Source organism: Trichocoleus sp. FACHB-46, from assembly GCF_014695385.1.
GTDB lineage: Bacteria > Cyanobacteriota > Cyanobacteriia > FACHB-46 > FACHB-46 > Trichocoleus.
Genome location: NZ_JACJOD010000030.1, coordinates 287,890 through 345,560, shown reverse-complemented (window position 1 = coordinate 345,560; position 57,671 = coordinate 287,890). Strand labels below are relative to the sequence as shown.

54 protein-coding genes are annotated in these 57,671 nt (G+C 48.8%); 26 read left to right on the top strand and 28 right to left on the bottom strand.

Annotated elements, in window-relative coordinates:
• The first annotated feature begins 31 nt into the window (after nt 1-31).
• Nucleotides 32-439: a response regulator gene (locus H6F72_RS18030; protein ID WP_190438548.1), complete on the top strand. Its 408-nt coding sequence runs from the start codon at nt 32-34 to the stop codon at nt 437-439.
• A 23-nt stretch (nt 440-462) separates the two neighbouring features.
• Here H6F72_RS18030 and H6F72_RS18025 read toward each other — a convergent pair whose 3' ends face one another.
• Entirely contained in the window at nt 463-642 is a 180-nt protein-coding gene (locus H6F72_RS18025; protein WP_190438544.1) for a hypothetical protein, read from the bottom strand.
• 199 nt (nt 643-841) lie between these two features.
• Between H6F72_RS18025 and uvrC the strand changes: the two genes are divergently transcribed.
• Both uvrC and H6F72_RS18015 read left to right on the top strand, forming a co-directional pair.
• Nucleotides 842-2,725 (top strand): excinuclease ABC subunit UvrC, encoded by a 1,884-nt coding sequence (gene uvrC, locus H6F72_RS18020; protein ID WP_190438542.1) that lies wholly within the window; start codon nt 842-844, stop codon nt 2,723-2,725.
• A 926-nt stretch (nt 2,726-3,651) separates the two neighbouring features.
• Nucleotides 3,652-3,840 (top strand): replication restart DNA helicase PriA, encoded by a 189-nt coding sequence (locus tag H6F72_RS18015; protein ID WP_190438540.1) that lies wholly within the window; start codon nt 3,652-3,654, stop codon nt 3,838-3,840.
• A gap of 53 nt (nt 3,841-3,893) precedes the next feature.
• Here H6F72_RS18015 and rlmN read toward each other — a convergent pair whose 3' ends face one another.
• Complete coding sequence (gene rlmN / locus H6F72_RS18010) at nt 3,894-5,006, bottom strand: 23S rRNA (adenine(2503)-C(2))-methyltransferase RlmN (protein WP_370527527.1); 1,113 nt, start codon at nt 5,004-5,006, stop codon at nt 3,894-3,896.
• A 304-nt stretch (nt 5,007-5,310) separates the two neighbouring features.
• On the opposite strand from rlmN, the gene lgt reads away from it, so the two are divergent.
• From lgt to H6F72_RS17990, 4 genes are all read left to right on the top strand, one after another.
• Complete coding sequence (gene lgt, locus H6F72_RS18005) at nt 5,311-6,231, top strand: prolipoprotein diacylglyceryl transferase (RefSeq protein WP_242017001.1); 921 nt, start codon at nt 5,311-5,313, stop codon at nt 6,229-6,231.
• Nucleotides 6,232-6,527: 296 nt separating this feature from the next.
• Nucleotides 6,528-7,343 (top strand): precorrin-4 C(11)-methyltransferase, encoded by an 816-nt coding sequence (gene cobM / locus H6F72_RS18000; protein ID WP_190438538.1) that lies wholly within the window; start codon nt 6,528-6,530, stop codon nt 7,341-7,343.
• Between the two features lie 68 nt (nt 7,344-7,411).
• On the top strand, nt 7,412-7,912 hold the full coding sequence (locus tag H6F72_RS17995) for a flavin reductase family protein (RefSeq protein WP_370527526.1): 501 nt from the start codon (nt 7,412-7,414) through the stop codon (nt 7,910-7,912).
• A 98-nt stretch (nt 7,913-8,010) separates the two neighbouring features.
• Complete coding sequence (locus H6F72_RS17990) at nt 8,011-8,364, top strand: phenylpyruvate tautomerase MIF-related protein (protein ID WP_190438534.1); 354 nt, start codon at nt 8,011-8,013, stop codon at nt 8,362-8,364.
• A 116-nt stretch (nt 8,365-8,480) separates the two neighbouring features.
• Here H6F72_RS17990 and H6F72_RS17985 read toward each other — a convergent pair whose 3' ends face one another.
• The 5 genes from H6F72_RS17985 to H6F72_RS17965 form a co-directional block, all read right to left on the bottom strand.
• A complete protein-coding gene (locus tag H6F72_RS17985) occupies nt 8,481-9,557 on the bottom strand; it encodes a pentapeptide repeat-containing protein (RefSeq protein ID WP_190438531.1) in 1,077 nt (358 codons plus the stop codon).
• 22 nt (nt 9,558-9,579) lie between these two features.
• Entirely contained in the window at nt 9,580-10,044 is a 465-nt protein-coding gene (locus H6F72_RS17980; RefSeq protein WP_190438530.1) for a hypothetical protein, read from the bottom strand.
• A 97-nt stretch (nt 10,045-10,141) separates the two neighbouring features.
• Nucleotides 10,142-10,522 carry a hypothetical protein gene (locus H6F72_RS17975; protein WP_190438528.1) on the bottom strand — a complete coding sequence of 127 codons (381 nt, stop codon included), beginning with the start codon at nt 10,520-10,522 and terminating at the stop codon, nt 10,142-10,144.
• Nucleotides 10,523-10,675: 153 nt separating this feature from the next.
• Complete coding sequence (locus tag H6F72_RS17970; RefSeq protein ID WP_190438525.1) at nt 10,676-11,623, bottom strand: type II secretion system F family protein; 948 nt, start codon at nt 11,621-11,623, stop codon at nt 10,676-10,678.
• An 85-nt stretch (nt 11,624-11,708) separates the two neighbouring features.
• Nucleotides 11,709-12,290 carry a DUF2808 domain-containing protein gene (locus H6F72_RS17965; RefSeq protein ID WP_190438511.1) on the bottom strand — a complete coding sequence of 194 codons (582 nt, stop codon included), beginning with the start codon at nt 12,288-12,290 and terminating at the stop codon, nt 11,709-11,711.
• Between the two features lie 871 nt (nt 12,291-13,161).
• Between H6F72_RS17965 and H6F72_RS17960 the strand changes: the two genes are divergently transcribed.
• Nucleotides 13,162-13,680, top strand: a complete 519-nt coding sequence (locus tag H6F72_RS17960; RefSeq protein ID WP_190438508.1) for a DUF4149 domain-containing protein — start codon at nt 13,162-13,164, stop codon at nt 13,678-13,680.
• Between the two features lie 116 nt (nt 13,681-13,796).
• Here H6F72_RS17960 and H6F72_RS17955 read toward each other — a convergent pair whose 3' ends face one another.
• The 3 genes from H6F72_RS17955 to H6F72_RS17945 all read right to left on the bottom strand — a co-directional run bounded on the left by H6F72_RS17955 (nt 13,797) and on the right by H6F72_RS17945 (nt 15,046).
• The gene (locus H6F72_RS17955) at nt 13,797-14,099 is read right to left on the bottom strand and encodes a TMEM165/GDT1 family protein (RefSeq protein WP_190438505.1); all 303 of its coding nucleotides are present in this window, start codon (nt 14,097-14,099) and stop codon (nt 13,797-13,799) included.
• Between the two features lie 78 nt (nt 14,100-14,177).
• A complete protein-coding gene (locus H6F72_RS17950; RefSeq protein ID WP_348252047.1) occupies nt 14,178-14,633 on the bottom strand; it encodes a TMEM165/GDT1 family protein in 456 nt (151 codons plus the stop codon).
• Between the two features lie 56 nt (nt 14,634-14,689).
• Nucleotides 14,690-15,046, bottom strand: coding sequence for a YkgJ family cysteine cluster protein (locus H6F72_RS17945; RefSeq protein WP_190438502.1), 357 nt, complete (start codon nt 15,044-15,046; stop codon nt 14,690-14,692).
• 234 nt (nt 15,047-15,280) lie between these two features.
• Here H6F72_RS17945 and psb30 point away from each other — a divergent pair, with 234 nt between their 5' ends.
• Complete coding sequence (gene psb30 / locus H6F72_RS17940; protein WP_190438500.1) at nt 15,281-15,412, top strand: photosystem II reaction center protein Ycf12/Psb30; 132 nt, start codon at nt 15,281-15,283, stop codon at nt 15,410-15,412.
• Nucleotides 15,413-15,635: 223 nt separating this feature from the next.
• Here the strand turns inward: psb30 and recJ are convergent, their stop codons facing one another.
• The 3 genes from recJ to sbcD all read right to left on the bottom strand — a co-directional run bounded on the left by recJ (nt 15,636) and on the right by sbcD (nt 19,700).
• Nucleotides 15,636-17,699 (bottom strand): single-stranded-DNA-specific exonuclease RecJ, encoded by a 2,064-nt coding sequence (gene recJ / locus H6F72_RS17935; RefSeq protein WP_348252046.1) that lies wholly within the window; start codon nt 17,697-17,699, stop codon nt 15,636-15,638.
• Between the two features lie 39 nt (nt 17,700-17,738).
• The gene (locus H6F72_RS17930; RefSeq protein WP_199299146.1) at nt 17,739-18,191 is read right to left on the bottom strand and encodes a hypothetical protein; all 453 of its coding nucleotides are present in this window, start codon (nt 18,189-18,191) and stop codon (nt 17,739-17,741) included.
• 201 nt (nt 18,192-18,392) lie between these two features.
• The gene (gene sbcD, locus H6F72_RS17925; RefSeq protein ID WP_348252045.1) at nt 18,393-19,700 is read right to left on the bottom strand and encodes an exonuclease subunit SbcD; all 1,308 of its coding nucleotides are present in this window, start codon (nt 19,698-19,700) and stop codon (nt 18,393-18,395) included.
• A 368-nt stretch (nt 19,701-20,068) separates the two neighbouring features.
• On the opposite strand from sbcD, the gene H6F72_RS17920 reads away from it, so the two are divergent.
• The 3 genes from H6F72_RS17920 (at nt 20,069) to H6F72_RS17910 (ending at nt 23,711) form a co-directional block, all read left to right on the top strand.
• A complete protein-coding gene (locus H6F72_RS17920) occupies nt 20,069-20,353 on the top strand; it encodes a glutaredoxin family protein (protein ID WP_190438497.1) in 285 nt (94 codons plus the stop codon).
• 31 nt (nt 20,354-20,384) lie between these two features.
• Nucleotides 20,385-21,875, top strand: a complete 1,491-nt coding sequence (locus tag H6F72_RS17915) for a UDP-N-acetylmuramoyl-L-alanyl-D-glutamate--2,6-diaminopimelate ligase (RefSeq protein ID WP_190438494.1) — start codon at nt 20,385-20,387, stop codon at nt 21,873-21,875.
• Nucleotides 21,876-22,088: 213 nt separating this feature from the next.
• Nucleotides 22,089-23,711 (top strand): DICT sensory domain-containing protein, encoded by a 1,623-nt coding sequence (locus H6F72_RS17910; protein ID WP_190438492.1) that lies wholly within the window; start codon nt 22,089-22,091, stop codon nt 23,709-23,711.
• A 198-nt stretch (nt 23,712-23,909) separates the two neighbouring features.
• Here the strand turns inward: H6F72_RS17910 and H6F72_RS17905 are convergent, their stop codons facing one another.
• Nucleotides 23,910-25,580, bottom strand: a complete 1,671-nt coding sequence (locus H6F72_RS17905) for a HAMP domain-containing histidine kinase (protein ID WP_190438489.1) — start codon at nt 25,578-25,580, stop codon at nt 23,910-23,912.
• Between the two features lie 261 nt (nt 25,581-25,841).
• Here H6F72_RS17905 and H6F72_RS17900 point away from each other — a divergent pair, with 261 nt between their 5' ends.
• Nucleotides 25,842-27,275, top strand: a complete 1,434-nt coding sequence (locus tag H6F72_RS17900) for a TldD/PmbA family protein (RefSeq protein WP_370527525.1) — start codon at nt 25,842-25,844, stop codon at nt 27,273-27,275.
• 71 nt (nt 27,276-27,346) lie between these two features.
• Here the strand turns inward: H6F72_RS17900 and coaE are convergent, their stop codons facing one another.
• The 6 genes from coaE to H6F72_RS17870 all read right to left on the bottom strand — a co-directional run bounded on the left by coaE (nt 27,347) and on the right by H6F72_RS17870 (nt 33,802).
• Nucleotides 27,347-28,132, bottom strand: a complete 786-nt coding sequence (coaE, locus tag H6F72_RS17895; RefSeq protein WP_190438486.1) for a dephospho-CoA kinase — start codon at nt 28,130-28,132, stop codon at nt 27,347-27,349.
• A gap of 115 nt (nt 28,133-28,247) precedes the next feature.
• Nucleotides 28,248-29,342, bottom strand: coding sequence for a heat-inducible transcriptional repressor HrcA (gene hrcA / locus H6F72_RS17890; RefSeq protein ID WP_190438483.1), 1,095 nt, complete (start codon nt 29,340-29,342; stop codon nt 28,248-28,250).
• 419 nt (nt 29,343-29,761) lie between these two features.
• On the bottom strand, nt 29,762-30,118 hold the full coding sequence (locus tag H6F72_RS17885) for a rhodanese-like domain-containing protein (RefSeq protein WP_190438479.1): 357 nt from the start codon (nt 30,116-30,118) through the stop codon (nt 29,762-29,764).
• 111 nt (nt 30,119-30,229) lie between these two features.
• A complete protein-coding gene (locus H6F72_RS17880) occupies nt 30,230-31,369 on the bottom strand; it encodes a hypothetical protein (RefSeq protein WP_190438477.1) in 1,140 nt (379 codons plus the stop codon).
• A gap of 204 nt (nt 31,370-31,573) precedes the next feature.
• Complete coding sequence (locus H6F72_RS17875; RefSeq protein WP_190438475.1) at nt 31,574-33,256, bottom strand: GspE/PulE family protein; 1,683 nt, start codon at nt 33,254-33,256, stop codon at nt 31,574-31,576.
• A gap of 162 nt (nt 33,257-33,418) precedes the next feature.
• On the bottom strand, nt 33,419-33,802 hold the full coding sequence (locus tag H6F72_RS17870; RefSeq protein ID WP_190438472.1) for a hypothetical protein: 384 nt from the start codon (nt 33,800-33,802) through the stop codon (nt 33,419-33,421).
• A 138-nt stretch (nt 33,803-33,940) separates the two neighbouring features.
• On the opposite strand from H6F72_RS17870, the gene H6F72_RS17865 reads away from it, so the two are divergent.
• The gene (locus H6F72_RS17865; RefSeq protein ID WP_190438470.1) at nt 33,941-35,743 is read left to right on the top strand and encodes a DUF3352 domain-containing protein; all 1,803 of its coding nucleotides are present in this window, start codon (nt 33,941-33,943) and stop codon (nt 35,741-35,743) included.
• Between the two features lie 114 nt (nt 35,744-35,857).
• Nucleotides 35,858-36,589, top strand: a complete 732-nt coding sequence (locus H6F72_RS17860) for an alternative oxidase (RefSeq protein WP_190438467.1) — start codon at nt 35,858-35,860, stop codon at nt 36,587-36,589.
• 144 nt (nt 36,590-36,733) lie between these two features.
• Here the strand turns inward: H6F72_RS17860 and mrdA are convergent, their stop codons facing one another.
• A complete protein-coding gene (mrdA, locus tag H6F72_RS17855) occupies nt 36,734-38,527 on the bottom strand; it encodes a penicillin-binding protein 2 (RefSeq protein ID WP_190438464.1) in 1,794 nt (597 codons plus the stop codon).
• 481 nt (nt 38,528-39,008) lie between these two features.
• Between mrdA and H6F72_RS17850 the strand changes: the two genes are divergently transcribed.
• The gene (locus tag H6F72_RS17850; RefSeq protein WP_190438459.1) at nt 39,009-39,335 is read left to right on the top strand and encodes an STAS domain-containing protein; all 327 of its coding nucleotides are present in this window, start codon (nt 39,009-39,011) and stop codon (nt 39,333-39,335) included.
• 24 nt (nt 39,336-39,359) lie between these two features.
• Here the strand turns inward: H6F72_RS17850 and H6F72_RS17845 are convergent, their stop codons facing one another.
• Complete coding sequence (locus H6F72_RS17845; protein WP_190438456.1) at nt 39,360-40,508, bottom strand: PP2C family protein-serine/threonine phosphatase; 1,149 nt, start codon at nt 40,506-40,508, stop codon at nt 39,360-39,362.
• A 208-nt stretch (nt 40,509-40,716) separates the two neighbouring features.
• Here H6F72_RS17845 and H6F72_RS17840 point away from each other — a divergent pair, with 208 nt between their 5' ends.
• Nucleotides 40,717-41,145 (top strand): anti-sigma regulatory factor, encoded by a 429-nt coding sequence (locus tag H6F72_RS17840; RefSeq protein ID WP_348252043.1) that lies wholly within the window; start codon nt 40,717-40,719, stop codon nt 41,143-41,145.
• Nucleotides 41,146-41,302: 157 nt separating this feature from the next.
• Here H6F72_RS17840 and H6F72_RS30325 read toward each other — a convergent pair whose 3' ends face one another.
• A complete protein-coding gene (locus H6F72_RS30325; RefSeq protein WP_190438452.1) occupies nt 41,303-42,118 on the bottom strand; it encodes a response regulator in 816 nt (271 codons plus the stop codon).
• A gap of 537 nt (nt 42,119-42,655) precedes the next feature.
• On the opposite strand from H6F72_RS30325, the gene H6F72_RS17830 reads away from it, so the two are divergent.
• Nucleotides 42,656-43,138 carry a hypothetical protein gene (locus H6F72_RS17830; protein WP_190438449.1) on the top strand — a complete coding sequence of 161 codons (483 nt, stop codon included), beginning with the start codon at nt 42,656-42,658 and terminating at the stop codon, nt 43,136-43,138.
• Nucleotides 43,139-43,255: 117 nt separating this feature from the next.
• Nucleotides 43,256-44,083, top strand: coding sequence for a serine O-acetyltransferase (cysE, locus tag H6F72_RS17825; protein WP_190438446.1), 828 nt, complete (start codon nt 43,256-43,258; stop codon nt 44,081-44,083).
• A gap of 13 nt (nt 44,084-44,096) precedes the next feature.
• Here the strand turns inward: cysE and H6F72_RS17820 are convergent, their stop codons facing one another.
• Entirely contained in the window at nt 44,097-44,678 is a 582-nt protein-coding gene (locus H6F72_RS17820; RefSeq protein WP_190438443.1) for an Npun_F5749 family FMN-dependent PPOX-type flavoprotein, read from the bottom strand.
• A 223-nt stretch (nt 44,679-44,901) separates the two neighbouring features.
• Between H6F72_RS17820 and nrdJ (H6F72_RS17815) the strand changes: the two genes are divergently transcribed.
• The 4 genes from nrdJ (H6F72_RS17815) (at nt 44,902) to H6F72_RS17800 (ending at nt 48,750) form a co-directional block, all read left to right on the top strand.
• A complete protein-coding gene (gene nrdJ / locus H6F72_RS17815; protein WP_190438440.1) occupies nt 44,902-46,107 on the top strand; it encodes a ribonucleoside-triphosphate reductase, adenosylcobalamin-dependent in 1,206 nt (401 codons plus the stop codon).
• Nucleotides 46,108-46,491: 384 nt separating this feature from the next.
• Nucleotides 46,492-47,355 carry a hypothetical protein gene (locus H6F72_RS17810; protein ID WP_190438437.1) on the top strand — a complete coding sequence of 288 codons (864 nt, stop codon included), beginning with the start codon at nt 46,492-46,494 and terminating at the stop codon, nt 47,353-47,355.
• A 9-nt stretch (nt 47,356-47,364) separates the two neighbouring features.
• On the top strand, nt 47,365-48,429 hold the full coding sequence (gene nrdJ / locus H6F72_RS17805; RefSeq protein ID WP_199299144.1) for a ribonucleoside-triphosphate reductase, adenosylcobalamin-dependent: 1,065 nt from the start codon (nt 47,365-47,367) through the stop codon (nt 48,427-48,429).
• A 102-nt stretch (nt 48,430-48,531) separates the two neighbouring features.
• Nucleotides 48,532-48,750, top strand: coding sequence for a hypothetical protein (locus H6F72_RS17800; protein WP_190438435.1), 219 nt, complete (start codon nt 48,532-48,534; stop codon nt 48,748-48,750).
• Between the two features lie 77 nt (nt 48,751-48,827).
• Here the strand turns inward: H6F72_RS17800 and H6F72_RS17795 are convergent, their stop codons facing one another.
• From H6F72_RS17795 to argC, 3 genes are all read right to left on the bottom strand, one after another.
• A complete protein-coding gene (locus H6F72_RS17795) occupies nt 48,828-49,097 on the bottom strand; it encodes a GlsB/YeaQ/YmgE family stress response membrane protein (RefSeq protein ID WP_190438434.1) in 270 nt (89 codons plus the stop codon).
• Between the two features lie 32 nt (nt 49,098-49,129).
• Nucleotides 49,130-49,399 (bottom strand): GlsB/YeaQ/YmgE family stress response membrane protein, encoded by a 270-nt coding sequence (locus H6F72_RS17790; protein WP_190438433.1) that lies wholly within the window; start codon nt 49,397-49,399, stop codon nt 49,130-49,132.
• A 192-nt stretch (nt 49,400-49,591) separates the two neighbouring features.
• Complete coding sequence (gene argC / locus H6F72_RS17785) at nt 49,592-50,650, bottom strand: N-acetyl-gamma-glutamyl-phosphate reductase (protein ID WP_190438431.1); 1,059 nt, start codon at nt 50,648-50,650, stop codon at nt 49,592-49,594.
• Nucleotides 50,651-51,031: 381 nt separating this feature from the next.
• Between argC and ribBA the strand changes: the two genes are divergently transcribed.
• The 3 genes from ribBA to H6F72_RS17770 all read left to right on the top strand — a co-directional run bounded on the left by ribBA (nt 51,032) and on the right by H6F72_RS17770 (nt 55,583).
• Complete coding sequence (gene ribBA / locus H6F72_RS17780) at nt 51,032-52,732, top strand: bifunctional 3,4-dihydroxy-2-butanone-4-phosphate synthase/GTP cyclohydrolase II (RefSeq protein WP_190438429.1); 1,701 nt, start codon at nt 51,032-51,034, stop codon at nt 52,730-52,732.
• Between the two features lie 35 nt (nt 52,733-52,767).
• A complete protein-coding gene (gene trmFO / locus H6F72_RS17775) occupies nt 52,768-54,171 on the top strand; it encodes an FADH(2)-oxidizing methylenetetrahydrofolate--tRNA-(uracil(54)-C(5))-methyltransferase TrmFO (protein ID WP_190438426.1) in 1,404 nt (467 codons plus the stop codon).
• 296 nt (nt 54,172-54,467) lie between these two features.
• Entirely contained in the window at nt 54,468-55,583 is a 1,116-nt protein-coding gene (locus H6F72_RS17770; protein WP_190438424.1) for a murein hydrolase activator EnvC, read from the top strand.
• 84 nt (nt 55,584-55,667) lie between these two features.
• On the opposite strand, the gene H6F72_RS17765 is transcribed toward H6F72_RS17770, so the two are convergent.
• Nucleotides 55,668-57,287, bottom strand: a complete 1,620-nt coding sequence (locus H6F72_RS17765) for a DEAD/DEAH box helicase (RefSeq protein WP_190438420.1) — start codon at nt 57,285-57,287, stop codon at nt 55,668-55,670.
• Nucleotides 57,288-57,671: the final 384 nt, after the last annotated feature.

Below are 57,671 nucleotides of genomic sequence, written 5' to 3'. Positions count from 1 at the left end.
TGGGTAGCTTTGTGCAAAAGGAATTATAAGGATGAGCCAGGATGCAGATGAGTTAGGACAAGGCAGTGCTCGAATCTTGCTGATTGAGGATAATGACTCCAATCGGCAACTGCTGAGTGACTATCTCAATTACTGCGGTTATACCGTACTAACTTTGGCCGCAGGTGCTGAATTTTTTACGGCGATCGCTCAATTTCAGCCTCATATTGTGCTTTTAGATCTGAAATTACCAGATATTGATGGATACACTCTTTTAGAGCAACTGCAACAACGTGGGGAAGAGTTCCAAGTCCCTGTAATCGTCGTTTCAGCGTTTGCTTTTCAGTCTGACCAGCGGCGAGCATTGAGTTTAGGGGCTCGTCGTTACTTAGTCAAACCAGTGAACCTGAACCTACTCAAACAAGCAATCCGAGAGGAACTGCCCTACTCGGTCTTATAGGAATTCCTCTGCTAAATCCAGATTTATTTGGCTCTTTGTTCTATAACAAAGGTTTCAACAAGCTGGCTTAAGGTTTGTACTGAGGCACCTGCTTCAGAAATTTGAGATTCCAACTCTGCAATTAGCAGGGTTGCCGTTTGCAATTGATTTAGAATTTTATCAATAGCATTGCGAGTTTGTGACTCAAACTCTTCAATTTCCATACTTTTACTACTTAATTAATAGTCTTAATACATACATTTACAACCATAGCAATTACGGAGGGAAGAGAGAATCCGTTAATTCGCTTAAGATTTCTAGCTGTTCTAAAATAAAGGTATAGGGCCACACTTCTCGGACACCCTATGGGTTGAAGCTCAAAATTCTGTAATTTTCAGTTCGTTTATTTTTCTAATTCGGCCTGTGACCCTATCTTCTCAAGTTTTGCCACTGCTGAAAGAGCCTGAGCGCCTCGAAACCCGATTGAAAGAAATTCCAGCGGAGCCTGGGGTTTACTACATGCGGGATGTGAGCGATCGCATTCTCTATATTGGTAAGTCGAAAAAGCTGCGATCGCGGGTGCGCTCTTATTTCCGTGATTTACAGTCACTCAGCCCTCGCATCGCGTTGATGGTGCGACAGGTTGCAGAAATTGAGTTTATTGTCACAGACACAGAAGCTGAAGCCTTAGCGCTAGAAGCGAACTTAATTAAGCAGCATCAACCGCATTTCAATGTGCTGCTTAAAGATGACAAAAAATATCCTTATCTCTGCATTACCTGGTCAGAGGATTACCCGCGCATCTTTATTACTCGCAAGCGACGGCTAGGTAATGAAAGAGATCGTTTTTACGGTCCCTACGTCGATACTCATTTGCTCCGCAGCACCTTGCATATTGTGAAGCGGATCTTTCCCTTACGGCAGCGTCCCCAACCTTTATTTAAGGATCGTCCCTGCCTTAATTTCGATATTGGTCGTTGCCCAGGCGTTTGTCAGCAAATGATTTCGGGCGAAGACTATCGCAAAATTGTACAGAAAGTCGCGATGGTCTTTCAAGGGCGCACCGGGGAACTGGTTGACACCTTAATGGTGCAAATGGATCAAGCTGCCGAGGCTTTGAACTTCGAGCAGGCGGCTCGCCTCCGTGACCAGATTAATGGTTTGAAATCTCTAGGTGCAGAGCAAAAAGTAGCGCTCCCCGATGACACCATTTCTCGTGATGCGATCGCGTTGGCCGCAGATGAGCAGCATGCTTGTATTCAACTGTTTCAAATTCGCGCTGGTAGATTAGTAGGACGATTAGGCTTTGTCGCCGATGCTCAATCGGGAGAACCAGGTGCGATTCTAGAGCGAGTGTTGGAGGAGCACTACCAAACGGTAGATGCAGTTGAGATTCCTGCAGAAATTCTGGTGCAGCACGAACTGCCAGAAAGCGACATGCTCGCCGAGTTTCTGAGCGATCGCAAAGGACGCAAAGTTACGATTGTCGCGCCGCAACGGCAAACTAAAGCTGAGCTAGTTGAAATGGTAGAGCGCAACGCGGAGTATGAGTTAGCCCGAACTCAGCGCTTTGCCGATCGCAATGCTCAAGCGATGTTAGATCTCGCCGAAGTGTTAGATCTGCCTGACATGCCGCGACGGATTGAAGGTTATGACATTTCGCATATTCAAGGTTCCGACGCTGTCGCTTCTCAGGTCGTGTTTGTAGACGGTATACCTGCCAAACAGCACTATCGACACTACAAAATCAAAAACCCTACTGTGACCACAGGGCACTCGGATGACTTTGCCAGCATGGCAGAAGTGATTCGGCGGCGGTTTCGTAAATATGCCGCTGATCCGCAGTTGCCAAGGGTAGGCAATTCAGATTGGCCCGATTTAGTCATGATTGATGGCGGTAAAGGCCAACTCTCGGCTGTAGTGAGCGTACTGCGGGAGCTAAATTTATTAGAAGAGTTGCGCGTGGTCAGTTTAGCGAAAAAGCGAGAAGAAATCTTTTTGCCAGGGGAGTCCTTGCCTTTAACTACAGAAGCGGAACAGCCGGGAGTGCAACTGTTGCGTCGTCTTCGGGATGAAGCTCACCGCTTTGCCGTTAGTTTCCATCGCCAGCAACGCAGCGATCGCATGCGCCGCTCTTGCTTAGAAGATATTCCTGGGCTAGGGCATCATCGCCAAAAAGAACTGTTAGCTGCTTTTCGCTCAGTTGACTACATTCGGGAAGCGACCCCGGAACAACTCACAAATGTTTCTGGGATTGGCCCTCAGATAGCTCAGAAAATCTACGACTACTTTCATCCGCAGCCCTAGTTTTCTAGCAAGACGGGTTAAATAAACCTGACCGAACTAGAGTAAGGTCTAGCTCTGCTTAAGTTGTCACTACGTAGCCAAATTGCTGATCGTTGCCTAAATCCTTCTTAAGGAAGAACCATTTTCTTAATTTAGTTTTAATGATTGGTAATAGCTTTATTTGACGCGATCGCTTTGAGGGGTTAGATAAAGTCAGGATCAACATATTCTTTTGAGTTTGCCTCCAAATCTTGCGATTTAGAGGTTAAACATCTGTGCTGACCTAAAAAACTTGTGTTCATTTTCTATAGCAAGAAATCATGACAAAATGCTTGAATCTTCCTGGCAATGCAGTTTGTAGTTTTACTGCCCTTGGCAGCAAGATTGAGGAACAGCTTTGCTCTGCGTAGACGACACCAAAAGACTTATAAAAGCTCAATGCATTATGCTGCTTGAATTATGACGGAACGTGGAGGAGTTTAACTAGGAAACATTTTGTAGTTTTAGTAACAATTGCTTCTATTATTCTCCAATAAAATATTATCCAACGCTCAGTAAACTCATTAAGAAAGTTCATAAACATAAGTAAAATCTCATAAAAAATTCGCAGAATTGTTTAGAGAATTCTGTAATCATCGAAGAAGTTAGTATCGAGCAGTCCCAAATCAAAAGCGCTTTTAGCTAATAGCAGTATTGCGGGGATCGCTCTCTCTGTAGGCGATCCCCAACCTCCGAAATCTAAAATCTAACTAAAGCTTGATTGCCGATCTGCATAAATGCCAACATAATAGAAGAGTCAGGAGACGATGACTTCTGCACTTTTAATCTCAGATTAATTTAGTAAGCTTCGATACATTTTGTTTCGAAAATCTTAGAATTACGAATTTAATTCGTGAACCTTGCCCTTAATCCCTCCTAATTGTTGAGCTAGCTGCGAGAGTATTAAAATGCGTGTTCTAGAAACCTTACAAGTTGTTCGTTGCCCTAATTGTGGTAGTCATGCCGAACGTCATCATCTTTCAGATGATCATTTGACTCGAACCCAATGCCAAACTTGTGATTATTTAATGATTACTTGCACAATCACAGGCAAAGTAATCGAAGCGTATGCTCCTGGCATCTACGCCCGTCATTAGATTTGCACTTGCGATTGCCGCACCACAATCGCAGCAGCACGGTAGGAGTGATCTTAAGCGATCGCTCCTACTTTTTTTGCCCGCAATTGACCACAAGCGGCATCTGCTTCCAAACCCCGCGATCGTCGCACACTCGCAGCAATATGATGCTGCTTCAAGCCATGCAGAAAAGCCTGAATCCGTTGTGGGCTAGGGCGTTGATAATCTACTTCACTAATTGGATTGTAAGGAATCAAGTTAACGTGGCTCTGGAACCCCCGCAGATGTTCCGCCAGTTCTACTGCATGCTCTGGGCAGTCATTTAACCCGCCCAACAAGATGTATTCAAACGTGACCCGTCGCCCGGTTAGCTGCACATACTCGCGGCACTCGGCCAGCAAATCCTGCAGCGGATACTGTCTCGCGCTTGGAATTAGCTGCTCTCTAACTGCTTGGTTAGAAGCATGCAGGCTCACGGCTAAAGTGGTCTGTAGCTGGTGTGCGGCTAAACGACGAATGCGACCCGGAATGCCTACAGTCGAAATAGTCATGGCTCGTTTACCAATGCCCACATCCTCGTTCAGCGATCGCACCGCACCCAGCACATTGTCTACATTGAGCAAAGGTTCGCCCATGCCCATAAACACGATGTTGCTGACTCGCTGTTGAAAGTCTTCTTGAACTGTCAAAACTTGATCCACAATTTCATGTCGCTCCAGATTGCGGAGGAAACCACCTTTACCTGTAGCGCAGAAGTCGCAACCCATCGGACAGCCAACCTGAGAAGACACACAAACAGTCAGGCGCTTTTCCGTGGGAATGCCTACAGTCTCAATAATCTGACCATCAGCTAGCCGGAGTAAAAACTTCACAGTGCCATCTGGGGCAGCGGCTCGGTAATGCAACATTGAGCGCCCTATAGGCACATCAGCAACCGTGGAACGCCACTGCTTGGAGAAAACTGAAATTTCGTCCAGCGATCGCACCCCTTTTTGGTAAATCCACTGGTGTAACTGCTGCCCTCGATAAGCAGGCTGTTGGTGCTGTTTCACCCATTCCGTCAGCTCTGCTAACGAGGCACCTAGGAGGGGAGGCGAAGCTACCGCAATTGGCATCGGAGTCGCAGTTCCTGATTGACCAGCAGTGATAGCCTGTGCCACAGGTTGATCGGAATAAATTCTATCCATGCTTTTTCTCAATTTCAGGAGCGACTAGGGCTGTCAACAATTGCAGTTGCTATTTTGACAGACTTTTAGTTGTAGAACTTTAGCTTCTCAGCCCTGACTCACGCAGCTACAATCGGCCCTCGATGTAGCTAAATCAGTTGGCCCAAGGATTCTCATTCTAGCTCAATTGGCCTGTGTAGCCTTGAGCAGCGCTTTTAATTCATGCTTCTTGCAGTCAAAGTTTCGGGCCAAAGAAATCGCAGCCCAAATTGGATTCTGCCCTCAGGCGGATAAAATCAAGTTTGTAGCTGAATCCTAAATTCTCATGCCCTTGGATCTGCCAATTTTGTCCCATCTCTGGAGTAGCTGCTATGGGCTTATGGCCTTCGAGTTCAAGTCTCCAGGGCCCATATTAGTTGAGTTGGGACCTCTCACTATTCGTTGGTATGGCCTCTTAATTGCCTCGGCTGTGCTGATTGGGGTCAGCTTGTCCCAAGCTTTGGCGACGCGTCGCCGAGTTGATCCCGATTTGATTGGCGACCTAATTATTTGGTTAGTTGTCGCTGCAATTCCCTCTGCTCGGCTGTATTACGTACTGTTTCAGTGGCAAGAATATGCTCAACGACCAGAAGATATCATTGCCATTTGGAAAGGAGGCATTGCGATTCATGGCGCTATTCTGGGCGGTTTGGTTGCCAGCCTAATTTTCGCCAAGATCAAACGAGTTTCGTTTTGGCAATTAGCAGATTTAGTCGCACCATCTTTGATTTTGGGGCAGGCGATCGGGCGTTGGGGCAATTTCTTTAATTCAGAGGCGTTTGGGCGACCGACTAATTTACCCTGGAAGCTGTTTATTCCTCCTGAGCAACGTCCAGTGGGATATGAGAATGTGGCGTATTTTCATCCCACGTTTCTCTATGAGTCTCTATGGAACTTGATGGTGTTTGGGATTCTCATCACCTTGTTTTTCCGGGGCCTGCGAGGGAAACCTGCTTTGAAGGTGGGAACGCTATTTTTAGTTTATTTAGTCAGTTACAGCTTGGGTCGTTTCTGGATTGAAGGGCTGCGCACAGACAGCTTAATGATCGGCCCGCTCCGCATTGCTCAAATTATTAGTTTGGTGGAAATCAGCATCGGTCTTGCTGGTTTATTTTGGCTCTACCAACTCCGTCGTCCTTTACCAGATGTGGTAGCTGCTCAGGAAACAGATCCGAAGTTGCGGCAGGAATCGGATCATCTTCCTTGAATTTAGGCTTCAAACAAGAAAAACCCCAGAAGCTTTGTGGCTTCCAGGGCTAAATCAGGGTGCATCTACCATTCCTTAATCCCACGGCCCAGCAGCCAATCCGGATAGATTGGATTTTGGGGCGATCGCTTTATCAAGTCTTTACGGTTACGCTTTTAGAACCAAGAGCTTGAGGGCACCTGCCCCCAACCCCCGCTGAGGGACGGCTGCGTCCCCCAGACCCCCTGCAGAGGTAACTTCACGTACGGGGAGGCTCTAGACTGACTCCTCTACAACTAAAGACTGAATCGAGATTTATGACTACGTTTGATATTAATTCTGTTGTCAGCCAACTCCCTGAAACCCAGGATAAATCTGGTCTAGCGCCTGCCGTTTACATTGTCGGGGCGGGTCCGGGTGATCCGGAGTTGCTGACGATCAAGGCACAAAGGTTGTTGGCGCAGGCGGATGTGATTCTGTTTGCAGATTCTTTGGTGCCTCGGCAAATTTTGCAGGGTGTGAGAGATGATGCAGAGTTGATTCGCACGGCGAACAAGACGCTGGAGGAGATTCTGCCGCTGATGGTGGAGCGGGTGCGATCGCAAAAGTCGGTGGTGCGGTTGCATTCAGGGGACCCAAGTTTGTATGGAGCAGTGCATGAGCAGATGCAGGCTTTGGCGGAGGCGGAAGTGCCTTTTGAGGTGATTCCTGGAATTAGTGCGTTTCAGGCGGCGGCGGCGAAGCTGCAAGTGGAGCTAACGGTGCCAGGGTTGGTACAGACAATTATCTTGACTCGGATTAGTGGTCGTACCGAGGTGCCGGAGGCGGAGGAGTTAGCGGGTTTGGCGGCACACAAGGCGAGTCTTTGTCTCTACCTCAGCGCTCGCCATGTGGAAGCATCTCAGGCGAAGTTGATGGAGCATTATGGAGCAGATACTCCGGTGGCAATTTGTTTCCGCATCGGTTGGCCTGATGAAAAAATTCGGGTGGTGCCGCTGAGTGAAATGGCTGCGGTCACGCAACAGGAGAACTTGATCCGGACTACGCTCTATGTGATTAGTCCTGCTCTAACGGCGACTCAGGCGCGATCGCGGCTCTACCATCCAGAGCACGATCATCTCTTCCGCCAGTAGGATTCTAGTCGGATTAGAGCTGAGCTGTGGTTTTCCTTCCGTGACTCTGTAATACACTGAGCGATGTAGTGCCAATCAGGTATAGACCCTTGCTGGACGAACAAGCGAAAAAGACAATCCTGCGTAAAATTCCCCACGGGCTTTACATTTGTGGAGTCAAAGAAGGGGAAGAAGTAAATGGCTTTACTGCCAGTTGGGTTATGCAGGCTTCCTTTAAGCCCCCTCTCGTCGTCAACTGCGTCAAACAGGACTCCCGCTCTCACGCCATGATCAAGAGCAGCGGTGTCTTTGTCCTAAGCTTTTTGGAAGCAGGACAGAAAGACCTGGCGCAAAAGTTTTTTCAACCGCAGCGTCGAGTGGGGAACAAGTTTGACGATGTCGAGTTTTACCTCGGAGAAACGGGTTGCCCCATCATCTCGGAAGCTTTGGGATATGTGGAATGCCGAGTAGTTGGTGCGGTCGAGCAAGGCGATCACACGGTTTATGTGGGCGAAGTGATTGCAGCGGGCACCCATCGTGAGGGCGAACCTCTCTTGCTAGAGAGCACAGGCTGGCAATACGGTGGCTAAAGTTTTGATTGCTAAGAGGTTGTGAGGGCTGAGTCTTGGGCTTAGCCTAAACAAGCAGTTCATCAGATCGTGAAGTTTAGAATTTTCATATTGTTACTATGCCTTTAATCAAGGTTCAAACTTCTATTTCTGCTCCAAACAAGTCCCAAGTAGACAGCTTACTCAGGCAGTTGTCGGCTGGGCTAGCAAAACATACGGGTAAGCCTGAATCTTATGTGATGACGGCTTTTGAGCCAGAAGTCGCCATGACTTTCGGAGGTACGTCTGACCCTACATGCTACGTGGAGATTAAGAGTGTGGGCACGATGGGGCCGACCCAAACCAAAGCGATGAGCCAGGATTTTTCGCAACAAATTGAGCAAGCTTTAGGGATTCCTGCCAATCGTACCTACATTGAGTTTTCAGATGCTAGAGGCTCGATGTGGGGATGGAATGGTTCAACATTTGGTTAATTCCTGAGCAGAGCATATTAATTGAAATACTTACTACTATCGATTGCCCTAACTAACTCAGTTAGAAGGGGCAATTAATGCTCCTTTAAACACACAGCTAAATCTTATAAATTCATTTATTCTTCTTTAGACCTTTCAAAATAGTCAGGTAGGATGGCTCTACTGGTATCTGATAGTTTAAGCTGTGGCTCTGTAAGATGTTTTGCCCCACTTAAGTTTGCGCCGCTTAAGGTAGAACCTTGAAGACTAGTATTAATAAAGTTGGCTCCTCGTAAGTCGGCACTCAGAAGAATTGCATCTCGCAGATCAGTTTGTACAAGGCTTGCTTCTGTTAAATCTGTTTTGATAAGGATTGCACCCTGTAATTTTGCCTTATCAAGACGAGCTTTTTGCAGGTTAGCTCCAGTCAATACCACTCCTTGTAACTTAGCCCCAGTCAATACCACTCCTTGTAACTTAGCCTCTTTAAGAGCTGCTCCTCTTATATCTGCATTAGATAAATCAAGAAAACCTTTATCTTTCTCAATCTCACGTCGCCCGATAACAGTCAAAGCTGCTTGTATGTCAGTGCGAAGCCTCAATGCCTCGCCCGTGGTATCAATCTTATAAGAAGGCTCTTCCAAAGAAGAAGGCTCGCGCACAAAGGTAGCAAGAACTTCCATGATTATCCAGTGATCATCATCAGAATCCTTACTGGAATTCTTTGCGATTCTTTCCAAAGCATAAATTCCGCCTAACCGAATTGCCAGATTTGGGCTTGCCAACTGTTCAATTGCCTTAGTGAAGCGTTCTGTAATTTGCTTATCTTGTGCTGCTTGCGCGTTTTTAAGGGCGGCTTCAGCATTCTTATTAGCAGCCTCAGCACTTTTATTAGCAGCGATCGCACTCTCATCAAGAGCCTTCGTTCTCTTCGCCGCATAGTAAACGTTAAAAAGAACAGCGATACCTCCAAAGGCTGTAGTCACAATTTTTAGGCTTTCAATGGTAAGCTTTACACCTTGAGTTTTAAACTCCAAAATGTCTTTTAGAGTAATTGACTCATCAGATAAGCCAAGTTGATTAATTGAGAAAAAATAAGCACAAAAGAGAGACAGAGAAACTATTAAACCTAGGCTAAAAAATATGAACATCAAAGCTATCAGCCAGCTTTTTAGCTCTGCTATTTCATCAGCATTCGTTAGCCTTATACTCATTCAAGTTAGATGAATTAAGCGACTAATTACGATCCAACTCTGATTGGTTGAGTTCTCGACATTTCGCTTCTGCTGCCTGAAACGCCTCCAGATAGTCTTTGCCCCCTAACATCGCGTCCCCGTAATACTCATAGGGGGCAGGTCCATACACAGGCAGCGGATCGTCCTCTGGATAATCTTCTTTGGCTTCTTCGATCGCAGCTTTCAATTTCTTGACGCTCAAGCGCTGAGCTGAGAAATACCAAATCTCTTCGGGAGCGCGGTTTAGGTGGGGCAACGCGGGATCAACAATGGCGTCCTCAACTTCCAGCCAGCAGTGCTCCATCGGCTTGTAGGGTATGCCTGGCAGCACCAGAAATCCTTGCACATAGGTAACTCCTGGAATCAGCAAGGCTGCTTCGTAAGCATTGTCGAAGGAGGTTTTGGCTTTGTGACTAAGTCGCTGAGCAATCTCTTCCGAGAGAGCAGCGTTTAACGGTTTACTCATTCAAACCCTCCTGAGTTTCTCAAACATGGCAGCCCTGCTGGTTGGCAGCTAACCCTTGAAAGTGGGTCTAGCTTGGCCCAACTCCATCAATCAAGTCTTAACTTTCAGTTGCAACTTCTGAATCTGCCTCAGCGGTAACATTCTCCTCCGCTTCTGGCTCTGGCTGCACCACAGGCGGCTTCGGCTGAGTAGGTTTTGGTCCTCGCATCAAAGCAGGATTGACCGGAGTTCTGGCGCGATCGTCTTCTTGATCTCTGCCTCTGCCTTTTCTTTTGTCTCTGTCGCCGCCTCTACCGCTGCCTCTGTCACTGCCTTTATCGTTTCTATCGCTTTTATCGCGTGAAGGCCGACTTCTGCCGCGTTCTTCAGAGTTGCGAGTACCCGAATCGGAAGCTTCCGATCCTTGGAACCCTGCTGCATCACTACTGGGATTGTCTGCAACCTGACGTTCAGACTTCTTGATGGGACGTTCTACCATGATTGAGAAATTCTTTTGCTGATGTCGTCTCTTCCACCTGCTAATGTAGCGTACCGTCTACCCCGGCGGATGAATTTACGGTTTAGTTACCGTGGAAAATTTTTCACTCTGGCGTTAGATCTGACGGGCGAGAACTCATTGAAGCTACTCCAGTCAACCTGGTAAGGCACCAAGCAGCGATCGCACCATCTGCATGCCCAATACCAGCACGAACGCTCCTCCCGCTAGCAAGCTCAAAGGCCGCAACACTCCTTGAAGCTGCCGAAGCTTTAGCTCTAATTCGCCTTCGTAATAAGCGGCGAGTTTTTGCAGCATGGCATCTAAATTGCCAGTTTCTTCGCCCGTCCGAATCATTTGCAGCGCGATCGCTGGAATCTTACCTTGTAGACTGCGGCTCAGAGTTTGCCCCCGTGCTACTTGCTGACTGGCGATCGTTAAATTTTTAGCGAGTTCTGGATTGGGAATGCGATCGCGAACTAACTCTAAGGCGCTTAGCAATGGCACTCCACAGGTCAAGGGCAGTTCTAGCTCCGTAAAGTACAACATGCTTTGAGCTTCTAGAAACGGCTTTAAGACAGGCAACCGCGCTAGAGAGCGATACAAGCTCGGAGTCAGCGATCGCGTTCCAAGCAGATAAGCACCAGCTAATAGCAGTCCTACAGTGATCCAAAAACCAGGCTGAACCAAAAAATTACGACTACCTTGCGACAAAACCACGAGCAGCAACAGCAAACTGCTCACAGTTGCTCCACCTGCCAAAGTCACGGAGCGGTAAAGCCGTGCCCGTCGTTGCTGTTGCTCAGCCGCGATCGCTAATTTGCGACAAGTTGCCGCTAAGCTACCGCTGTACTCAGCTATCTGAATCAAAGCCAAAGTCCACGGACTCCAAACCGCTGGCGTTAGAGTCATCGCAGTCGCCAAGTCCTGTCCCTGAGCAACATTGGTACTAGCTTGCTGTAGAGAGCGCTGAAAAGCCACGCTACAATCTTTACCCGCCAAAGTCAAGCTTTGCTGCACAGGCAATCCTGCATCCAGCAAAGCTGAGAATTGATGGAAGAAACTGGCAATTTCTTTGAGCCTGAATTTGGGAGAGAGCACCACTGGCAAGATTGAAGTTATAAGTGCCAGCTTGGTCTAATTCGCCTAGCTTAGCAAGCAAGCTTTTGTTAACTCAGTAAAGCAAAATCTAGCGAAACCAGCGATCGCGGAGAAACCAAGCATCACGAGAGTCATAAAAGTGCAGTCGGCCAAAGCCTAAAAATTGCCCATGCGCTTTTTCACCTGCTGGGAAGGCTGTAACCCCAAACAAGTACACACCACCAATGTTGGGATTGCGTACCGGACGCAGCCCTACAGTCACAGTCTGACCGGGAGGAATCGGCGGATCGAATGCCACTGAGACCGTCCGCGTTTTGCGATCGCCGATTACTTCACTTAAGGCCACCGCTTGTCTCTTGCCTCTAGGTTCACCCACAAAAGCTTGGGTGTCTTTCAGGTCGTAGCGCAAGGCATCAATCCCTTCTCGCTGTGCGATCGTCACTTTTTGGAGAGGTTCTCCCGCATTTTCTGGTACATCCAAGGTGAAGTAGTAAGTGGCTGACCAAGCATAGGTCGCGCTCTGCGTTGTAGTCGCCTTCACCAACCGAGGAGGTTGCACAAAGTAGACCGTACCATCTGCTAGGGTCACCGCCTGCAATGGCAGATTCAGGCTCCAGGTAGCCGTAGCTGCCGTCAGTAAAATCCCTAAACTAGTCGCAATACCTTTCATCGCCCGTCTCCCACCTAGGTCTACCAACTTCCAGGTAGCTTGTTTTGTCTCTACTTCAGTTGTAGATCAGGTGCTGCGATCGCTGCCGTTAACCACAAGCAAAGAGCAAGAACTTAAGTCTAGTATTTAGTTTCTTTGCGGGTTGTTTCTAAAGTTAATTAGGAGTGAACTTCTACAAAACAGCTCACGCTTTCAAAACCTCGGTGCTATTCTAAATTCAGGCACCAAACAGCTCCCCCTCATTCAATCCAATTGATAACTTCTAGGATCTGAAACGGTTAGCCTCCTGCGCTAGTCAGAATGTTTTCTCCAATATTCGATCTGACTTTGCAAAAGTAGCTGTATTCGCAAGCAATAAGCAGTTTACCAATTTTACAACTCATCAATCTCGTCATTGGTTTCTTGCTTCCCTTCCCTTACAATCAGCACAACTTTTGTAAAGCTCGTTGCAGAAAATTAAGTGCTTCGTCTGAAGTATCTTAAGCGGTGGTTAAGAGTCTACCTCATAGGCTGTAGTAGACGGATGATAGGTTATTTCAGTGATTAAGGAGGTGTTGTAACCTTTCGCAGATCTGACGAGCAGGCTTCTGTCCACCTTTGAAACAAACTTCCTGATTGACTACTCTTGAAGAGTCTGGCAGCCTTCTGTCAGACTCATTTAGTTTTGTATCACTTTTGCGGACAGGTAAATTTACCTCACGTATGATTTACTGACTTACAAACTCAGCAGTTTTTGTTGTTCTGGTTCATTTTTCTAAGCTAAGCTTTTTGGTTAAATGAATCGACTTTAGCCTGAGACAATTCCGATTTATTTCATAGTTGTCAGGAAATAGATTCGCTAAGCTAAAGGTAAGTACATCCAGGAATTTTTATGCATTCAAGCGTAGATAGTTTTAGCATTTCCAATGGCGTAATGCAGCGACCCCAATGGCAGACAGTTGTGATTTTTGCGTTGGCCTTTTGGCTCAGCAGCAGCCTGATTTTGGACCTGGTAATTATGCCAAGTCTCTACGCAGCAGGCATGATGAGCCAACCTGGATTTGCCGCAGCTGGATACGCCATTTTCTGGCTTTTTAATCGCATTGAATTGCTCTGCGCTGCCATAGCCTTGACGGGAGTTTTAGCACTGCGCTACCTACAACCTGCCTACAACCGCAAGGGCTATGCTGGAGCGGTACTTGCCGCCATATTAGTGGCGATCGCTCTTCTTTACACCTACGCTCTCACGCCTCAAATGAGTGCTTTAGGCATGGAGCTAAATTTGTTTAATACGGCGATCGAAATCCCAGTTGGGATGAACCAGTTGCATGGTAGCTACTGGGCCTTGGAGATGTTGAAGTTTGCCTCTGGCGGACTGTTGCTAAATCTTTGCTACCGCGAGCGCGTTTAGTTGCGTTTTACCCGCATCACCAGCAGAGGCACAACCTATTTCTAGCCATGAAAAAAGCTCCTGAGCCCATCGGGAGCTTTTGCTTTAGGTGCCTATAAACCTTGAAAATAAATTAGCTAGGAAACTTCCTCTGCGTCTGGAGGTAAATCAGCACTGGGCCATAACAACCGCACCGCCATTAGGGCAAATCCCAAAGCTGCGATCGCCTTAACCAAGCGAGTTGGCAAAAGATGAGCCGCCCCGTGACCCAAAAGCACCCCTAACAAACTGGCGAACAATAAGGCCGCTGCTGTCCCAAAAAACACGGCCCGTGGAGATTTAGAACTGCCGCTCAGGGCGATCGCTGCCACTTGGCTCTTGTCGCCTAATTCCGACAAAAAAATGGTGATGAAACTCAATCCAAGCAGGTGCCAATCCATAATGTTTTAGGAAATTGCAGGGCAGCGATCGCGAACCGTTGAAATGTTGATCGAATTAGTTGGTTGGAGCCAGCGGTACTAAAAATGCACGACATCCCACAGGAGAGAAACAGAAACTAGCAACAGAGCCGCTCCCGCAGCCGTCTCCAAGGATTTGGGCGACAGCCGATTAGCTAGCCAACGCCCTACTAGCACACCCAGCAAGCTAGTCGTAATTAAAGCCAATGCTGCTCCTGCAAACACCATCCAAGGGGACTGGGATTCCGCACTCATTAATAGCGTTGTTACCTGGGTCTTATCGCCTAACTCCGCGAGAAAAATGGTAACAAAGGTAGAACAAAACACTCCAAACCCTTGCCAACGCTCTTGACGATCCTGAGACATATGCGGAGCACTAGCCTGCCGTGGCAGTTCCACTTCTTCAATCAAAGTTGCATGAATCTTAGACTCTGGCTCATTGAGTTGCTCCATCAATGACTGAGCAGCGGGCGAAGCTGGGGCAGACAGACTAGTAGGGCGGGAAGATAATTGCACAGGTAACGCGCCATTTCATATTCTTTTCATTATTATGCTCAGGGTTGCCTGAAAGATCAATGAATCACGCCAATCTCGCGCTCAAATTTCAGCATTTCTAAACTGCGATCGCCATATACCGCTTCGATTTGCTGCTCGCAGCAGTCGATCGCAAAATCGTTGAGTTCTTCTGGCTCAACATCATATAAATCTTGAAACACATCCGCCTGGACTCGACAGAAGCGAGGACGGTCATCATAAACGCTGCACTCACGACTGTCGTGGTCGAAGTGAACACACCAACCATCCTCGCCCACCATGCTGAGATAAAGTGCTAGCTCATCACCTGATAAATATTGGTCCAAATCAGGGCGATCGCTGGGGTCGAGATGACAACAAGCCCCACAATATTTGACACAACGCCAAGTTGGCATAATCTACAAAGTCTCTAGAAACTGGCCCACTGGGTGGCACTGACAATTCAGATCTACCGCCCCTGAATGAGCTTAGCGGTTTTTGAAGCGAATGGATGGTAGGCCAATTTTGCCTTGCCTGGAAATATTTAGAGTTTTGTAAACTTCCTTAAAGAAACCAGGTGTTGACAGGTAAAATAAGCCTCAGGCATTCTAACCCAAGGTACAATTCATTGGGTTAACTCGGGAGGAGAAATGGATTTTCTGTCTGGCCTCGCTGGCAACATTAACTTCGAAGCGATCGCGCAACTCACCTTCGTAGCGCTGATCATGCTTGCTGGTCCGGCTGTCATTTTCTTGTTAGCGGCTGGAAAGGGCGACCTCTAGATTTCTATTGTTTAAACCTGAGACCCAGATTTCGGCTTTAAAACAATCGGCAACAAAGTTTTATCTAAAGAGCTTCAAGTAAGAGAGAGTAATAAAGAGCCTGCTTCACAGTAGGCTCTTTTTCTTTTAGAAAATTTTTTCTGATTGTGAGCTGAACCAATCAAACCGCTCCCCGCCTGCGGCACCCCTCTCCTACTAGGAGAGGGGACGGGGGAGAGGTCGATTATGTGTTCAAAGCAGACAGAGCCGTTTTAATCAGTTGATAAAAGAAAGGCTGAGAAACGTCTACTGGCTTGGCTTCTGCACCTGGTTTGAGTAGCCAACCTAATTTTTGCCCTTTCTGAATCACAAGCTGTTGCCCTTCCGAATTGGTGATTCTCAACTCTTTGCCTGTTTGCTGTTCGTAGAGACCACAGGTGTATTGACGATCGCTGTAATCAAACTCAGCCTGTTGAGTAGCAACCGTTGCTGGCGATCGCAAGGCGTTTTCAGAGCTAGGCAACCGGACACCAACTAATTCCAACTCCACAGTTTGATTGCCTTGCCACTCATTCACTCGCAGCTTGTAGGCAATATCCACTCGATTGGGCAACGGGTAATATTCTCCCCAACGCCATGCCAGAGCCTGGATTCGAGGTTGAGCGATCGCGGCTAATGGTGTATTAGCTTGGCTGACATTTTGACTCACAGTCACCTTAAGGTGAGCTTGATCTTTTCCGATCGTGCGTTGCTCCACTACCCGCACATTTGGAGTCCAGAAAACTGGATCGGGGTTCTGGATGCCGCAGGGATGCAGCGCGTCAATTTGCTCGTAAAGCGAAAGGTCAATTTGCTCCAAGTGAGCTTGCACATCAATGGCGAGGAGAGGCTTGAGCTGATCCGGTTGCAGCGAGGCACGGGCAAAAGTCCGCAGGCGCGATCGCAATTCCTCTAAATTCTCGGCTAAGAGCGTAAAACCACCCGCGGCCTGGTGACCTCCATGTTTTTCTAGAATCTCTTTGCAAAACTCCAATGCCTCAAACACATGGAAGTCAGGAATGCTCCGGGCTGAACCACGAATTTTTTGGTCGTCGTCCTCATAGGTGCCAATAAAAACAGGCACACCATAACGCTCCACCAAGCGAGACGCCACAATCCCAATTACCCCGTGATGCCAATTGGGTTGCACTAAAACCAAAATCCGCTCGTCCTGTAAGTTAATCTCACTGGCTTCGTACCAGGCGATCGCTTCTCGCTCAATCTGAGTACAAAGTTGCTGGCGGTGCTGATTAATTTGTTCGCACTGCATCGCCCGCTCCAGAGCAATGCCCATGTCATCGGTCGTTAGCAGCTCAATCACCACTTGAGGATCGGCAATGCGCCCAACTGCGTTGATGCGTGGTCCTAAACTAAACCCGATCGCCTCCGGTTTGAGGGCTTTGGAGCTACCCAACCCAGCCACTTGAATTAAGGCTTGCACCCCTGGAATCTGCGACTTGGGTAATCGCTGCAACCCTCGCTTCACCCAGCGACGATTTACTCCGGTTAAAGGCGCTAAATCCGCGATCGTGCCTAAGGTGAATAACTCCAGTAGCAAGTTGCCTAAATCTTTCGCGTCCAGTTGCTGAGCGAGGGTTACAGCCAGAACATACGCTACCCCAACCCCCGCTACACCTCGATAAGGCGAGTCCTCATGAATCAGTTTGGGGTTGAGGATGGCATTGGCAGGCGGGATTTCTGGTGGGACTTCGTGGTGATCGGTGACGATGACGGCTAAACCTAACTCACGGGCTCTAGCGATCGGCTTCACCGCAGCAATGCCGTTATCTACGGTCAGAATCAGCCTTACCCCTTCGCGATGGAAGTCCTCCACAATCCGCTCATTGATGCCGTAACCTTCACTCATACGGCTAGGAATGGCGTAATCCACCTCAGCCCCTAAAGCCCGCAAAGCCCGCAGTAACAGGGCTGTGCTAGTCATGCCATCAGCATCGTAGTCGCCACAGATAGCAATTTTATGCTGATTGGCGATCGCTTCTTGCAATAGCTCCACACTTACCGCTAAATCTGGGAAATCTTCTAGCGGCGAAGGTAAGACTTGCAAATCCGGGTCGAGAAAAATTTCTGCCTGTCTCGGTGAAGCGATGCCTCGGTTCGTCAGCACTTGAGCCAGCAGCGGTGAAAGCTGAGTTGCCTGCACGATCACCTCGACCCGTTCCAAATCGCGCTCAGCGATCGCCCAGCGCTTATCGGGGAGGCGGTGCTCACGATGGGACAGGTGAGGGGAGGAAGGAACGGGTACTAGCACAGATGTTTCAGTTCAAACACGCTCAGCCGATTGTACTGGCTAAAAGATGGCAACACGACCATCATTTAACAAATAAACAGAGCGATCGCCCGGAGGTCTTCCACCTGGCCGAATTTCAATCCGTAGGGTTTTAGGATTCGGCTGAGAGAGTCTGGCTTGCAGAGGCAGCGCCGTTTCGTCCCAGAAGTACACAGAAATATTGGGTTCTGTGCCACCGCCTTGCACAAACTTCAATTCCTGCCCAGGCCGCATGGGAACTGGATCAGTGCCAAAGACTTTTTGAACCTGCACTAAACTCGCAGTTTGATTCACCACTTCCACACTCACCCGCTGCCCTGGTGTGAACTGAAGCGGCTTAGGACCGCAGCGAGAAGCGCAAGTGCCCGCCCAAGCGGGACTAATAGCTTGAGTTTGGCTAAAAAGTAGCGTTGCCGTCATTAAAGCAGGCGCAAGTAAAACCGTCGGTAAAAGTTTAGCCATAGATTTAGCCATAGAAAGATTGCAGAAATGAGTGGATCTCTGTGATTGCTCCCATTAGCAGGATGCCGCACTTTAAGACACATCATGCCCATTGGCTTCAAAATTATTGCCGCTTGGGTCTTAACGCTGCAATCATTCGAACTTTCATAGGCTGAAGCCTAGAGCCATTAGAACTGAGCCTGCGCAAGCTACAAGCATTTTATGAGGCTTGGCTTAGAGGAGGCGCAATTGGGTTTCTCCATCTAGTACTTGGCTGGAACCTAGATGGCTAGCGATCGCTGGCTGTTCATCTAGCCATTCTTCCTCATCAGTGTCTAGTAAACTTTGGGCCGCTTGTAGCAGATCGCCTTGAATATCTTGCAAATCTTCTCGATTCGCTAAATAAGTTTTTAGAGCAGCTAAAGGATCGATGCTACTACCAACTCCTAATTCTGGCAGACGGGGACGAGCCAACTGGCTAACTAGCTCTGGCTGAATCGTGTAGCTATGAGCCATGTGCAGAGCGGCGTGCAAAGGAGCATTATCAATCTCATCTAGTTGCTCGGAGCGAATTTGATAAATCAGCCGCACCACAGCATCCGCAACTAATTCTGGCTTCAGCGATTTTAGGAGCTTGGCTTGCGGATCTTCCGCTTCCGAAACATTCACTTCAATCGTGCGAAATGCTCGGACAGGTAAAGCACAAAACTCCAGCTTCGTAGCCCCTCGCTCTACGTCAACCAGCACAAAGCCCTTGTCTTCTTTTTCCTCACTAAAATCTACCCGCTCAATACTGCCCGGATAGACCACAGGCGGCTCATGACACAAGACTTGATGCCGATGCACATGCCCCAAAGCCACATAGTCAAAGCAAGGCCGAGCCAGCAACGCCAGCGGAATCGTAAACCCCTTACCCACTGCGAGAAATCGCTCCGCTCCATAGAAAGCTGAATCTGCCATCAAATGCCCCAACAGCACCGTCGGCATCTCCGGGTCAAGACGCCGTACCTCCCCTTCTAACGCCACTCGCAGGCGATCGATCAACAACTGATTCACCTCAGCCATTGATAACCCTTCCGTTTCGGGGCGCGTCAACAACGTCGAGCGCGTCAGCCAGGGCAAAGTAATGATTTGAATTGGGCCGTTGCGAGTAGAGATGAGGTGAGTTTCCAAGCGATCGCCCACCACAAAGCCTGGCACCCCCAGCGTCCGGTAAATGCACAGACTTGCGCCACCCTGCCCCTGCGAATGCTGATCGTGATTCCCTACCAACAATACCGTTGGAATCTGAGCATCCACTAAGCGGCGAAACTGAGTGGCAAACACCTCCTGCACAATCGGCGGCGGCGTCGCATCCGGAAACGCATCCCCCCCAAACAGCACCAAATCCACAGGCTCCGCGATCGCCCGGTCAATACAGCGCCCCAACGTCGCCACAAAATCTTCTAAGCGAGTATTCAACCCCGTCTCTGGATTAACCCGCCCGTGGGAAAACCCACTGCCCATGTGAATATCAGAAAGATGCAGAATTTTAATTGCCACTTAAGTTCTTCCGGGCGCAACGAATGGATGACGAATGGACTGGCTAAACAACAACTTAGCACTAGGAAAAGGATGAAGAGGGAGAGGAGTGAGGAGACAGGAATAGAAAACCAAGAGTCAGACGTTAAGAAGTAGCGATCGCAGGTATTGAAACACTCACAGTTAAACTCGTCTGGAGGAGGTCTGGAGGACGCAGCCGTCCTTCAGCGGGGGTTTGGGGGCGAGTGCCCCCAAGGTTCGGGCTTTAATTGAACAATGCACACAAGAAATTGCCAAACTGCTAGATATAACGAGACTTTCCTGAAAAAATAAGCTCCATAGCGGATAAACAAAACAGACTTTGCAAGGGCCAAGGTAGAAAACAGAACATGCGATTAATTTTGTACAGTAAACCTGGTTGCCACCTATGCGAAGGACTACAGGAAAAGCTAGATCAAATTCAAAACTTAGAGATTGACCTAGAAATTCGGGACATTACCACCCGTGAGGACTGGTTTCAAGCTTACCAGTACGAAATCCCCGTGCTTTTGCGAGTCAACCCCCAACCTACAGGCGCAGTCGAAGAACTATTACCTCGTCCTTCCCCACGAGCGAGCGTCACCCAGTTGGAGCAAATGCTACAGAAATATTGGCTAGTAGATCAGTCAAAATAAGCCCAGGATGAGCATGTGAGGAGTCGCTGACATGAAACTACGAGAATTATTAGCAGCAGTACCAGGCGTAATGCAACCGCCCAGTCATGCCGCTTTGGAATCCGAAGTGAAAGGGTTAACCACCAATTCTCTTGCATGCCAACCCGGAGACTTGTTCATCGGCATGCCCGGAACCCGCGTCGATGGTGGCGAATTTTGGCCCAGCGCGATCGCCTCTGGTGCCGTAGCAGCCTTGGTTTCATCCACTGCTGCCCAAAAACGACCTCATACTGAGGCAGAAGCAGCTTGTGTCATTCCTGCTTCCGACATGGTGCAAGCTTGTGCTCAAGTAGCAGCCGCCTTCTACGATTACCCTGCCCAAAAGTTGCAGCTAGTTGGCGTTACAGGCACAAACGGCAAAACTACCACCACCCACCTAATCGAATTTCTGCTCAATCAGGCAGATCCCTCCACTGCCTTGTTCGGCACCCTCTATGCTCGCTGGCCTGGTTATCAAAAAACCGCAGCTCACACTACGCCCTTCGCGATCGATTTACAACAGAACCTTGCGGCAGCAGTCGCAGCAGGCTGCGAATACGGCGTGATGGAAGTTAGCTCCCACGCCCTCGCCCAAGGTCGAGTGTTAGGTTGTGAGTTTGAGGTAGCCGTCTTTACCAACCTGACCCAAGATCACCTAGACTTTCACCGCGACTTAGAAGATTACTTCGCTGCTAAAGCCCTCCTGTTTAGCCCTGGCTATCTCAAGGGCCGAGCCATTATCAACCAAGATGATGCCTACGGACGGCGCTTAATCGACCAACTGCCCGCAGAGCAAGTCTGGAGCTACAGCACCCAAGACTCCAATGCTGACCTCTGGACCAGCGACCTCATCTATGAAGCCAACGGAGTCAGCGGCACTCTGCACACTCCCAAAGGAGACATTTCCTTCCGATCGCCCTTAGTCGGTCAATTTAACTTGGCTAACTTACTCGCTGCGGTCGGCACTGCTCTCCATTTAGGTTTAGAGCTGGAAACCATTGTTGCTGCGTTGCCTCAGTTTGTGGGCGTCCCCGGGCGGATGGAGCGAGTCCAAATCAACGATGGGCAGGACATCAGCGTGATTGTGGATTATGCCCACACCCCAGACAGCCTAGAAAACTTGCTGAAAGCGGCGCGTCCGTTTATTAAAGAACGCATGATTTGTGTGTTTGGTTGTGGCGGCGATCGCGATCGCACCAAGCGACCTCAAATGGGCAAAATTGCTGCTGACTTGGCAGATTTAGCCATCGTCACTTCCGACAACCCCCGCACCGAAGATCCAGAGCGGATTTTGCAAGACGTTTTAGCTGGCATTCCCACCACCGTGAAGCCTCTGGTGATTTGTGATCGCGCCGAAGCCATTCGTACCGCCATTCTGGAAGCAAAACCAGGAGACGGCGTGCTGATTGCAGGCAAAGGCCACGAAGATTACCAGATTCTCGGCACGGAGAAAATTCACTTTGACGATCGCGAACAAGCCAGAGCAGCTTTAGAACTGCGGTAAAAGCAGAAACTTTCAAGAACCGCCGTTCGTCCCTAGCCCTATATAGTTGTGCTGAATCTTTAGCACAGTTTTCAGATCCGCGCCCAGAAATGTTGCGAAAGAATGCGAGTAGGTGGCAATTTTTGCAAATAGTCAGTAGATCTGAAAGGAGACCTGGTTTCAGTTCAACCGGATAGGTTGGGTGTTAAGCTGCTGTCACTTTCTTCATACCCCATGAGCTCATCTATTACTCAAGACGTTTCGCTCTACGAACTTGCCCTCCAGTCTGAAGAGTCTCCTGCCCCTTTGCAAGTGAGCCCTGCGACTCTCAAATCTATTGTGAGTTCTGCGATTGACGTTCTGATCGAGCAGAAATTGCCAGCCACCCTTTGGATCAAGCTGCCGCGCGACGACGTTTGGCAAGCCGAAATTAAGCGCTACTGCGAATCCGCCCAGGTCCCTCATACGCTGTATCTGTTTAGAACTTCTAAAGATGAAGTTCTGAGTGCGACCTCTGCGATCGCCAATGGGCAGGGAGAAGCCTATCCGAATCAAGATTTCCCCAGAAGTGCCGAAGAAGCCGTAGATTTTTCCGCTGTTTCTCACTCGTCCTCGGCTTTAGTCACCTTGCAGTTAGCCGCCGAAAGCCAACTAAAACGGGAATATTTTCTGTTCTTCCTGTCTCCTCAATTTTCTGGCTTAGTACTGGCTCATCGGCCTCGCTCCTTGCGGCCTACCAAATCAGAGACTGCTACACCAACCAATGCACCTAAAGGTGGAACTGCCGAAAAAGCCACTACAGAAGAAGAGGGTTTAGAGAAAAAACAACCCCTCCTCGCCTGCTGCTCCTTTAACCCAACCACCCTGCAACAAGTTTTTTCAGGCATTAAACAAGCCGTTACCGTCACCCAAACCCTGCATTCTGAGTCCGCGATCGCCGCCTCTCATTTAGTCGGCAGTTGGGATCAACTCTTGCAGCAAGGACTCGCTCAACCAGTAGACTCCAACTTATTCAGCCGTTTTCTCACCAAACAAGTCCAACGCCAAGAAGAAGTTTGGCATCGCTCCACCATTTATCGGAAGCAGGCCGAATCCGCCGAAACATTGCAAGTCCAAAACGAAGAATTGCTTAATGCCTTGCGGCTCAAAGACGAATTTCTCAGCACCGTCGGTCAAGAACTGCGAACCCCGCTGACCAACATGAAAACGGCCCTCACCCTGCTCAACTCCCCCAGCCTCAAACCTGCCCAGCGACAACGCTACATGCAAGTCTTGAGCACAGAATGCGATCGCCAAGGCTCCTTAATTGCCAGCCTCCTCGACCTAGTACAACTCGATCGCGAAATTGAAAACTCCACCATGCAACCCGTTTCACTCGCCGAAATTGTGCCCGGAGTCGTCAGCACCTATCAGCCCTTGGCCCAAGAAAAAGGCATTATGCTGGCCTACACCGTGCCAGAAGAACTTCCCCTCGTCTCTTGCCTCAGCGCTTGGCTCAAGCAAATTGTGATTAACCTGCTGCACAACGGCATCAAATTCACCCCCAAATCAGGCCAAGTTTGGGTTCGAGCCAAACAACAGGGCGATTACGTCCAGCTAGAATTCCGCGACACAGGCATCGGCATCCCCACCAGCGAAATCCCCAAAATTTTCGATCGCTTCTACCGCGCCCGTCACGTTGCCGGAGAAGACCCCGGTGGCGCAGGCTTGGGCCTCACCATCGTCCAACAAATCCTCCTCCGGTGCGGCGGCTCCGTCTCAGTCAAAAGCAAACTCAGCGAAGGCTCCACCTTCAATGTCCTCTTACCCATCTATAGAGCACCTATAGAAGGAGGAAAGATGAGAGATGAAGGATGAAAAGGGAGAAGTTAGGAAGTGAAGAGATGATGATTAACGGGTGAGGAGCTACGAACCAAAAGTCAAAAGCTACCAAAAACCAAGACTCGAAACACCCACACTCACGTTCGTTTGAAGGGAGCCTGAGGGACGCAACCGTCCTTCAACGGGGGTTTGGGGGCGAGTGCCCCCAATGCTCGGTTTCCCAGAGCAGCTCACCTACGAATGACTTACCTCCAAAGGCAAGAAAATTGTCATCACCTCCCCTTGTTGCGGCTTCTCCCGCACAATCAACTTGCCACCCAAAGCCTGAAACAAATTCTTCGTCACACCCAAACTCAAACTTAAGCTACCCGTCTCCGGCTGAAACATGAGTAACTGCCCAATCGACTTCAAAGCCGATCGCGCCGAATGGCTTGTATGAGTTGATGGGTCAGTCTCCGGTTGCAACTCAGACTGCAACTGAAGCTTCAACTGGCTCCCCGCCAACATCACCTGCACCTGAATATGGCTACCTCCAGGCAAATTGCGAGTAAATCGCTCAATTAAGCTAGTCAGAGCCTGATCCAGCATGGTTGGATCACTCACCACCATCGGCATCTTCTGGGGCAGCAACACCTTCAGCGTCAGATTCCGCAGACTCGCTTGCTTCTCCCAACGCGGAATACTCTGCTGCAACACCTGATCAATAGAAGTCGAAGCCAAAGCCACTGGAGGGCGCTTCACCGCCGACGTTTCTAACTCCACAGCTCGGAAAATCAGCCCAAAGCGATCGATTTGTTCATTACATTCGCGATCGATAATTTCCAACCGCTTCAGCACCTCAGGCGCTAAATCCTTCCGTTTCAGCAATAACCGGGTCAATGTGCGAATCGTCGTGAGCGGAGTTCTTACCTCATGAGCGATCGCCTGCAACAACTCCACATCCAAGTTACTTTTCGGCTCCGCCATCACTTCAGCCGGAGCATGAACCTCCGAAGGCATTGGGGTTGTCGCCACACTAGCCATTGCCAACTCAGGGAATGGCTCTGCAACCAGATGGACTGTCTCAGAATTAAAGCTATGAGTAGCTAGACGAGAGGAATTTAATGCTTCCGCTTCTAAGTCAATCGGGTCCGGCAAATGTTGCAGCAATAGCTGACTAAACTGCATCACAGTTTTGTAATGCGGAGCTGTAGGTGCAAATTGAGCCACCAAAGCATCCAACCGCTCTACTTGATGAGGACTGGTAAGTAAAGCGCGGGGCCGTAGCGATCGCCAAGCACTCTGCACCACCTCTGGGTCAAAAGAAAAACTGAAAGCGGGTGCGCCCGTTGCCTTTTCTCCCAAGACCATCACTAAGCTAAACGTTGAGGTTAAAACCAAACAAAATTGTTCTGCCGCCAAGGGATCACCAGGCAACACAGGCAGAGCAGGGGTAGTTTCCAGAACTTCAGATACCTCTTGACTGGATGATGCGGGTGGCAGTTGAAATGGCATCCAAGCAAAGGCATCTAAAGCTTTAGGCGTGAACACCCAAGACGCTAAACGGGCATTGAGGCTGGGTTGGGTCAGGATACAGGATGGCCCTGCGAGAATCAGTCCTTGCTTGGCTTGGCGAACTGAATGCTGCTTGCGGGGGGAGTGAACTGTTGCTACAGGTTCTGCCAATTCTGGCAAGGTCACTTCTAATAAAACATTAAGGGCCGCGATCGCCCCCCACCATTCTCGCTCGGCCCGCACTTGTTGCCGCGCGATCGACACATGGTTTCTGCTCGTTTCAGCAGATATGACTGAAACCTCATGTGTCTCATCATGTGTCTCACGGGCAGACGTGACACCGTTAGTTACCTCATTCGAGGCACTCTTGGCTAATACTTCACTTAAGCTTGGCAATAACCACTGATGCACAACTTTCTAGCCCCCCCAATGCAGTCACTCGTCATGGCACCGAGACTGCGAACACTGCTCAATTTCGCTCCATCTAGTACCAGGTTATCGGTATCAGCCGATCCGAGCTAGGCGTAGAACCGAACTCTTAGGTGTCAATCTCCGTTGCACTGAGGATCTAGGTGGAGCCAATGATTTTTGCTTCGCTGCTAAAATCACCTTGCTAGCTTACAGACACGCCTGGGTAGAGTGGCAGCATTGGTCTAAATAATTGCAAAATGGATGCAGTTTACTCATACCCCGCTCATCATGCCGACTTTGCTCACAGATGCCAAAAGCTTAGTTTCTGACTTAGTTACCCGCTACCGTTCCCAGGTAGATTATCTGGCCATCCGCTTAGAAGAGGCCGAAGGCACCGACATCCTGTTACGGGGAGACAAGATCGAAAGCTTGAGTGAAGGCATTTCGATTGGTGGGCAAGTTCGCGCCTGTCACAAAGGCGGCTGGGGCTTTGCCAGTTTCAATCGGCTTTCAGGGCTGGCAGAGCGAATTGAAGAAGCGATCGCTGCCGCTCGTTTAGTGGGAGATGAAGAAACCATCTTGGCTCCTGTCAACCCAATTCAAGACACTTGCATCCTGCCGCTCACAGGCCAAGATCCTCGCCACGTTTCACTGAATGAGAAGAAAACGCTGTGCGAGTACTATGCAGGCATTTTGCGCTCAGTCGATCCTCAAATTACTACGATTTCTGTGCGCTATGGCGACAGCGCTCAACGCATCCTCTTCGCCACCTCTGAAGGCACCTTGATCGAACAATCTTGGGTGGATATGGAGATGCGCTTTGCCGCTACTGCCCGCAACGGGGAAACGGTGCAAACAGGCCGCGAGACGACTGGCTCTCGCCGGGGTTATGAAGACTTGTTAGGGCTAGATGCTCAAGTTCGTAGCGCCGCGCAACGTGCAGTAGATGCTTTAGCGTTGCAACCTGTAAAAGGCGGCACCTACACCGTTGTGATCGACCCGATTCTGTCAGGATTGTTTGTCCATGAAGCCTTTGGGCATCTTTCGGAAGCGGATATGGCCTACGAAAATCCTGACATTCTAGAAGTCATGACCCTAGGGCGACGGTTTGGGTCACCAGAGCTGCAAATTTTTGATGGAGCCCAGCCGCCAGGACATCGAGGCAGCTACTTCTACGATGACGAAGGCACCCCCGCAACCACCACGCAGTTGATTCAGGATGGTGTTTTGGTAGGACGGCTGCATTCGCGTGAGACTGCGGGCAAGCTGGGCGAAGCTCCTACCGGGAATGCTCGCTGCCTTAACTACCACTACCCCCCAATTGTCCGCATGACCAATACTTGGATTGAGCGCGGTAAAACTCCCGTTGCCGACCTCTTCCAAGGCATCAAAGAAGGTGTTTATGCCCGCAACTGGTTAGGTGGCATGACGAATGGAGAGATGTTTACGTTTACGGCAGGGGAAGCCTGGATGATTCGGAACGGCGAAATTGCCGAACCTGTCAGAGACGTTACCCTCTCTGGCAATGTGTTCACGACACTAGCAGACATTGAGGCGATCGGAGACGACTTCTATTGGGATGAATCGGGTGGCTGCGGAAAAGGAGGCCAAGGCGGTCTGCCTGTAGGCTGTGGAGGCCCTAGCTTGCGCCTACGCAACGTGGTTGTAGGTGGCGAAGCAGTCGAAGAGGAATAACCTAGCATTAGTAGGACGTTTTCGCGCTCAAGCTTGCAGATTTTCAGTTGAAGCGGATGCTCCAAAAGGGATTATGGCTGCAACAGTCCGGATTTCCCTTGAGATGCTTGTCTAGATGCTGGTGGTGAGGCATCCGCTTGAGGAGCTTGCCGGGTTCCTGCGATCGCTTGATCGACCTGACTTAGTAAATCGTCCAAAGTTGAGGAGTTATGCAGCACGACATGAGCACAAGCTATCTTTTTCTCAATCGCCATCTGGCTATTGATTCTGGCTTGCACTTGCTCTAGGCTCAGGCGATCGCCTTCTGGGGAAGTTTTGGCATCTCGTTCTAGTAAACGCTCAACTTGCTGAACTGACGCACACTGAATCACCCACACCTCAGTGACCAGATCGGTCATGCGGGCTTCAAACAGCAAAGGTACTACCAGGACCACTGTGGGGTAAGCTTCTGCGGGTAGGGCTTGCATTTGCGACTCCATGCGATCGCGCACATACGGATGAATGCGCTGTTCCAACCACAATCGCTCGGCAGAGCTACTAAAGATAATCTTACCTAGGCGGCGACGATCAAGGTCTCCATTGGCCAATAGGATACCAACGCCATAACGTTCAACAATTTCTTGAAACACATCTGAGTCTGGACCAACCGCTTCTCTAGCGTACAAATCGGCATCCAAAATGGGTAGCTGATAAGCAGAAGATAGATAGTCAGAAACGGTCGTTTTGCCCATCCCAATTCCCCCAGTCAAACCAATTACCCGTTGGTCATGGCTTGGGGTCTGGGAAGCAGATAGCTGGGTCAGCTTTAGATCTGTAGAGCCGCGCTGTTCACGAAGGGTGTTTAAGCTTTGACTCATATCGTGAACCCGTTTATGCAAAATGGTTGATTAAAGGCTTTTCGAGCCGTGGATCAGCACTCTAGGAAATTTTAACAAGTGTGATTACCTAGAAGAATAAAAGTTTGGCTTTCAATTAGCTTAAAGTTTCAGAGAGAAAATCAGCTGCCGCTTCTACCATCGCGATCGCATTTTCATACACCATGCGAGTCGGGCCCAAGACTCCCACACTACCAACGGGAACTGTGCCTCGGCGATAGGTGGCAGAAATCAGCGTACAAGTACGAATTGGTTCTAACCGATTTTCCGCTCCAATCCGCACCGTCGCTCGCTTGCCCAAGGACTCAGAATCAGGATATTCAAAAATTAAAGGCCACAGTTGGTCTTGTTCTTCCTCTAGTAGGTGAATAATAGTTTGAATCTGTTGCAATTCCGAAAATTCTGGATGGCGCAACACCTCTGAAACGCCACTGACCAAAATTTGGGTTGTGCGCGGTGATTGAGTTCGCCGCATCAAATCAGCTAGTGAAGCTCGCAAACCATCTGCGTATTGTTCAAATTCTCGGCCCAGCTCGCTCCAGTCCAGCGAAGGCAATTCCGCCAGCGATCGCCCCCGCAGTTGATGATTCAAGAAATTGGATAAAATTTGCAACTCTCGCTCAACCAATTCCGGGTCTGCCAAGGCCTCCACTTGATTTTGGGCTGAGTCAGCTTGAGGCAGTTCCATCAAAACCGATTGGGTTTCATAAGCATCCGTCACCACAATCAGCATCACCTGCCTCGGCTCAATTTGCACAATTTGCAAATGGCGCAGTCGAGCCATATTGGTCTGAGGCATCGTCACCAAAGTCACGTAACCACTCAGGGTTGCTAAAATTTGGGCCGCGCCTCGGAGCAAAGCTTCAAAACTCCAGCTATCCGAGTTCAGGCGATCGCTAAACAGTTGATCGACTTGGCGAGCCAAAGTCTCGGAAGGAGTAATTAACTGGTCAACATAAATGCGATAACCAGAATCGGAAGGAATCCGCCCTGCTGACGTATGGGGTTGATAAAGCAGCCCCGCCTTTTCTAAATACCCCATCGCGCTGCGAATCGTGGCTGGGCTGACACTCAGGTTATATTCTTCTACCAAAGCTTTTGAACCCACAGGTTCTGCGGTCGCAATGTAGTGACGGACGGTTGCCCAAAGAACCCGTTGCTGTCGATCGGTGAGATTCACTTGTACAGGCATGAGATCGGTAGCTGAATTTAACTGAGCTTCAAAAAATTGTCAAAAAATAAATGATTAAGTTAAGAAGGCCTACAAAAAGGGATTTACTGTTAGTCTCCCGTCTTTCCCGTCTTGGTTGAGAACCTTAGAACCAGTGATTAAACTGACGATCCGAGTAGTGACTAGACTCTGATTGGTACTGGGATGCCACCAACATAGCAGATGCTTGATTGTCTCTTTCGGACTGCTCCGTCAGTAGTAGCAAAAATAACCATCTTCCTGAGGCCTTGGAAGATCCTACTAGCTGCGATCGCTTCCAGCTTCTACTCAGTGACTATAGTCTATTAGTCCTCAATTCAGCAGCCTAAGTTCCTAACCAAGTAGTTGTCGTGTTACAGCTAGCACTTGCAATGAAGAGCAACGACTCATAACCCAGAACGCTAGTAACGTGGAATTGATGAATCAACTAAAACAGCGTATGCTTCGATGCCACCCTCAACATTCTTGACATTGGTAAAGCCTTGGCTAGCTAACCATTGACACATCTGTGCCGATCGCATCCCGTGATGGCAAAGCACAATCGTTTCTGCCTGGGGGTCGAAGCGGGCCTGTACTTGCTCTGACCAAGCTGCATATTCACTGAGTGGCAAATTAGTAAAGCCGGAGATGTTGGCGATCGCAACTTCTTGCGGTTCTCGTACATCAACCAACTGCAAGCCCTCAGGTGTTGCTAAACGTTTTGCCAGTTCCTCAACGCTCATTTGAGTAAAAGCTGGATTCGTAGATTGGTTGGTCATGAAATTGCCCGCTTGCTGGATTGCTCAGCCATAGACTCTAAACTGATTTTATCTGGGTTTAGAGCACTCTTGTCAGCTCAGTACTACCAGGTGCTAATGACGACTCAATACTTAACTCGTAGAGCAGAGGAATTCTAAGCGACAGAACGCTTGCCCAGCTTGTAGTGAACAAGGTTGCGTTCCCCGATTGGTGAGCTGCACCATGACTTCAGGAGTTTCTACGGCTCCAGCTTCATTGGTTTGTGCCGTTGGTTCAAACCAAGCCACGGTTAGTTGATGTTGGCTGCGGAGCGCTTTGACTAGCTGGACTTGCACCGCAGAAGTCAAGCCCTTTAGTTGAAAACCCAATTGACAAACGATGGTTTGTCCTGGTTCTAAGGTAATGCGATCGCAGCGTTTTGATACCCCCAAAGGCCCCTCTTGATAGGGTGCCTGCACCAAAAAATTCCGGGTTAGCCAGCATGCAACGACTGTGGTTGCTAAGTTTCCGGCAGCTTGCGGGGGGACCAAGGTAGGCGCAACCTTCACAACTGGAAAGCGCATTAAATGAGGTAGTTTTACTAAGTCAACTGCTGGCGTTCTACGAGTGGGCGTAGGTGATGCTGACCATACAGCCCTGCTTTGCATCGTGGTTTCTCTTGAAGCTTTGGTCAAAGCAGATGCAGGAGCTTGAGCCAGGCCAGGCAAGGGGCCAGGCAACGGAGAGATAGATGCCTCAGCTTCTATAACGCTGGGTTGGTTAGCCAATGGAGAAGTCCCTGACTCAGCTTCTTCAAATACGTCAATGAGCACTAGATCGCTGAGAGTAGCGGATTCATCAACGGGTGGTTCTGCACGTAAAGGACGAACCGAACGAGGGGTCACCTTGGGCAAATCTCGCTCTAAAGTTTCGGAAAAAGCAGTAACTCTTTGTCCAGCTATTTCTGGAACAGGCTTCTCGGTAGCCCAACCAAAAGGAGAGCGTTTGCGGGTGCTGGCAGACTTATGTAGAGAGGGATGGTTGAGCTTGGGGTCTTGGCGGCGACGCTCTTTGATGTATTGCTGCACAATGGTTTGGCGGTTACGCATGTAGTCTGCCCAGAAGCCAGGCTGGATCTCATCCATCGTCTGAGCCAGGGACCAAATCTCCAACGTCATCATGTTGTAGAACGTTTGGTCGGCCTTTTGGAGTTCCTGAACCCAACTTGCAACGTTGCGGCTCGAATTGAGCGGGCTGCTGTCCAGAGTACTAACAGAACTCAACCCCATCATTTGCGATCGCCTCTAATACTTGGGACTATCCTACCCAACTATCCCAGCATAAAAAGACACAGGCATATCTGTTTTATCAAGCCTTTACAGATTTTTTTTAGATTGTGTAACTAGTGCAAACCAAGCCAAAGTACGGAATTTTGGAAATCTAGCTCTAGAGGCAAGTCTTGACCGAAAACGGAGGCAAGCTGGGTAAGGCTCTGCTTAGGAAGTGGCATTAATCAACTTCATATGGCTCATTTGGGGTCGAGCTGTAGTCTTACGGTACAAAGCACTATGAGGTAGAACCCGCAGCACTTCGGTAATTGTTGTCACTCCTGTAGTCACTTTTTCGATCGCAGCAACGCGGAAGGAAGCAAAATTGATTTCGCTGAGGTGACGGTGCAGTTGGGTCATCGTTCCTTCATAAATGATTTGCCGCACCGTATCATCCACATCTAGCAACTCAATAATTGCCTCTCGGCCCAGAAAACCAGAGTTAAAGCATTTTGAGCAGCCTCGGCCCTTACGCCATAACTCTGGGGTGGCTTCTTCTAGGTTTAAGCCGAGCACTTTCAAGTCTGATTCTGTAGGGGTATAAGGTTCAGCACAGTGAGGGCAGATTCGGCGTACCAAGCGCTGAGCCACAATGCCGAGCAAAGCGTCACTAATCAGGCCTGGGTCCGGACCAATATCCTTTAAGCGGGGGATGGCACTAGCCGCATCATTGGTGTGTAGTGTTGTGAGCACAAGGTGTCCGGTGAGAGCGGCACGAATTCCTGTCTCCGCTGTTTCACTGTCCCGGATTTCCCCCAACATAATAATGTCTGGGTCTTGACGCAGAATTGCCCGTAGCCCAGCCGCGAAGGTCATGCCTGCGGGTTCATGCACTTGGGTTTGCGTGATGCGTGGCAACACATACTCGACTGGATCCTCAACCGTGATTACATTGACAAATTCTGTAGCTACGGCTTGCAGGCTGGTGTAAAGCGTACTGGTCTTTCCCGATCCCGTCGGACCTGTAAAAATCACCATGCCTTGAGGTTGTTGGAGCCAGTTCCTATAGATAGCCAAGGTTTTATCAGTAAAACCCAGTTCGTCAATGCTAGAGAAAGGATTTTGGCGCGGCAGCAGACGAATGACGGCTTTTTCGCCACCGATACAAGGCAGCGTGCTAACTCGCATGTCTAAGCCCAAGTCGGAGTCTTGGCCAGAGGCATATTTTTCGCCCATTCGGGCATCTTGAGGACGGCGGCTCTCCGCAATGTCCATATCTGCCATGACTTTCAGCGCCACGATCGCCCGACGGCTGATTTCTAAGGGCAGCGTGGTAATGTCGCGCAAAATGCCATCAATGCGATAACGCACTCTCAACCCTTCTGGCGTGGGTTCTAGGTGAATGTCACTGGCTCGGTTGCGTAAGGCTCCAGAAATGATGGTCCGAATGCGACTGATTTGGTCTACTGCTTTAGAAAGGTAGAGTTCGGTGACTTCCCCAATATTTTCTTGGTCTTGTTCCCCAGTGAGGGGATTCACCAGCGGTGTTGAGCTGATGCGGTTGTTATCTAGGTTTTGGCTGTGGAACCAGTTGCGATAGCTTTTATCGGAAATTGGAATAATTTTGATTTCAGTGAAGGTGCGATCGCTGAGCTTTCTAATTTCCTCTAAGGGCAAAGCGATCGGACTGCCTAGGAAATAACAGTTACGCCACAAGAGCAGCGGAATCACGGGTGGTAAAGTACCGCGATCGGGAAACTCGCGCAAAAAGCGATAGCTCACTTCTCGATCGAGCAATTCCAGCCTAACGCCACCCTGCGCATCCACTAGTAGCTGTAGTGCTTCTTCGCAAGTAATTTCCCGGTTCTTTAGCTGATGCCAAGCGGATAGGGAAGCAAAAGGTGTCTGCATAATTTTTTATACGTTAAGCACTTATGAATGGATGCATTAGAGGAATCAGCGATCGCTCATTGAGCTTGGCTTTACTTAGCAAAGCAGCTTACCGTAGCTGAGCAGCACCAAGCAGTCATCTCCACAACACTAGAATTAATTTATACGAGTCTTATACCTAGCTTAATGTTCTGATGAGGGCGGCGTTGAGTCTGCGTCTGCATGAGCCTGTTTATGCCGAAGAAATTGTTTGAGTGCTGTTTGGCGGTGGCTCATGAAGCGAGTCCAAAATCCTGGCAGTAGCCCATCCATCGTTTTCGCAATCGACCACACCTCCATTGCCATCAGGTTGTAGAACGAGCGATCGGACTTTTGCAATACTTCTAGCCATTGCTCAAAATCCATTTGAGCCATCAATTCTGGGCTATCTTCCTTCTCTACTTCCGGCGGTGGGTCAAACTGCTGAAAATCAGGCTCTGACATGGCGATCGCCTCTGAATCACGCTCAAGCTTGGCAAAAACTCTGGCACTTAGGTGCTCTAGACTGATTCCTACCCTAGCAAGCATTTTCAGGAAAACAGCCGTCGCGAGATTAGTCTTTAGTCTCAGAATGCCCAGATTTATGGCTTGATGGATAATGATCCTGGAATAATGATCCTGGATTGTTTTTCGCTCAATAGCCCTCAAGCAGCGTCTAAATTCACCATGAAGCTCCGTTCATTTTTCTCGGTTCTGGTCGCCAGTGTTCTGGTGCTGCTCTTGGTCGGTGCCAGCGGCTTTTACTGGCTCACAGCTCGCAGTCCGCTTGCCCTCTTGCGAGGCGGATCTACAGATGGTCCCGCAGCAGCCATGTTTGTACCCAAACAAGCCCCAGCCGTGGTGTCTTTGTTGGTGAATCCAGAGCGCTTGGAGGCATTTCGCCAAGTCATCGCCGCTCCGGGCGCCCGCCGTCAGTCTAGAGCTGAAGTTGAGCAACTGAAGCAAAGTTTGCTCGCGAATACGGGTCTCGATTACAAACAAGATGTAGAGCCTTGGCTGGGAGATGAAATCACTCTTGCCTTAACCTCGCCTGATGTCGATCGCGATGCTCAAACTGGGCAACAACCTGGTTACTTACTAGCGATCGCTACTCAAAATCCAGAACGTAGCCGTGAGTTCTTGCAGTTGTTTTGGCAGAAACGGGTAGCAGCTGGCACAAAGTTGATGTTTGAGCAGTACAAAGGCGTCAAGCTGATTTCCAGCCAACCCGAACCCGCAGTGGACCCACAAAAGCCAGAAACTAAGCGTAAAAAAAATAAGCAACAAGAACCTGATGCAGTGCTCACGGCTGAACCTGCAACCACTCTGGCAACAGCTGTAGTGGGCGATCGCTTTGTGTTGTTTGCCAATCAACCCAAGGTGCTGCGAGATGCAATCAACAACGTGCAAGCAGCAGAGCTAGGGTTAGGAAGTTCCCCTGCCTATCAGCAAGCGTTACAGAGCTTTAAACAGCGACAAATCGGCTTAGTGTTTCTCAATTTGCCTCAGTTGGCGGTTTGGTCCGGCCAAGGATCAGCGGCAGATCCGAGTACTAAAGCGACCAATTTGTACGAAAGTATCGCGATCGGTCTAGGGTTGAGCCGCAAAGGGCTCTTGGCTGAAACGGCTTTCTTGGCCGCACCAGGGCAAACATTACCAGCCGCTACTCCTGCGCTATCTAAACCAACTGGAGCTTTGGCGTATATTCCTGCCAGTAGTCCCGTGGTGGCAGCAGGCACAGACTTAGAACAGTTTTGGACGCAAGTTTCTGACGGGATATCGGGCTACGAGACACTGGCTCAGTTGATTAATCAGCCCCTCAACAACCTACGAAACGCTTGGCAGCTTGACCTTCCCCAAGACATTTTTAGTTGGGTAAAAGGGGAATATGCTGTGGCCTTGCTGCCACGTCCAGAACAGCAGCCCGACTGGGTTTTTGTCACTGAAAGAACCGAAGCAGCCACGACCGCGATCGCCAATCTAGATACGCTTGCCAAGGACAAAGGCTTCAGCGTCGGACCGCTAACTTTAGCCGATCGCCCTGTTTCTGCTTGGACTAAATTAGGTTCTACTCCTCTCAAAGCTGCAAGCAAAACTACTACTGAAGACAACTCCGCTCTGCTTGCCAATGTGATTGCCGCTGAAGTCGAGGGGGTTCATGCCACAGTGGGCAACTACGAAATCTTTGCTACTTCTGTAGCAGCGATGGAGCAAGCCCTACAAGCTACCAAAAATTCTTTAGTAGATAGCCCTGGCTTTAAGGCGGCGATCGCAGCTCTCCCTAAAGACAACGATGGCTACCTATATCTAGATTGGGCGAACAGCCGCTCGATTCTAGAACAACAGCTTCCGTTCTTGCGTCTCGTGGAGCTAGCGAGTCAGCCGTTCTGGAACCAGTTGCGATCGCTCACCGTTACCAGCCTGGGAGGAGAATCTGGAGTGCGACGGAGTGAAGTCTTCCTCAACTTGAGCGCAACTGACAAAGCTTAAGCAAAAGCTTAGATGCTGAGGATGCTATCAAGCTTGAGAATCGCTAGGATCAAAGCAGGAGACAACTCTCCCCGCTACTGAAGAAAGCGGACTTTACTCCTTCGGGAGGTTTGCATGGTCAAGTTTGTATTGCGATCGCTGGTAGGCATCCTCGTATTTGTGATTGATACGTTCTACCGCGATCGCCCCTACCAGCGCTTCTACGTCCTAGAAACCGTCGCGCGCGTCCCCTACTTCTCCTATCTCTCCGTCCTACACCTTTACGAAACGCTGGGTTGGTGGCGCAAAGCCGATTGGCTCAAGGTGCATTTCGCTGAAGCCTGGAATGAACTCCACCACTTGTTGATTATGGAATCCTTGGGTGGCAACCGTTGGTGGATTGATCGGTTCTTTGCCCAGCACACCGCTCTAATGTACTACTGGGTGATGGTGGGTCTGTATATGGTCTCGCCGAGGTCAGCCTACTACATGATGGAGCAGATTGAAGGGCACGCCTTCCACACCTATGACCAGTTTGTCGCTATCCATCAAGCTGAGCTACAAGCTCAACCCGCTCCTGCCATTGCGATCGCCTACTACCGCGATGGCGACCTCTACATGTTTGATGAGTTCCAGACCTGCACGAAGCCAGAGTCTCGACGGCCCTCTGTAGATAACCTCTACGATGTCTTCGTCAATATTCGCGACGACGAAGCCGAGCACGTCAAGACAATGGTGGCTTGCCAGCAACCGGATGCTCAAACGGCTTTGAAGAGCCCCCACAATCTAGAAGTGATTCAGTTGCCTCTAGAAGTGGAACTGGTGTTACCTACTATTCCTGCACCTGTCACTACCGTTGAGGGCTAACCCCCTCTCCCTAACCCTCTCCCACGGAGAAGGAACTAGATTCTTGCGATCTCTAAGCAGGAAGTGAGGTTAGATTTTGAGGCTGCGTAGGCAGCCTTTGTTTTTGTAGCCGCGACTTTAGTCGTCTTTAGTCGTCAGGCTTAGTTATTTTGGTTTCGCCTTGGTCTTAGCTGGGCTTGATGGCTTGAAATAGGTTTTATACATTTCATGAGCAATCGGCACGGCTGAGACAGCACCAAATCCGCCATTCTCTACCACCACCGCGATCGCAATTTGCGGATCTTTTACTGGGCCATAACCTACATATACCGCGTTATCTTCCTGCCCTGGCACTTCTGCTGTCCCCGTCTTGCCCGCAGTTAGTGGAATGGAGCCATCGTTAAGTTGCTTTGCGGTTCCCTGTTGTACTACCGCAATTAAGCCATTGCGGACTGTAGCGATGGTACTGGGAGACAAGCCCACTTTCGCTGGCTGAGTAGCTGGGGTATTCGTTTGGGAGGCTAGCAAGTGGGGCTTGACTCGCGATCCCCCATTGGCGATCGCTGAATACATCACCGCCATTTCCACAGGTGTTGCCTGGACCAAACCTTGCCCAATTGACATACTCACCGTATCGCCAGCATACCAAGGCTCGCCATAGAGCTTTTCTTTTTGGGCTGGCGTAGGAGCCGCACCGTAGCCTGCCTTCTCAAAACCCAACACCTCAGTCTCACCAACTCCCAAGCGGTGCGCCCATTTAGAAATCTGCTCTGGCCCTGCGGATAAACCCATTTGGTAGAAAAAGGTATTACTGCTAACCGCAAAGGCTTCTCGAAAGCCAATCACACCGTAGCCGCTACCATGCTCGTGGAATTGGAAACCGCCCACTGTGATGTAGGACGAACTAACCAGAGTTGAATCTGGCGAGAACTTACCCGATTCCAAACCCGCCACTGCCGTCACTAGCTTAAACGTGCTACCGGGTGGATATCCCTGAAAAGCGCGATTCAGAAACGGTTTATCTTCCCCCTGCAATCGGTCCCACTCCTTCGAGGCGACTCTACGGGTAAAAATATTGGGGTCGAAGGTAGGACCACTCGCCATCGCCAACACTGCCCCTGTTTTCACATCCAGCGCTACTACAGCCCCCCGTCGCTTGTTCAGCGCTTTCTCTGCCGCTTTTTGCAACTCTAAGTCCAGGGTTAGCTTTACAGATGAACCTGCTTTGGTCGGAGAATTGCCTAGTAAACGCAGTTCCTTACCGCCTGCGTCAACTTCAATCAAGCGGCCTCCCCAAACACCCTGCAACTGAGATTGCAATAAGCGCTCCAAACCCATTTGGCCCACAATCATGCCCATCGGGTACTCAGGGTGAGCCTTCAGGTCATCTGCGGTCGCCTCACCGATATATCCCAACGCGTGAGCACCCAGATCGCCGTTAGGGTAGTTACGCGCTGATTCGGGTCGAATTTCTAGACCTGGTAACTCTCCAATTTGCTCTGCGAGTCTGGTAAAGGCATTAGGGCTAAGGTTTTGGCTGATGCGGACAGGCATGGCTGAGTGATAGCCGACATCTTGGAGTTTTTTCAAGATCTCAGCAGCCGGAACATTCAAAATGGGTCCTAGCTGAGTTGCCCATTGTTGCCACTGAGCCTGGGTTTGGTATCTGGGCCAAAGGTAAACAGCCCGCGAGACTCGGTTAGCCGCCAGCAATTTTCCCTTACGGTCTAGCAGATTGCCTCGATCGGCAGGGATCGGAATCAAGCGAATGCGGTTTTGGTCGGCCAATTGGCGATTTTGTTGCCCTTGAATCAACTGGAGTTGAACCAAGCGCAACATACAGGCTGACAGTAAAGATGTCATCACCAGAGTCAACAAAATTCCACGGCTGGTGCGTTCTTGAATATTGTTGACGAAGCGAGTTGCAGAGGATGAAGAAAAGGAAAGTCCGGTAGCCATCTTGCCTGAACTAAATCGGTTGTTAGGGAATCGATGCGAAAATTAAAACAACGTTGAAACTGCCACAGAGCTACACAGGCCACCTTGGAAGGCGATCGCTCATCCTGGACTGATCCTGCTCCCTGTCAACTTCCAGAATCCGAAGTGGCTCATCCGGAATTTTGCTAATAAATCGTGCTTGAGAGTTAGCGCAAAACTAAGGTTGTTAGTAGCGCCTAAGCTGCTACTTTAGAAAACCCAAAATTTACTCTTACCCGTCCGCTGGAGCCAGCGTCAATCATTGTGCCTCAGCGCATCTGTCAGCGGGTCGAAAGGATGGAGTCAGGAATAGTTCGCACTTCAGATGTAGGGATGCCGAGAGGATTTTGACTATTTTGAGAGCTATGTGGGAAAACTAAACACAGGGAATCCAGCTAACTTGGTAGACTCCTCTTAGTTGTACGAAAATCACTAACCTCTAGTTCCATATTGGGATTTAATTATGAGTCCTGTGCTTAAAGTAATTCAGCCTGTCGGTATTCTTGATGGTACGCAAGTCAATCATCTCCGTCAGGAAATTAATAACGCTGTAACAGCAAGTACAGATATTGTCTTAATTGATTTGGAAAATGTTACGTTTATGGACAGCTCTGGCTTAGGAGCTTTAGTCATTGCGCTGAAGAGTGTCCGTTCGGCTGGGGGTAAGCTCTTTCTTTGCTCGATCAATGACCAAGTCAAGATGCTGTTTCAATTAACGAGTATGGATCGAGTCTTTGAGATTTTTCCGAATCGAGCTGAGTTTAATCAGGCAGTTTTATTGCCTAATTAGATAACGAATTGGGCAGCATGATCTTTAAGGAGAGCCTTGAGCGAAACTAACTTGAAGCAACGATAAGTCGTCATCAAATGTTTCTTTCGCACCGATCGCTCGAACTGAGCCTAAGACTGTATCTAGACTGATATTGTTGGCCTGACTTAAATCGCTTAGTAAGCCAACGAAACCATCTAAGGTCCAAGTTTCACCATCAGGCTGATTAATTTCATAAATGCCATCGCTAAAAATGTAAAGGCTACTTCCAGCCTCGACTTCACAGCGATCGCTCACATATTGAGCATCAGAAAACATACCAATTGGTAAACCTGCTGTTTTCAAGCGTTTAGCTGTGGTTGTAGCGTCAGCTTCGCCTGAAATTAAGATAGCTGGAGGATGGCCTGCACTTGCATAAACCAATTGCCGCTTCGTTTTGTTGTAAACACCGTACCAAATGGTGAAGTACCGTTCGTTGTGCCCACTCATTTGGAATGTTTCATTTAACCCAGTCAGGACTCGATCGGGCAGGTAGAAGTTAACACCAGGCAAGGATTGCGATCGCAGTAAATTGAGCACCGAGATTGAGGGTAAAGCCGACCCTAAACCATGACCCGATACATCTAATAAATAAATTGCCAAATAATCGGGGTCCAACCAAAAATAGTCGAAACAGTCACCGCCTAATTGTCTAGAAGGAATAAAACAGGTATTGATCGCAGGAGGTCCGAGTAAAGGAGGGGGCAAGAGCGATCGCACATAATCAGCTGCTTCCGCTAGTTCAGCTTCTAGAAGTTGCTTCTGGGTCTGTAGGTCTTGAGTGAGCTGATGCAAGCGTAATCCCGCTCTTACTCTTGCCTTCAACTCGTTCATTTCAATCGGTTTGGAGAGAAAGTCGTCAGCACCGGAATCTAACCCTCTTACCCGATCCTCGACTTCCCCGCGAGAAGTCAACAAAATAAAAAAGGTTGTAGACAAATCTGGGTTCGCCTTCACCTGGCGACAGACTTCTAACCCGTCTCGTCCTGGCATCATCCAATCGCAAATGATGAGAGCCGGACGAAGTTGCGAAGCTAGCTCACTTCCTTCTTCACCATTGCGTGCTAAAGCTACCTCATAACCTTGTTTTTGCAAATTTCTCATTAAAACCAATCGAATTACAGGATCGTCATCTATGACTAAAATTCGAGGCATGGGATATAGAAGTTATTGATATTTCTAGAATGTAATTAAGGGAGTTAAGGTGCAATGACTAGAAACACGACTAGAAACAATAAGTTACTAACGCCAAGGGAGTAAATCACAGCTCCACAACAAACTTTTCAATATTATGACAACATTCTTATGCCATCACAAATTTACAGCTACTTACTACTAGGCTATCGGTTCTAAGAGGTCTAAAGTGCACCAGAAACATCACTTACGCGTTAATACAGATCTCAACGAACTAGTTCAAGTTCTCTCTTGGTTCGAGGCATTCAATCAACCCCATATTCCTAAATTAGTTTGGCTACAGTGCCAAACTGCTCTAGCAGAAGGGCTTACGAATGCCATTCGACATGCTCATAAACATCAACCTTTAGAAACTCCTATTGATATTGAAGTTAGTTCGTCTGCTAATACTTTAGAGATTCGAATTTGGGATTGCGGTCCACCTTTTGACTTCAATGCCAAGCTGGAACAGGTTGATGACAAAGTTGACTTTGATTCTTCTAGTGGTCGTGGATTACAAATTTTAAAGTCAGTTGCGGATAAGCTCAGCTACAGCTCTACGGAGGACAAGCGCAACTGCCTCCTAATTGTAAAACACTATGCAGCCAACGAAATTTGAAGCTTTTCTAAAAGTACTAGAAATTTAAACTTGGTTAAGTTTAAATTTCGTAAGTTAGGAAGGAGTTTCAAGGCAATTTTTACTTCACTTACTAAAAATTGTCAACATTAAACGAATACAGTTCACAGAAATAACAAAATCTATCGCTTTCTCCTCACTAACTATTCTTTTGGACAAATTTTTCTATTGAGGTCAAAGCCTGCTCAATTTCGGTCAGAAGCTGGGCAGTTCCCTCCAGTTTTTGCCGACGTGCTTGCTGTTCTATTTCTGCTGCTGCTGCCTGCATTGTTTTGGCTCCTACATTGGCACTAGCACCTTTAATATGGTGAGCGGCCTGCTCAACTTCCCAATAATTGCTTTCCGCGATCGCTGTTGTAACTGCCTTTAAATGGACTTGAGCATCTTCAACAAAGACAGTTAACAACTCTATTTCAAATTCGTAACTATCATCAGACATTTGATGGAGATGTTCCCAATCCAACGGTGGGTTTGAGCCATCTTGATCAGGTGAAGCTGCTGGGGCTGGGTGCTCTAGCGGCACCTCTGAGGTTAGCCCTTGACTCCGCGCCGTGAAAATCTTTTGGCTCCATTGTTCTAGCTTGAGCGCCAATTCATCTTTACGAACAGGCTTGCTCAAAACATCATTCATCCCCACCGCCAAGCATCTAGATTGCTCCTGTGGTGTGTTGTCCGCGTTCATTGCCAGCACTATTACGGGCAAGGAGCGATCACCTACAGCATCTATTTCTAAGCGACGAATTGCTTCAGTCAAAGCATAGCCATCCATACCTGACATTTCACAGTTAGTCAGTATGATGTCGTAGTCAGACTCAGCCATGCGTGCTAGCGCCTCTTGGCCACTAGCGCTCACATCAGCTAGGTAGCCCAAGCTTTTGAGCTGGTACAAAGTGACTTTTTGATTAACTGGATTATCTTCAACCAGTAAAAATTTTAAGCTGGAGTCATTATTCATATTAATTTTTGAGCGAGGTACCTAGAAACTTTTCAGTATACCTAAAGCTTTTTTGAATGTTTCTAGGATAGGCCATGAATGCATAGACCTTGGTTTGCTAGCCATCTTTCTTGAGAGTGCCTGACTCGCAGCTAGAAACATATCAGCAAAACCGTAGTTTAGAGCCTGCACCCTAGGTCATTATAGTTAAAATTGATACATTAATTGATGAATTAATTACTGATGGGCAAATTCCGCTACAGTGATTTTGTAGCCCTTTTGACTCAGTCACCTAAAAACCAAGCTGCTAAGGCTACAAGGAATATCAAGCCAAGCCAGTGAGGCACTTGTATCAGGCTTAAGGTTCCTAGAGGCAACAAAACCAATGCATTTGCTAGCAGCAAGCCAGCAAATACTAGAGTCACGATAATAATTGCGAGCATAGTCTCTCCGATGGCATGAGCAGGGCACTTGAGTGATCAATGCTTCGTCACTATTCAAGTAGCTTCGGTAATCTGCACACTTAAATTTATGAGGGTTATATGAGAGGACGTTGCTATGTCAATTTCAACTGCATTTAAATTCACAACCTTAGGCTGCTTTATCTTACTAAGTGCTGCAAAAGTAGTGCCTGTTTTAGCGGAATCAGCTAACTTTCGCACCTTAAATCTCTCTCCTGGCTTCTCGCGTGCCGCTGGAACTGCACGAGGCTTCACAGGGGGCTCTTATTCTTTACCCTCCATTGCTAACAGCGATCGCGAGGGAAAGCGTTGCTTGGGATTTGGCGATACCCAGCCTGATCACATTATGGTGTTGCAAAAGGATTTTTCGCGGCTACAGCTCCAAGTAGATACTCAAGGCAAAGACACCACCTTAGTTGTGAAAGGGCCGAATAACACTGTTTTGTGTGGAGATGATACAGGCTCCAATAAGGATGCTAGCGTCAGTCAGCCAAAGTGGTCTGCTGGTACCTATGAGATTTGGGTAGGTACTTTTGATGCAGGCGCAAGGTGGAAATATACACTCACAGCGCAACAATAAGTTGGGACTAGTTTCAAAGCGGCATCAGGGACACTGAGGTTATGGGAACCACGCAGCGAAGAACCCTAGGAACGCTAAGATAGTGAGTGGCCTGTCTTGCCAATGAGGGTGATACTCGTGCTAGCAACCCTAATCACTGACTTCCGCATTATTTTTGAGCGTGACCCAGCGGCTCGTAACTGGTTGGAAGTTTTATTTTGCTATCCAGGTCTGCAAGCATTACTTTTTCATCGACCAGCTCATTGGCTATATAAGCTTGGAATTCCGTTCTTTCCCCGGTTAATCTCCCACCTGGCGCGTTTTCTGACGGGAATTGAGATTCACCCAGGCGCGACGATTGGTAAGGGCGTTTTTATTGACCACGGTATGGGAGTAGTGGTCGGTGAAACGGCGATCGTAGGGGATTACGCCTTAATCTACCAAGGCGTAACGCTAGGGGGTACAGGGAAGGAAAGTGGCAAACGTCACCCAACTCTGGGCGAAAACGTAGTCGTAGGAGCAGGCGCTAAAGTTTTAGGCAACATCCAAGTCGGTAGCAATGTCCGAATTGGGGCGGGTTCTGTAGTGTTGCGGGATGTGCCTTCAGATTGCACTGTCGTTGGCGTTCCAGGTCGAGTTGTCTACCGGGCTGGTGAGCGTGTTGGGCCACTAGAGCATGGCCGCTTGCCAGACTCTGAAGCCGAAGTTATTCGAGCTTTGGTCGATCGCATTGAACTCATGGAGCAACAGTTGCAACTGCTGCAAGGTCGGCAATCTTTGACAAATAGCTATTACCGCGAAGTAAGTGAGCCAAATTACGCGATCGCTGTCCCTGTTGGTTGCTCCAATGCTGCTGAGCCAGAGCAGTCCAATCAAGAGACGGAACCTGAAGTCAGTCAAACTTCACCTAGCTGCCGATTACGCGACAAGGTAATTGAGCAGTTTTTGGATGGCGGCGGTATCTAACAAAGTTAGTTGGTTAGGGATTAATCGCCTGAGCAGACCAAACTTGATTTTGGTCGCGCTGGTAGAGACAACGGTTTTGGGGTTCTCCGCGCAGCTCTAGATGATCTACTCGCTCTGGTTCTAGGAGCAGTAAGCAAAAGTATGGCAATGGCTCTGTATTGTCGGGGGGCTGAGGTGCAAATGCAGCAGTATCTGCTCTTGGTTCTCCCGGTGTAGGCCAAGCGAATTGTAGACGCGCTGCATCAGAAAGCTCTTGCCACGCGGTTTTTCGTGCTTGTTGTAGTGCTGAGTCCGGATCAGTGGCGTGGATTAAGGTGAGAGTCCCCGCAATCCGAAACTGCTCCCTGGTTTTGATGAAATACCAGCAGGCTTCTGCTTTGGGATTCTGCTCAATTTGCTCTGTCTTCTCGCTCCGGGTATCAGTCACAAACTTCAATTGGTCCGTGTCATTCAAAAAGCCCCGAAACACTACGGTACGGTTGGCAGGTTGACCGTTGAGTTGAATGGTGGCCAATTGTAAGAAACGAGCCTCGGGCTGACTACGGTTGCGATGTAAGGCACGAGAGAGGGGCGATCGCCAAGGCGCAAGGGACATCACAAGCTTTCTAACGCGACTTTAAGATTTCAAGTATTGCAGAGATTCAAGATCTGCACCGCACTCCCAAGTGAAGTTCAACCGATATATACTAAAGTGCTCTGCTTGAAGCTCTTTTGAGCAGTAAAGCGCTATCGATAGTGCAAATTTCTATTTGTTTTAATTTCTCAGCGCTATATCTGTAAAATATTCGGTTTAGGCTCATAACAGCGGGACTTTATCTATGGTTCAAGATCTAGAGCGGGTACGCCCAACTAGCCAATTCCCTGAAACAGCACCCACGGCTAACGCAGTGTTCTTTAGGACTTACAGCCGTAGAACCGACGGTCGGCGTGAAACCTGGGAACAAGTCTGCGATCGTACAATTGAAGGCATCGCCAAACTGGGTAAGCTCACCGACGCCGAAGTCGATTTGCTGCGACGGATGCAATACCAGATCAAAAGCTTGCCATCCGGTCGTTGGCTGTGGATTGGGGGCACCGACTGGATCGAAAAACAAGAAAACTTTTCCGGTGCTTACAACTGCACCAGCACCAACGTGATTGACTGGCGGGCTTTCGGCTTGATGATGGATCTTGCCATGCAAGGCTGCGGCACAGGTGCCATTTTAGAACCCAAGTATATCAACCGCTTACCTGCCATCCGCAACCGATTAAATGTCACCGTTGCAGGCGAAATCGGCACCACTCCCGCCGAGCAGCGCCGCGCCACTACGGAAGTCAAGATTGAAGGCAACCAAGTTCAAATCAACGTGGGGGACAGTCGCCAAGGTTGGGTGAAGTCCTATCAGTCTTTGCTTGAACTTTCTAGCAGCGATCGCTTCTCTGGTGAAGTCCAAGTAGTCGTAAATCTAAGCGATGTCCGTCCGGCGGGCGAAACCTTAAAAGGTTTTGGTGGTGTTGCAAACCCGATCAAGCTCCCCGAACTCTACGATCGCTGCGCCACAATCTTGAACCGCGCCGTGGGTCGCCAGTTAAACTCTGTGGAATGCTGCCTGTTGATCGATGCTGCCGCTGTGACGATTGTCGCCGGAAACATTCGGCGCAGCGCAGGTATGCGTCAAGGGGATAGCGACGATGCAGAATTTGCAACAGCCAAGGATAACCTATGGCAGCAAGACGCAGAAGGTAACTGGCGCATTGACCCCGAACGTGATGCTCTACGGATGGCAAACCATACGAGGGTGTTCCACCGCCAACCCTCTGAGCAGGAGTGTATCGAAGCAGTTCGCAAGCAGTTTTACTCTGGGGAAGGCGCGATTCAATACGCACCAGAAGCGATCGCTCGGGCTAACTGTGACTTACTTGACACCCCTGAGAAGCGAGAGAAGTTTTTGAAACTCTATGGGGAATCTAGAGAAGCAGCCAAGTCTTACTTGAAAACGCTCTTAATTGAGAGCAAAAACACAACAAGTAACGGTTTCAATTAGGAGATACCAGATGTCAATCAATATGGATGCGATCGAACTTGAGCTAGAACACAGAATGTCCTGCTACGGACTCAATCCGTGTGGTAGATAATTTTGCCTCACGTTAAAAACCCGGCAAAAACGGGGAAGGCTGAGATGCTAATCCCGTGGTAACTAGAAGCCGTAAAACGCTTTTAGCACCGTACAGAGTAGAAAGTGAACCTAAAAGATTAAGTACTTTTGTACTATAATTTTCTTTTAGAATATAATCTTTCCATGAGTGTCGGGCTATCAATGAACGGAAGAACTTATTGCGGTCACTACAAGGGTTACTACCTTAAGTCCACTCTGGAATACATCTATGCTAGATATCTCGATTATCTAAATCTTGCCTGGAGCTATGAGTTGAAAACGTTTCAGCTTTCCAATGGCGGAAGTTACAAGCCAGACTTCTACCTGATAAATTCCCAAGAGTATGTCGAGATTAAAGGTGGATTTAACTATGCACTTGATCTACCAAGAATTCAGCAATTTGAGGTTGATCAAAATGTCAAAGTTAAAATTTTTCAAGAGCGGGACTTGAGGCTGCTTATCAAAGCAACTCCATTTGTATTTGAACAGCTTAAGCAAGAGTGGAAAGACTTGGCTGGAGCCTTTGGAATGGACACATCAGGCGAGAATAACCCTCGGTATGGTGTTAAATTCTCAGATGCAACCAGAGCCAAAATTGCCGCAAAAGCAAAAGCAAGAATGTGTGACCCTGAGTATAAGGAGAAATGGCTGGCTAGCAATCTGGCTCGTCTCAAAAGTACTGAAAATATCCAACGGCTAAGAATACTGAACGAGCGATTCGTCAAAGTTAGTCTTACCTGTAGGTTTTGTGGTAGTACTTTTGAAACTACGCCAGGTAAAGCTGAGAAACGTCTATATTGCTCTCATCGCTGTGCTGCCAATGGTGAGTTTTCCAAATTTGCTCACGGTGAGCAAGAGAAAATTCAGCAGGCAGCTCTTGAATTTGCTAGAGACAATGCTGAGGCAATTTTGAGAGCTAAGCTCAACAAAATTAAGCCTGTTTTATCTGGTTTTTATCAGCAAGCCTATCAAATCTCTGGAATTCAAGATGAGCGCACGTTAAGCAAGGTGCTGCTTGGACGGATGACAAATCGCAAGGAAATTCTCTACTACTTCCGTTCTTTGGTAGAAAAGGTACTCGGAGCTAACGCGAATGATGAAGCGTTAGAACTAGGGGATAAAGAGCCTCTAGGATAACAAAAAAGATTGGAAATTATCGGCTCAGATTTTCACTGCAATTTAGCGGAGGTACATCTTAATCAGCTAGACCCTCATAACCCACAAGAACAAGAAGAAGCGTTTAAAGCAGGAGCGCTCTCTGTGGCAGCGCTGTTGAATCATCAATTTGTGGAAGAGCGCTATCAATGGTCACGGGAAGTTGACCCGATTGTTGGGGTTTCTTTCACTGGGCTGTTTGACTTTTTTGTCAGAGCTTTTGGTGTGGACTGGTTGCACTGGTGGGAAGCAGGCAGACCCGATACAGTGGCTGGCTTAGAGTTTAAGCAGAAGGAGCAAGCCTATCTGTCACGCTGGAAAGAAGTTGTGCATCGGGTAGTGTGGGAATACTGCGATCGCCACGACATCAAGCGTCCTAACCGTTGTACCACTGTGCAGCCTTCCGGTACTAAATCATTACTGACAGGCGCATCTCCCGGTTGGCACCCACCTAAAGCTCAACGCTACATTCGCCGGATTACGTTCCGCAAGAATGATCCTGTGGCACTGGCTTGTATTGAATACGGTTACAGCGTGGTGCCGTCTCAGTCTGATAAAGACGAAAATGGCAACCTGCTGAATGATCCTTTTGACCCACGGGTAACAGAGTGGCTGGTAGAAATTCCAGTCGAAGTGCCTTGGGCCAACTTGCCAGGGGCTGATCAGATCGCGATCGAGAAGTTCTCTGCGGAAGCACAATTCGACTTCTATATGCAGGTGCAGAAGCACTACACCGCCCACAACACCAGTGCCACGGTGGAGCTGCGAGAAGATGAAGTTGAGCCACTAGCCCAACGGATTTATCAGGCGATCGCCAACCAAGAAGGCTACATTAGTGCGGCCCTCCTGGCTCGCTTTGATGCGCCTTTCCCCCGTTTGCCTTTTGAGAAAATTGATCAAGAAACTTACGAACAGTTGCAGCAAGGGGTGCAGGCACGCCGTAGAACCGACAACTTCTATACGGCCTTAAGCCGCTATGACTCTGGAGAAGCCACCGTTGAAGGACCAGCAGGTTGCGATAGCGACAAATGCATGATGCCTGAGACAAAAAACTAGGGGAGCGTTACGCTAAGAGTGTTGTTGCTGCTGTTAATTTCGACAGGGCAAAATCACTTTTTAATCTAGTTCTGCAAAAGGTTTCTTGTCAGGAGTACTTCCATGTTTGTTGATGAACTTACACCCATTTTCAAAGAATTAACTCGACAGCCAATGGCTTTTCTAGGAGGACTAGTTTCTGGTGTTTTTCGGCTAAACCTGGCTGATGACCCAGTCAAAAGCTGGCTAGATCAACAAGCGGGTACTTCAACTCACACCACGTTCAATCACGAAACTCCGAACGGTCGGAATAATGGTCCCCAGTCGATTTCAATCGATTAAAGTCCATTTAGAGCCCATAAAAAAAGAGTCAGCTTTGAGTCTGGCTCTTTTTTATTTGTAGTCTGAAGCATGCTTACCTAAGCAGCGCGTCGAGTCAATAAGCTCCATAGGAAAAGGGCAATCACTGCGCCTAGAACTGCCAGAAATATACCCCCTAATGTCAGCCCAGTAGCAGCAAACTGGAAGGTTCCGGTTTGCAGGAAGACGCCCAAGCTACCACCAACTAAAGCCCCAATAATTCCTAACAGCATAGTGCCGACAATACCGCCACCTTGATGGCCTGGATAGATAGCTTTAGCGATCGCGCCTGCAATCAGTCCTAAAACGATCCAAGCAATAATGTTCATAATTTTTTCCTAAAACTATTAGGGCTTTGCCGCTAAACTGCACGTCTAGTAAACAAGTTCCAGAGCCAAATCGCGACAATTGCACCTAAAACTGCGACAAAAAGTCCTGGCAGGCTAAAGCTGGTTGCAGTTAGTTGTAGGCTTCCGGTCTGTAATAGCGTGACTAACGTTCCGCCAACAAAAGCTCCTATAATGCCAATCAAAATGGTGCCTAGAATTCCACCAGCTTGATAACCCGGATAAATTGCTTTAGCGATCGCACCTGCAAGCAATCCTAAAATAACCCAAGCAATAATATTCATAAGAGAATGATTTCCTAAAAATATTATGTTTACCGAATTAACTAATAGATTAACCACTTCAAGATCAAGCAGCATCTGTCAGCAGATGTAACCTTAAAAACTTAAAAACAGTCACTAAAAAGGAGTAGATATTAACACCTACTCCTTGAAGACTTTGAGTTTTAATTTATTTTCAGTCGCAGTAATTTGGCTTTAAGGATAGAAACTTAACTGAGGTAATCCTAATGTTTCATTCCAACCCATCATCAGGTTCAAACACTGAATCGCTTGACCTGCTTGACCTTTCATCAGGTTGTCAATCGCAGACATCACAATAATGCGATCGGTGCGTGGGTCTACCTCAACACCGATGTAGCAGAGGTTGGTGCCAGTGGCCCACTTAGTTTGCGGATATACACCACTTGGCAATATTTTCACCCAAGGTGAGGAGCGATAAAAAGCCATGTAAATTGTGAGCAAATCCTCACGGACCAGACCTGGGTCTCGCAGCGTTGCATAAACGGTAGACAAGATCCCGCGAACCATGGGGATGAGGTGGGGCGTAAACTGCACCAACACCTCATGACCCGCCAAATCACTACAAACCTGCTCAATCTCTGGTGTGTGGCGGTGGCGAGCCACTCCATAGGCGGCGAACGAGTTATCTGCTTCTGCCAAAAGGAGATTTGTTTTAGCTTGCCGTCCACCGCCAGAAGTGCCTGACTTAGCATCAATCACAGCCGTTTCAGGCACAATTAACCCTTGCTTCAACAAAGGAGAGAGCGCCAATAAGCTAGCTGTGGGGTAACAGCCTGGACAACCTACTAGCTGAGCCTCGGCAATGCGATCGCGATACAGCTCAGGCAAACCGTACACCGCTGTTTCTGCGATCGCCTGATCGCTGCGCGTCTTACCGTACCAATTCTCGTAGGTTTCTAAATTGGAAAATCGGTAATCGGCGGATAGATCTAAGACTTTGCAACCTTTTTCCAATAAAGCGGGTGCCATTTGGCAAGCTAATCCATTGGGCAAAGATAAAAAGACAACCTGACAGCGTGCCGCAATCTGATCGAGATCAATCGGCTCGATGATCAAGTCAACTCGATGATTGAGATGAGGGTAGAGCTCACCAAAGGCCTTTCCCGCACTGCTCTCTCCACCCAAGTAAACAAGTTCAACTCCTGGATGATCAATCAGAAGTCGTACTAGCTGTACGCCGCCATAACCCGACGCGCCAATAATCCCAACGGGCACGCGTCCTACATCACCCATGATATTTGGCCTTATTTGAGGTTCAACAGTAAACGCTTAACTTTTGCTGCATTGTAGTACCTAAAGTAGCAAGTTGGTCTACACAATCACCATGATTTTTTCAAGTTATTAGCGCCTCTGATTAGCCCCATCACCTTCGGCTAATATTGAATCTCTAGTATCAGAAGCTACCCCTCTAAATTGCCCTCTAGTAGGGCATAACTTTACTAGGTCAGTATCTAGATCAGTCGCCTGAGTTAAGGTGCTAGTTTCACCAGCGCGACTTGGCAGAAAGCCGAGTTTACCAGGGCTTTTGCAGCGCTCTACTTCGCTAAACAGACTACAATCGAAGCATAGGTAAGCTTTAAAAAACTTTACGGTGTCGTTACTTTGAGTTTCTCCGTGGAATCGCCTCAAACCGCCTCAACCCAACCTTTCAAGTTTGATGCTATTGATGCTGCTTTGGCTGACCTCAAGGCAGGGCGTGCCATTGTCGTAGTTGATGACGAAAACCGGGAAAATGAGGGCGACGTCATTTGTGCCGCTCAATTTGCGACACCTGACATGATCAACTTTATGGCAGTGAAAGCGCGAGGGCTGATTTGCTTGGCGATGACAGGCGATCGCCTCGACGAACTCGATCTGCCCTTGATGGTCACGAACAACACAGATAGCAATCAGACTGCTTTCACCGTCAGCATTGATGCGTCGCCCCAGTTAGGAGTCAGTACCGGGATTTCTGCCGAAGACCGGGCTCGGACCATCCAAGTTACCATCAACCCCTCCACTCGCCCCGACGATTTGCGTCGTCCCGGACATATCTTCCCAATTCGGGCGCGCGAAGGTGGAGTGCTGAAGCGGGCAGGCCATACCGAAGCAGCGGTTGATTTGGCTCGCTTAGCAGGTTTGTACCCATCGGGTGTGATCTGTGAAATTCAAAATCCCGATGGCTCAATGGCTCGTTTACCAGAGCTGATTGAATATGCTCGCACTCATCAACTCAGAATTGTCAGTATTGCCGACTTAATTAGCTATCGCTTGCAGCATGAGCGCTTTGTCGGTCGAGAAACTATTGCCGAACTGCCGACAGAATTTGGGCAATTTCAGATCTACGCTTACCGCAATGCCCTCGATAACTCTGAGCATGTGGCGATCGTCAAAGGCGACCCTAGCCAGTTTGGTGACAAGACGGTGATGGTGCGGATGCACTCGGAATGCCTGACCGGCGATGCGCTCGGCTCTCTGCGTTGTGACTGCCGTATGCAACTCCAAGCTGCCCTGAAAATGATTGAGAACGTGGGTCAAGGCGTTGTGGTGTATCTGCGGCAAGAAGGTCGCGGCATTGGCTTAATTAATAAGCTTAAGGCTTACTCATTGCAAGATTTAGGGCTAGATACCGTCGAAGCCAATGAGCGTTTGGGATTTCCCGCTGATCTGCGGAACTATGGCGTCGGAGCACAAATTCTCAATGACTTAGGTGTGAAGAAGATTTGTCTCGTCACCAATAACCCTCGCAAAATTGCTGGATTGAAGGGTTACGGTTTAGAAGTTGTCGATCGCGTCCCTCTACTCATTGAAGCGACTCCCTACAATTCCACGTACCTAGAAACCAAAGCCACCAAGCTAGGTCACATGCTATTGCAGACCTATTTAATGACGGTGGCGATTCATTGGCAAGATCAGCCCAAGTCTGCCACTGAGCGTTACGATCGCCTAGAAAAGTTGCGGCACTTAGTAGAAGCTCACGATTTGCTACTGCAAGAAGAAGCCCGTCCTGTCGCGATCGCCCTCTTTGGCAAACCTTCGCTTACAGTGCATGTAGGTTTTGACCAAGCCAATGTTGCTGCTGCGGATTGGTATCAGCAACCCACTCATCCTTATGTCCAAGCGATCGCCAGGATCTTGGATAATCTAGCCAGTTGGCCGCAAATTCAAAAAGTGGAGTTTCTCATTTCTCCCGGTTCTGACCCGCTCAAGAGTTTGCAAGTGCAGCTCGATCGTCACAGCTTTGCCTTAAGCCAATTGCCTTCTGCCGTCTGCGACCAACTAGAAACGCAAGTGATTTATAGCTTTTCCACAGACGCTACTTCATCCGCTGCCTAAAGATTTTGCTGCTTAAAGATTAGGAGAGTAATTCAGTGCATAGTTCGCTCAGCACCACTGGCACCCCACCGATCCACGTCATTGGGGGAGGCTTAGCCGGGACAGAAGCGGCTTGGCAAATTGCTCAAGCTGGGATTCCCGTCGTTTTGCATGAGATGCGACCGGAGCGCTTAAGCCCAGCCCACCACAGCGAACACTTGGCCGAGCTAGTCTGTAGTAACTCTTTCGGTGCCCAATCCAGCGATCGCGCTGCGGGTCTCCTCCACGAAGAATTGCGTCGCCTGGGTTCCATCATCATTGGCAAAGCCGATGAGCATGCCGTTCCTGCGGGGGGAGCTTTGGCGGTCGATCGCGGTCAATTCAGCCAAAACCTCACAGAAACTCTCTCCAGTCATCCGCTGATCGAGTTACGCCGGGGAGAAATCCAGGATATTCCCAGTGAAGGGATTGCCGTCCTCACCACTGGCCCGTTAACCAGCCCCGATTTGGCAGAAGCGTTGCGGCACTTCACGGGGCTGGAGTACATGAACTTTTTTGATGCGGCCAGTCCCATTGTGGTGGGGGAGTCGATCAACTTCGACATCGCCTTTCGCGCCTCTCGCTACGATCGCGGGGAAGCTGCTTATTTGAACTGCCCGATGAACCGGGAGCAGTATCTCCACTTCTGGCAAGAGCTATGCCAAGCTGAGCAAGCGGAACTCAAAGACTTCGATCGCGAAACCGCTAAATTCTTTGAAGGCTGCCTCCCGATTGAAGAAATGGGCAAACGGGGTGAAGACACCATGCGTTATGGCCCGCTCAAACCCGTAGGTTTGTTTGACTCCCGCAGAGGCGACTTCCGCGCCCCAGAGAATCAAGTGCATCGGCCTTACGCGGTCGTGCAACTGCGACAAGAAGACAAAGCAGGACAGCTTTGGAATATGGTCGGTTTCCAAACCAATCTGCGTTGGGGTGAGCAAAAGCGAGTCTTTCGCCTGATTCCAGGGCTAGAAAATGCCGAATTTGTCCGTATGGGAGTTATGCACCGCAACACCTTCATCAACGCACCAGAACTGCTAACACCCACTTTGCAATTCAAGCAACGGCAAACTCTACTCGCCGCTGGCCAACTCGTCGGGACGGAAGGCTATACTGCGGCGGCGGCTGGTGGTTGGTTAGCGGGAACCAACGCGGCTCGTTTAGCTCATGGTCTAGATCCGATCGCCCTACCGGGGACTACGATGATGGGTGCGTTATTTGAGTTTATTAGTTCTGCTTCACCCAAGCATTTCCAACCTATGCCGCCCAACTTTGGCATTCTGCCTGAGCTAGAAAAGCGCATCCGTAACAAGCAGGAGCGTTATGGTTGCTATCGCGATCGCGCCCTAGCCGATCTATCCAGTTGGAGCACGCAACATCAAATTTCGCTAGGCCAGTCAGAATGTTTGGCTAGCGTCTAACGCTGGCGCTCGGTCATTAGAGGATGAAAGGCGATCGCCAGATTGACCAGGAAGCCAACTAAAAAGTGACACGACTAACCTGAAAATCTGCTACTAGTAGTAGGTCAGTTTTCCTGCTCTATCTTGGCCCGCTTGCCCTAATTTGTGTGACGTTGATTCAGCTCCTCAACCTTAATAGTCTTCGAGCTTGGCTAAGTTTGGCCAAGTGGTTTAAGTGCGCTCTGGTTTTCAGTTTAATTTGCAGCTTTTGGCTGAGCGGTTTAGCAGCTCCAACCTACGCGACTCCCACAGCATTCATGCAAGTTCCTCAGTCGGTGGCTCAAACTGATGGAGCACTAGAAACATTACAAGAGCAACAAAAAGCAGTCGAAAAGCAGCGCTCAGAGATTCAAAAAGAGCGCGATCGCGTTCAGAAACAGGAAAAAGCAGCCAAGAGTCGGATTGGCACGCTTCGCCAAAACCTGCAAGTGACAGATGTGCAAATCAAAGACAATCAATATCGGTTGCAGTTAGCCAAGAAGCAACTCAAAGAATTGCAAGCAGATTTAGCGATCGCCGAACGCACTTATCAGAAACGCCAGTCTGCGGCAGTAGCTCGCTTACGATTTCTCCAGCGTCAGCAAGGAAGCCAAGGTTGGGCAGTGCTGCTACAAAGCCAAAACCTGAATGATTTTTTAGATCGTCGCTACCGTTTGAGAAAGGTGTACCAAGCCGATCGCAACGCTTTAGCCCAACTTACTGCTGAGTCTCGCGATCTTGTAACCCAAAAGCAGCAAGTGGAACAGAAAAAAAATCAAATCGCCCTCCTCGCTCAGCAATTGTTAGCCCAACAATCAGAGTTGCAAGCTCAAACCCAGTCAGAACAAGAATTAGTGGAGCGGCTCCGTTCCGACCAATCGGCTTTAGAGGCGGCAGAAGCCCAACTGGCTCAAGATTCCGAGGATTTAACTCAACTGATTTTGCAGCGGGTGGCTGAACAAAGAGCCAAAGACGCAGCAGCGGGGCGAGGCAGCATTGTGATTCGGGGGACAGGTTTGATGAGTGTTCCCTGTGATGGCCCGATCACCAGTAGCTTTGGCTGGCGGACGCATCCGATTTTAGGCTATGAGCGGTTTCACTCTGGCATTGACTTTGGTGCGGACTATGGCAGTACGATTCGGGCTGCTAATGCCGGAATTGTGATTTATGCAGGTTGGTATGGCGGCTACGGCAACGCTGTAGTCATCGACCACGGCAATGACATCACCACCCTCTACGGACACGCTAGCGAACTGTATGTAGCTGAGGGACAGGTGCTGCAACGAGGTCAGGCGATCGCATCCGTTGGTTCTACAGGACTTTCCACTGGTCCCCACCTACACTTTGAAGTACGGCAGGCTGGAGAACCAGTAGATCCGATGAATTATTTTTAATGTCTGAATAAACGCGACCTAACCCCCAGCCCCTTCCCTTCAGGGAAGGGGAACCAGATTCGCAGAATTGCACGAATAGTATAGCTATCCAGCAACTAGTTCTAGTTCAGCTTCACTACTTTGTTCATCATTGACTCGTCTCAACGATGCTTTGTTAAACGCTGGAAACTTGAGCTGAGGGTATTGAGCTTTGGCTTGGCGTAGCTCCTCAAAAATGGGGTCATCCAATCCCGTGACCACGCACCAAACCCGCGATCGCGTTAAAGCGACAAATGCTTCATTGCGCTTATGTAGTTCGCTTTCTTGTTTCCAAGCTAGAGGCCGAGTGGCACAGTGAAAGCGGCAGGCATAGACTTTCCAAGCTTCGTTGCCTTTGGCGCGATGGATATTGGCTAAAGTCACCTGTCCAGGTCGCACAAATTCATTACGATTTGGCTCTCCACCCGCTACGAAACCTTTGACATCATAGGCGGTCAGTTTGGCTTGAAAGCTTTGCCAATACTGCTTCTCATTCTCCCCAACCAAAGCTGTAATTAAAATATCGCTAGGTTGAAGGCCGTGCCGCAAGTCATTCACAATTTGCTGCGCGATCCATTCTTGTTCTTCGGCTTCTGTTACAAAGGTTTGCAGACTTAGCAACTCCGCGATCGCTTCCCGCGCTTCAAAATTTTCCTGGTCAATCGGATGCAGGTTTTTATCCGCAGGTCGGGCGATCGTCACTTGTTGCCCTGCCTGAACGCTAGCCTCGGTAAAGTCACCCTCTAGCACCTCATAGCCTAGCTTTCGCCACTCCGCTTGATTGCTCACCCCTTGCAGCGGTCCCTCAGCTCTTAGTAACCCCATGTTGACGGCTTGTGCCACCATCAGTAGCAGTTGGGGCGTGCGATAACAGCGATTGAGATTTTCAGACTTACGAATTGTTGTTCCTTCATAGAAAAAGGAGTGATTGCGTCCCAAACCTAAATCTACAACTGGAGACCCATCCGCCTCACGACCAAAAACTTGAACAGGTTCTGGCACCGTTAAGGAACCCATTCCCTGCGCCTCGTCATAAGCCCAATACAGGCGCTTCGGTGCCATTAGGGTGTTGCGAGCTAGCCGATAAAAAGCAAACGGCAGGTCTTGGCCTTCATCAATAAAAACTGCATCATACAAACAAGGCACCGGAACTAATTGCCGCTCCAAGCCATTACAGACATACTCAAACGCTTGAGCAGGTGAAACCTTACCAATTTCTTGTTCTACATCTTTTACATTTTTGGGCTTGATACCAGCAGCGATCGCCAAAGTACGATAAAAACCGGGTTGATCTTTAGCGCCCCAAGCATGCAAAACCTTGAGCTTATCCCAGTTTGGCGCTCTGTCCGTCAGCTCTTGGTAATACCGCCCGATCCGTTCTTCAATAATTTGTTGGTAAAGCGATCGCGTAAAAAAGACAAAAGCAATATTCCAATCCGGATGCTCCGCATGGATTTTGGCTGCTCGTTTAGCGAACAAAACTGTTTTACCTGTCCCTGCTAATCCTCTGAGGCGCTGTGGCCCTTCTGGATATTCAAAAGCAATTTTCTGTTGTTCTTCATCTAAAACTTTGACTCGCGATTCTAAGTTCTGAATCACCCGAATTGGACTATTAGTCGCAGTTCCTTCGGGAATTTCTCGTGGCAACGTGACTGGCAAGATTTCGACAGTAGTTTGGTGAGTCATAATTTACGTTCATCAGGGTAGATGCAAAACCCAGCGAAACTTAGCAGAAAAAGTTCAGAAGCCTTCTCCACATCAAGCTCGCTTAGTTATTTATTTTTTGAAATAATTTCAGTAGTTTTAGCGTTACTTTTGGCTTACAAAGCTGCTTTAACACAGACAATATTGAAACCTTGAATCAGCAGAAAACTACACGGCAGCTTTGCTTAACATGCCCCGCCGCAATAGCAAATAACGGAGAAATTTTTAAGTTTTCAAAAATTTTGTAGGTCGCTCAGATCAGCCTTGCTGTCAAATTTGGGCTAGAGGTTGAGTGAGCTATTGGCCGCTGTTAGTCCGCAAACTTCAGATTTTTCTGATTTGCGATCGCTTTACGTGATACAATTA

Bases quoted from the DNA above. Each gene is read 5' to 3' on its own strand.
- H6F72_RS18030 (WP_190438548.1), top strand. From the start codon at position 32: ATGAGCCAGGATGCAGATGAGTTAGGACAAGGCAGTGCTCGAATCTTG.
- H6F72_RS18025 (WP_190438544.1), bottom strand. From the start codon at position 642: ATGGAAATTGAAGAGTTTGAGTCACAAACTCGCAATGCTATTGATAAA.
- H6F72_RS18015 (WP_190438540.1), top strand. From the start codon at position 3,652: ATGCGTGTTCTAGAAACCTTACAAGTTGTTCGTTGCCCTAATTGTGGT.
- rlmN (WP_370527527.1), bottom strand. From the start codon at position 5,006: ATGGATAGAATTTATTCCGATCAACCTGTGGCACAGGCTATCACTGCT.
- lgt (WP_242017001.1), top strand. From the start codon at position 5,311: ATGCCCTTGGATCTGCCAATTTTGTCCCATCTCTGGAGTAGCTGCTAT.
- cobM (WP_190438538.1), top strand. From the start codon at position 6,528: ATGACTACGTTTGATATTAATTCTGTTGTCAGCCAACTCCCTGAAACC.
- H6F72_RS17990 (WP_190438534.1), top strand. From the start codon at position 8,011: ATGCCTTTAATCAAGGTTCAAACTTCTATTTCTGCTCCAAACAAGTCC.
- H6F72_RS17985 (WP_190438531.1), bottom strand. From the start codon at position 9,557: ATGAGTATAAGGCTAACGAATGCTGATGAAATAGCAGAGCTAAAAAGC.
- H6F72_RS17980 (WP_190438530.1), bottom strand. From the start codon at position 10,044: ATGAGTAAACCGTTAAACGCTGCTCTCTCGGAAGAGATTGCTCAGCGA.
- H6F72_RS17975 (WP_190438528.1), bottom strand. From the start codon at position 10,522: ATGGTAGAACGTCCCATCAAGAAGTCTGAACGTCAGGTTGCAGACAAT.
- H6F72_RS17965 (WP_190438511.1), bottom strand. From the start codon at position 12,290: ATGAAAGGTATTGCGACTAGTTTAGGGATTTTACTGACGGCAGCTACG.
- H6F72_RS17960 (WP_190438508.1), top strand. From the start codon at position 13,162: ATGCATTCAAGCGTAGATAGTTTTAGCATTTCCAATGGCGTAATGCAG.
- H6F72_RS17955 (WP_190438505.1), bottom strand. From the start codon at position 14,099: ATGGATTGGCACCTGCTTGGATTGAGTTTCATCACCATTTTTTTGTCG.
- H6F72_RS17945 (WP_190438502.1), bottom strand. From the start codon at position 15,046: ATGCCAACTTGGCGTTGTGTCAAATATTGTGGGGCTTGTTGTCATCTC.
- psb30 (WP_190438500.1), top strand. From the start codon at position 15,281: ATGGATTTTCTGTCTGGCCTCGCTGGCAACATTAACTTCGAAGCGATC.
- H6F72_RS17930 (WP_199299146.1), bottom strand. From the start codon at position 18,191: ATGGCTAAATCTATGGCTAAACTTTTACCGACGGTTTTACTTGCGCCT.
- H6F72_RS17920 (WP_190438497.1), top strand. From the start codon at position 20,069: ATGCGATTAATTTTGTACAGTAAACCTGGTTGCCACCTATGCGAAGGA.
- H6F72_RS17915 (WP_190438494.1), top strand. From the start codon at position 20,385: ATGAAACTACGAGAATTATTAGCAGCAGTACCAGGCGTAATGCAACCG.
- H6F72_RS17910 (WP_190438492.1), top strand. From the start codon at position 22,089: ATGAGCTCATCTATTACTCAAGACGTTTCGCTCTACGAACTTGCCCTC.
- H6F72_RS17900 (WP_370527525.1), top strand. From the start codon at position 25,842: ATGCAGTTTACTCATACCCCGCTCATCATGCCGACTTTGCTCACAGAT.
- coaE (WP_190438486.1), bottom strand. From the start codon at position 28,132: ATGAGTCAAAGCTTAAACACCCTTCGTGAACAGCGCGGCTCTACAGAT.
- hrcA (WP_190438483.1), bottom strand. From the start codon at position 29,342: ATGCCTGTACAAGTGAATCTCACCGATCGACAGCAACGGGTTCTTTGG.
- H6F72_RS17885 (WP_190438479.1), bottom strand. From the start codon at position 30,118: ATGACCAACCAATCTACGAATCCAGCTTTTACTCAAATGAGCGTTGAG.
- H6F72_RS17880 (WP_190438477.1), bottom strand. From the start codon at position 31,369: ATGATGGGGTTGAGTTCTGTTAGTACTCTGGACAGCAGCCCGCTCAAT.
- H6F72_RS17875 (WP_190438475.1), bottom strand. From the start codon at position 33,256: ATGCAGACACCTTTTGCTTCCCTATCCGCTTGGCATCAGCTAAAGAAC.
- H6F72_RS17870 (WP_190438472.1), bottom strand. From the start codon at position 33,802: ATGCTTGCTAGGGTAGGAATCAGTCTAGAGCACCTAAGTGCCAGAGTT.
- H6F72_RS17865 (WP_190438470.1), top strand. From the start codon at position 33,941: ATGAAGCTCCGTTCATTTTTCTCGGTTCTGGTCGCCAGTGTTCTGGTG.
- H6F72_RS17860 (WP_190438467.1), top strand. From the start codon at position 35,858: ATGGTCAAGTTTGTATTGCGATCGCTGGTAGGCATCCTCGTATTTGTG.
- mrdA (WP_190438464.1), bottom strand. From the start codon at position 38,527: ATGGCTACCGGACTTTCCTTTTCTTCATCCTCTGCAACTCGCTTCGTC.
- H6F72_RS17850 (WP_190438459.1), top strand. From the start codon at position 39,009: ATGAGTCCTGTGCTTAAAGTAATTCAGCCTGTCGGTATTCTTGATGGT.
- H6F72_RS17845 (WP_190438456.1), bottom strand. From the start codon at position 40,508: ATGCCTCGAATTTTAGTCATAGATGACGATCCTGTAATTCGATTGGTT.
- H6F72_RS30325 (WP_190438452.1), bottom strand. From the start codon at position 42,118: ATGAATAATGACTCCAGCTTAAAATTTTTACTGGTTGAAGATAATCCA.
- H6F72_RS17830 (WP_190438449.1), top strand. From the start codon at position 42,656: ATGTCAATTTCAACTGCATTTAAATTCACAACCTTAGGCTGCTTTATC.
- H6F72_RS17820 (WP_190438443.1), bottom strand. From the start codon at position 44,678: ATGTCCCTTGCGCCTTGGCGATCGCCCCTCTCTCGTGCCTTACATCGC.
- nrdJ (WP_190438440.1), top strand. From the start codon at position 44,902: ATGGTTCAAGATCTAGAGCGGGTACGCCCAACTAGCCAATTCCCTGAA.
- H6F72_RS17800 (WP_190438435.1), top strand. From the start codon at position 48,532: ATGTTTGTTGATGAACTTACACCCATTTTCAAAGAATTAACTCGACAG.
- H6F72_RS17795 (WP_190438434.1), bottom strand. From the start codon at position 49,097: ATGAACATTATTGCTTGGATCGTTTTAGGACTGATTGCAGGCGCGATC.
- H6F72_RS17790 (WP_190438433.1), bottom strand. From the start codon at position 49,399: ATGAATATTATTGCTTGGGTTATTTTAGGATTGCTTGCAGGTGCGATC.
- argC (WP_190438431.1), bottom strand. From the start codon at position 50,650: ATGGGTGATGTAGGACGCGTGCCCGTTGGGATTATTGGCGCGTCGGGT.
- H6F72_RS17770 (WP_190438424.1), top strand. From the start codon at position 54,468: ATGCAAGTTCCTCAGTCGGTGGCTCAAACTGATGGAGCACTAGAAACA.
- H6F72_RS17765 (WP_190438420.1), bottom strand. From the start codon at position 57,287: ATGACTCACCAAACTACTGTCGAAATCTTGCCAGTCACGTTGCCACGA.